The 57,671-nt window shown below is 49.2% G+C and carries 47 protein-coding genes and 9 tRNA genes (1 of these 56 running past the window's edge); 17 read left to right on the top strand and 39 right to left on the bottom strand.

All coding sequences use genetic code 11. The features are described 5' to 3' along the window. From AC6R0S_RS17245 to AC6R0S_RS17205, 9 genes are all read right to left on the bottom strand, one after another. Positions 1 to 228, bottom strand: the 5' portion of a protein-coding gene (locus tag AC6R0S_RS17245; RefSeq protein WP_500638434.1) for a hypothetical protein. 186 nt of this gene lie to the left of the window's left edge; only the first 228 of its 414 coding nucleotides appear in the window; it begins with the start codon at positions 226 to 228; its stop codon lies beyond the left edge, outside the window. Then, positions 225 to 1,387 (bottom strand): IS3 family transposase gene (locus tag AC6R0S_RS17240; protein ID WP_500638074.1). Its coding sequence is split into 2 segments (ribosomal slippage): positions 225 to 1,132 and positions 1,132 to 1,387, totalling 1,164 coding nucleotides; the frame shifts between segments, so codons are not numbered across the junction. Before AC6R0S_RS17240 ends, AC6R0S_RS17245 begins: the two co-directional genes overlap by 4 nt. Before the next feature lie 578 nt (positions 1,388 to 1,965). Continuing rightward, the gene (locus AC6R0S_RS17235) at positions 1,966 to 2,397 is read right to left on the bottom strand and encodes a DUF2787 domain-containing protein (RefSeq protein WP_025629828.1); all 432 of its coding nucleotides are present in this window, start codon (positions 2,395 to 2,397) and stop codon (positions 1,966 to 1,968) included. Between the two features lie 100 nt (positions 2,398 to 2,497). Next, positions 2,498 to 2,998, bottom strand: coding sequence for a hypothetical protein (locus tag AC6R0S_RS17230; protein WP_500638433.1), 501 nt, complete (start codon positions 2,996 to 2,998; stop codon positions 2,498 to 2,500). A 44-nt stretch (positions 2,999 to 3,042) separates the two neighbouring features. Beyond that, a complete protein-coding gene (locus tag AC6R0S_RS17225; protein ID WP_500638432.1) occupies positions 3,043 to 3,426 on the bottom strand; it encodes a hypothetical protein in 384 nt (127 codons plus the stop codon). Positions 3,427 to 3,528: 102 nt separating this feature from the next. Then, the gene (locus tag AC6R0S_RS17220) at positions 3,529 to 4,767 is read right to left on the bottom strand and encodes a site-specific integrase (RefSeq protein ID WP_500638431.1); all 1,239 of its coding nucleotides are present in this window, start codon (positions 4,765 to 4,767) and stop codon (positions 3,529 to 3,531) included. A 334-nt stretch (positions 4,768 to 5,101) separates the two neighbouring features. After that, a complete protein-coding gene (locus tag AC6R0S_RS17215) occupies positions 5,102 to 5,854 on the bottom strand; it encodes a hypothetical protein (protein WP_500638430.1) in 753 nt (250 codons plus the stop codon). A gap of 56 nt (positions 5,855 to 5,910) precedes the next feature. Next, positions 5,911 to 6,048 carry a hypothetical protein gene (locus AC6R0S_RS17210; RefSeq protein ID WP_023585698.1) on the bottom strand — a complete coding sequence of 46 codons (138 nt, stop codon included), beginning with the start codon at positions 6,046 to 6,048 and terminating at the stop codon, positions 5,911 to 5,913. Positions 6,049 to 6,050: 2 nt separating this feature from the next. Beyond that, the gene (locus AC6R0S_RS17205; RefSeq protein WP_023585697.1) at positions 6,051 to 6,197 is read right to left on the bottom strand and encodes a hypothetical protein; all 147 of its coding nucleotides are present in this window, start codon (positions 6,195 to 6,197) and stop codon (positions 6,051 to 6,053) included. A gap of 655 nt (positions 6,198 to 6,852) precedes the next feature. On the opposite strand from AC6R0S_RS17205, the gene AC6R0S_RS17200 reads away from it, so the two are divergent. Then, positions 6,853 to 8,301, top strand: a complete 1,449-nt coding sequence (locus AC6R0S_RS17200) for a hypothetical protein (RefSeq protein ID WP_500638429.1) — start codon at positions 6,853 to 6,855, stop codon at positions 8,299 to 8,301. A 496-nt stretch (positions 8,302 to 8,797) separates the two neighbouring features. On the opposite strand, the gene AC6R0S_RS17195 is transcribed toward AC6R0S_RS17200, so the two are convergent. Next, a tRNA-Leu gene (locus tag AC6R0S_RS17195) sits at positions 8,798 to 8,882 on the bottom strand. 191 nt (positions 8,883 to 9,073) lie between these two features. Here AC6R0S_RS17195 and AC6R0S_RS17190 point away from each other — a divergent pair. Further along, complete coding sequence (locus AC6R0S_RS17190; protein WP_334555102.1) at positions 9,074 to 9,550, top strand: RDD family protein; 477 nt, start codon at positions 9,074 to 9,076, stop codon at positions 9,548 to 9,550. A gap of 87 nt (positions 9,551 to 9,637) precedes the next feature. On the opposite strand, the gene luxS is transcribed toward AC6R0S_RS17190, so the two are convergent. From luxS to pncC, 22 genes are all read right to left on the bottom strand, one after another. Continuing rightward, a complete protein-coding gene (gene luxS / locus AC6R0S_RS17185) occupies positions 9,638 to 10,156 on the bottom strand; it encodes an S-ribosylhomocysteine lyase (RefSeq protein ID WP_500638428.1) in 519 nt (172 codons plus the stop codon). 129 nt (positions 10,157 to 10,285) lie between these two features. Continuing rightward, the gene (gshA, locus tag AC6R0S_RS17180) at positions 10,286 to 11,863 is read right to left on the bottom strand and encodes a glutamate--cysteine ligase (RefSeq protein ID WP_500633033.1); all 1,578 of its coding nucleotides are present in this window, start codon (positions 11,861 to 11,863) and stop codon (positions 10,286 to 10,288) included. A gap of 51 nt (positions 11,864 to 11,914) precedes the next feature. Further along, positions 11,915 to 14,773 carry a M16 family metallopeptidase gene (locus AC6R0S_RS17175; protein ID WP_500638427.1) on the bottom strand — a complete coding sequence of 953 codons (2,859 nt, stop codon included), beginning with the start codon at positions 14,771 to 14,773 and terminating at the stop codon, positions 11,915 to 11,917. 8 nt (positions 14,774 to 14,781) lie between these two features. Next, entirely contained in the window at positions 14,782 to 15,243 is a 462-nt protein-coding gene (locus AC6R0S_RS17170; protein ID WP_500638426.1) for a YqaA family protein, read from the bottom strand. After that, complete coding sequence (locus AC6R0S_RS17165; protein ID WP_500633036.1) at positions 15,237 to 16,187, bottom strand: NADP-dependent oxidoreductase; 951 nt, start codon at positions 16,185 to 16,187, stop codon at positions 15,237 to 15,239. Before AC6R0S_RS17165 ends, AC6R0S_RS17170 begins: the two co-directional genes overlap by 7 nt. A 117-nt stretch (positions 16,188 to 16,304) precedes the next feature. Then, a complete protein-coding gene (locus tag AC6R0S_RS17160) occupies positions 16,305 to 17,435 on the bottom strand; it encodes a sodium ion-translocating decarboxylase subunit beta (RefSeq protein ID WP_500631231.1) in 1,131 nt (376 codons plus the stop codon). Positions 17,436 to 17,444: 9 nt separating this feature from the next. Continuing rightward, the gene (gene oadA / locus AC6R0S_RS17155; RefSeq protein ID WP_500633037.1) at positions 17,445 to 19,220 is read right to left on the bottom strand and encodes a sodium-extruding oxaloacetate decarboxylase subunit alpha; all 1,776 of its coding nucleotides are present in this window, start codon (positions 19,218 to 19,220) and stop codon (positions 17,445 to 17,447) included. Between the two features lie 31 nt (positions 19,221 to 19,251). Beyond that, a complete protein-coding gene (locus tag AC6R0S_RS17150) occupies positions 19,252 to 19,509 on the bottom strand; it encodes an oxaloacetate decarboxylase subunit gamma (protein WP_334555094.1) in 258 nt (85 codons plus the stop codon). Between the two features lie 452 nt (positions 19,510 to 19,961). Then, positions 19,962 to 20,038: transfer RNA gene (locus tag AC6R0S_RS17145), tRNA-Arg, on the bottom strand. 71 nt (positions 20,039 to 20,109) lie between these two features. Continuing rightward, positions 20,110 to 20,186, bottom strand: a tRNA-Arg gene (locus tag AC6R0S_RS17140). Between the two features lie 51 nt (positions 20,187 to 20,237). Continuing rightward, a tRNA-Arg gene (locus AC6R0S_RS17135) sits at positions 20,238 to 20,314 on the bottom strand. Between the two features lie 70 nt (positions 20,315 to 20,384). Next, positions 20,385 to 20,461, bottom strand: a tRNA-Arg gene (locus AC6R0S_RS17130). 50 nt (positions 20,462 to 20,511) lie between these two features. Beyond that, positions 20,512 to 20,588: transfer RNA gene (locus tag AC6R0S_RS17125), tRNA-Arg, on the bottom strand. An 84-nt stretch (positions 20,589 to 20,672) separates the two neighbouring features. Next, positions 20,673 to 20,765: transfer RNA gene (locus AC6R0S_RS17120), tRNA-Ser, on the bottom strand. A gap of 24 nt (positions 20,766 to 20,789) precedes the next feature. Beyond that, positions 20,790 to 20,866: transfer RNA gene (locus AC6R0S_RS17115), tRNA-Arg, on the bottom strand. A gap of 65 nt (positions 20,867 to 20,931) precedes the next feature. After that, positions 20,932 to 21,024: transfer RNA gene (locus AC6R0S_RS17110), tRNA-Ser, on the bottom strand. 181 nt (positions 21,025 to 21,205) lie between these two features. Then, the gene (gene csrA / locus AC6R0S_RS17105; RefSeq protein ID WP_009847619.1) at positions 21,206 to 21,403 is read right to left on the bottom strand and encodes a carbon storage regulator CsrA; all 198 of its coding nucleotides are present in this window, start codon (positions 21,401 to 21,403) and stop codon (positions 21,206 to 21,208) included. 92 nt (positions 21,404 to 21,495) lie between these two features. Further along, entirely contained in the window at positions 21,496 to 22,683 is a 1,188-nt protein-coding gene (locus AC6R0S_RS17100; RefSeq protein WP_334555093.1) for an aspartate kinase, read from the bottom strand. 193 nt (positions 22,684 to 22,876) lie between these two features. After that, positions 22,877 to 25,459 carry an alanine--tRNA ligase gene (gene alaS / locus AC6R0S_RS17095; RefSeq protein WP_500638425.1) on the bottom strand — a complete coding sequence of 861 codons (2,583 nt, stop codon included), beginning with the start codon at positions 25,457 to 25,459 and terminating at the stop codon, positions 22,877 to 22,879. A gap of 133 nt (positions 25,460 to 25,592) precedes the next feature. After that, a complete protein-coding gene (gene recX / locus AC6R0S_RS17090; RefSeq protein WP_500633969.1) occupies positions 25,593 to 26,057 on the bottom strand; it encodes a recombination regulator RecX in 465 nt (154 codons plus the stop codon). A 170-nt stretch (positions 26,058 to 26,227) separates the two neighbouring features. Further along, the gene (gene recA, locus AC6R0S_RS17085) at positions 26,228 to 27,274 is read right to left on the bottom strand and encodes a recombinase RecA (protein WP_500638424.1); all 1,047 of its coding nucleotides are present in this window, start codon (positions 27,272 to 27,274) and stop codon (positions 26,228 to 26,230) included. Between the two features lie 180 nt (positions 27,275 to 27,454). After that, positions 27,455 to 27,955 carry a nicotinamide-nucleotide amidase gene (gene pncC, locus AC6R0S_RS17080; RefSeq protein WP_500638423.1) on the bottom strand — a complete coding sequence of 167 codons (501 nt, stop codon included), beginning with the start codon at positions 27,953 to 27,955 and terminating at the stop codon, positions 27,455 to 27,457. Positions 27,956 to 28,027: 72 nt separating this feature from the next. Here pncC and mutS point away from each other — a divergent pair, with 72 nt between their 5' ends. After that, positions 28,028 to 30,592 carry a DNA mismatch repair protein MutS gene (mutS, locus tag AC6R0S_RS17075; protein WP_500638422.1) on the top strand — a complete coding sequence of 855 codons (2,565 nt, stop codon included), beginning with the start codon at positions 28,028 to 28,030 and terminating at the stop codon, positions 30,590 to 30,592. Between the two features lie 94 nt (positions 30,593 to 30,686). Here the strand turns inward: mutS and lptG are convergent, their stop codons facing one another. Further along, positions 30,687 to 31,757, bottom strand: a complete 1,071-nt coding sequence (lptG, locus tag AC6R0S_RS17070) for an LPS export ABC transporter permease LptG (RefSeq protein WP_334555074.1) — start codon at positions 31,755 to 31,757, stop codon at positions 30,687 to 30,689. Between the two features lie 3 nt (positions 31,758 to 31,760). Next, entirely contained in the window at positions 31,761 to 32,867 is a 1,107-nt protein-coding gene (gene lptF / locus AC6R0S_RS17065; RefSeq protein WP_500638421.1) for an LPS export ABC transporter permease LptF, read from the bottom strand. A 191-nt stretch (positions 32,868 to 33,058) separates the two neighbouring features. On the opposite strand from lptF, the gene pepA reads away from it, so the two are divergent. From pepA to AC6R0S_RS17045, 4 genes are all read left to right on the top strand, one after another. Next, positions 33,059 to 34,567, top strand: coding sequence for a leucyl aminopeptidase (pepA, locus tag AC6R0S_RS17060; RefSeq protein ID WP_334555072.1), 1,509 nt, complete (start codon positions 33,059 to 33,061; stop codon positions 34,565 to 34,567). Between the two features lie 61 nt (positions 34,568 to 34,628). Beyond that, complete coding sequence (locus AC6R0S_RS17055; protein WP_500631223.1) at positions 34,629 to 35,078, top strand: DNA polymerase III subunit chi; 450 nt, start codon at positions 34,629 to 34,631, stop codon at positions 35,076 to 35,078. Between the two features lie 171 nt (positions 35,079 to 35,249). Beyond that, the gene (locus AC6R0S_RS17050) at positions 35,250 to 38,123 is read left to right on the top strand and encodes a valine--tRNA ligase (RefSeq protein WP_500638420.1); all 2,874 of its coding nucleotides are present in this window, start codon (positions 35,250 to 35,252) and stop codon (positions 38,121 to 38,123) included. 163 nt (positions 38,124 to 38,286) lie between these two features. Continuing rightward, positions 38,287 to 39,000 (top strand): substrate-binding periplasmic protein, encoded by a 714-nt coding sequence (locus AC6R0S_RS17045; protein ID WP_500638441.1) that lies wholly within the window; start codon positions 38,287 to 38,289, stop codon positions 38,998 to 39,000. Between the two features lies 1 nt (position 39,001). Here the strand turns inward: AC6R0S_RS17045 and AC6R0S_RS17040 are convergent, their stop codons facing one another. Both AC6R0S_RS17040 and AC6R0S_RS17035 read right to left on the bottom strand, forming a co-directional pair. After that, the gene (locus AC6R0S_RS17040; protein ID WP_500638419.1) at positions 39,002 to 39,961 is read right to left on the bottom strand and encodes a D-2-hydroxyacid dehydrogenase; all 960 of its coding nucleotides are present in this window, start codon (positions 39,959 to 39,961) and stop codon (positions 39,002 to 39,004) included. Between the two features lie 35 nt (positions 39,962 to 39,996). Beyond that, positions 39,997 to 40,734, bottom strand: coding sequence for an RluA family pseudouridine synthase (locus tag AC6R0S_RS17035; RefSeq protein ID WP_500633962.1), 738 nt, complete (start codon positions 40,732 to 40,734; stop codon positions 39,997 to 39,999). 216 nt (positions 40,735 to 40,950) lie between these two features. On the opposite strand from AC6R0S_RS17035, the gene AC6R0S_RS17030 reads away from it, so the two are divergent. Beyond that, on the top strand, positions 40,951 to 42,222 hold the full coding sequence (locus tag AC6R0S_RS17030) for an NRAMP family divalent metal transporter (protein WP_500638418.1): 1,272 nt from the start codon (positions 40,951 to 40,953) through the stop codon (positions 42,220 to 42,222). An 87-nt stretch (positions 42,223 to 42,309) separates the two neighbouring features. On the opposite strand, the gene rapA is transcribed toward AC6R0S_RS17030, so the two are convergent. Then, entirely contained in the window at positions 42,310 to 45,219 is a 2,910-nt protein-coding gene (gene rapA, locus AC6R0S_RS17025) for an RNA polymerase-associated protein RapA (RefSeq protein ID WP_500631219.1), read from the bottom strand. 663 nt (positions 45,220 to 45,882) lie between these two features. On the opposite strand from rapA, the gene AC6R0S_RS17020 reads away from it, so the two are divergent. The 5 genes from AC6R0S_RS17020 (at position 45,883) to AC6R0S_RS17000 (ending at position 50,721) form a co-directional block, all read left to right on the top strand. After that, on the top strand, positions 45,883 to 47,259 hold the full coding sequence (locus tag AC6R0S_RS17020; protein WP_500627080.1) for a PhoH family protein: 1,377 nt from the start codon (positions 45,883 to 45,885) through the stop codon (positions 47,257 to 47,259). Positions 47,260 to 47,424: 165 nt separating this feature from the next. Then, positions 47,425 to 48,429 (top strand): ornithine carbamoyltransferase, encoded by a 1,005-nt coding sequence (locus AC6R0S_RS17015; RefSeq protein WP_500631218.1) that lies wholly within the window; start codon positions 47,425 to 47,427, stop codon positions 48,427 to 48,429. Between the two features lie 289 nt (positions 48,430 to 48,718). Continuing rightward, positions 48,719 to 49,648 carry an aspartate carbamoyltransferase gene (gene pyrB, locus AC6R0S_RS17010; RefSeq protein WP_487901764.1) on the top strand — a complete coding sequence of 310 codons (930 nt, stop codon included), beginning with the start codon at positions 48,719 to 48,721 and terminating at the stop codon, positions 49,646 to 49,648. A gap of 18 nt (positions 49,649 to 49,666) precedes the next feature. Then, positions 49,667 to 50,128: an aspartate carbamoyltransferase regulatory subunit gene (gene pyrI / locus AC6R0S_RS17005; protein ID WP_500633958.1), complete on the top strand. Its 462-nt coding sequence runs from the start codon at positions 49,667 to 49,669 to the stop codon at positions 50,126 to 50,128. A gap of 203 nt (positions 50,129 to 50,331) precedes the next feature. Then, complete coding sequence (locus AC6R0S_RS17000; RefSeq protein ID WP_500627084.1) at positions 50,332 to 50,721, top strand: RidA family protein; 390 nt, start codon at positions 50,332 to 50,334, stop codon at positions 50,719 to 50,721. 171 nt (positions 50,722 to 50,892) lie between these two features. Here the strand turns inward: AC6R0S_RS17000 and AC6R0S_RS16995 are convergent, their stop codons facing one another. Then, the gene (locus AC6R0S_RS16995; protein ID WP_487901766.1) at positions 50,893 to 51,069 is read right to left on the bottom strand and encodes a hypothetical protein; all 177 of its coding nucleotides are present in this window, start codon (positions 51,067 to 51,069) and stop codon (positions 50,893 to 50,895) included. A gap of 116 nt (positions 51,070 to 51,185) precedes the next feature. Further along, a complete protein-coding gene (gene mdh, locus AC6R0S_RS16990; protein ID WP_334555058.1) occupies positions 51,186 to 52,118 on the bottom strand; it encodes a malate dehydrogenase in 933 nt (310 codons plus the stop codon). Positions 52,119 to 52,449: 331 nt separating this feature from the next. Between mdh and argR the strand changes: the two genes are divergently transcribed. From argR to AC6R0S_RS16970, 4 genes are all read left to right on the top strand, one after another. Beyond that, complete coding sequence (argR, locus tag AC6R0S_RS16985) at positions 52,450 to 52,920, top strand: transcriptional regulator ArgR (RefSeq protein ID WP_334555057.1); 471 nt, start codon at positions 52,450 to 52,452, stop codon at positions 52,918 to 52,920. A 335-nt stretch (positions 52,921 to 53,255) separates the two neighbouring features. Further along, positions 53,256 to 54,224 carry a TAXI family TRAP transporter solute-binding subunit gene (locus AC6R0S_RS16980; protein ID WP_334555056.1) on the top strand — a complete coding sequence of 323 codons (969 nt, stop codon included), beginning with the start codon at positions 53,256 to 53,258 and terminating at the stop codon, positions 54,222 to 54,224. A 335-nt stretch (positions 54,225 to 54,559) separates the two neighbouring features. Next, on the top strand, positions 54,560 to 57,139 hold the full coding sequence (locus AC6R0S_RS16975; protein ID WP_500631216.1) for a TRAP transporter permease: 2,580 nt from the start codon (positions 54,560 to 54,562) through the stop codon (positions 57,137 to 57,139). A 74-nt stretch (positions 57,140 to 57,213) separates the two neighbouring features. After that, entirely contained in the window at positions 57,214 to 57,651 is a 438-nt protein-coding gene (locus tag AC6R0S_RS16970; protein ID WP_334555054.1) for a universal stress protein, read from the top strand. Positions 57,652 to 57,671 lie beyond the last annotated feature (20 nt).

The raw sequence follows: 57,671 nt of genomic DNA, 5'->3' as shown, positions 1-57,671 counted from the left end.
ACCGCCGACCGTATCCGCATGGATCCAGCCACCGCTTTCTAGCATGAAACATTTGTTTTTCTCAGGCTTCATCTTCTTCGATACCTGTTTAAACAATGCATCAGCCTCTTCACCAGTTTCAGCAACGATTAGATTGCCTCTTGCACCCAGAATAAGCAGTAGGTCTTCAGACGGAAGAACAGTTTTACCACCAAACACATTTGCTACACCAGAGTTTGTAGTGGTCAACTAAATCCGGACACTTTGTTAGGCCGATTCTCGGCTTTAGCGGGCGGCAGCCCATCATTGTGCTGGTGCGGGCGCTGCCAGTTGTAGTAATCCATCAAAAACAGACCCACGTCTCGCCTCGCTTCACAAGCTGTCATGTAGCCTGTTGATGGGCTCCATTCTGTCTTTAAGCTACGGAACAAGCGCTCCATTGGCGCATTATCCCAACAGTTGCCACGGCGACTCATGCTCTGTGTTATCTGATAACGCCATAGCCGTTGTCTGAACTTCCGGCTCGCATATTGGCTGCCTTGGTCTGAGTGAAACATGACTCCACGAGGGCATCCTCGTTGCTGGTAAGCCATATCTAGGGCTTTCACAACCAAGTCTGCATCAGGCTTTTCTGACATCGCCCAACCTATGACTCGCCGGGTATGAAGGTCGATAACAGCAGCCAAGTAGTGCCAACGACTGCCAGCCCAGATATATGTGATATCCCCGCACCAGACTTTATTAGGTTTGACAACGTCGAACTCCCTTTCTAGTCGATTCGGGATATCCGGTCGTTCCATCTGCGCTGATTTATAAGAATGAGAGCCAGGTTGCTTAGACAACAACCCTGCCTCTTTCATCAGGCTACGCACTTTGAAACGACCAACCTGATATCCCAGCTCCTGCATCATTGACTTTAGCGAACGACTCCCTGCAGAACCACGACTCGCCTTGAATAGGCGACGAAGCTCACTTCGGAGTTTTAGTCGCTCAGGATCGACACTACGTTTTCGGGCCTTGTACTCATAGAAACAGGACGTGGAAATACCAAAAGCGGAGCAGACCAGTTCAGTGGACTCTTGCTCTCTTAACTGGTCTATCAGTGCGTACGTTCGAACTCGTCCGCCATCAAGAGAGCTGTTGCCTTTTTTAGAATCGCTTTTTCTCGTTCTAGCCGGTTGATGCGGGCCTCAAGCTCTTGAATCTTCTGCTGCTCAGGCGTCAAAGCCTTGCTGCTGGGAGTTTTACCATCACGCTCGGCCTGAAGTTGACTGACCCAGCGGCGGAGTACTGTCTCCCCAACATCCAAAGATCGACTGGCTTCAGCAACCGAATAGCCTTGATCCAGCACTAGGCACGCGGCCTCTAATTTAAACTCAGCAGTAAATGAGCGACGCTTTCTAGTCATTAAACACCTCTTGTTACGGTGGCAAGTTTACCACCTAAAGTGATGTCCGGGATCATTAGACCACTACAAGCACGACCTAAGAACATCAAACTAGGTTATCCCAAATGGCAACGTTGAAAATGACCAAGTTTTCACACCGACCTGTAAACATAAGATTAAGGTGCGCTCTTGGCGCTGTAATTAGAACAGATGACTATGGAAAATCTCATGGAAATTCGTTCTCAATACCCCTATCCGTTACGCGCCATAGCTAAACCTAAACATCAGCTCCCATTGCTTCGACATAGCAATGGGAGCTTTTAATAACAAAACACCAGTGTAAACCAAGCAAACTCGTTAAAATTAAGACTCCTTTCCTTGGTGTTTCCACCGTTCATTGCAATCCAGCAACTTCATCCCCTCTGAATCCCGAAGGTAACGGATTGGGTAAACGTTGCTAAAACTTGCCCCAATGAAAAAGGCTTCCCATCACGCCATGATTAACATGGAGCAATGGGAAGCCTTAGTTTCACTAGGAAGTGAGTCGACTATTTTATGGTACATACATGGTGCTTTCTACTTGGTTTGTTACCGATGGACTAATCCACCGTAACTTTTATCTCATCGAACACGCCCATTTCGACGTAGCTGAGAAAGTTGGATTCCCACATCGAGTAGAACTCCATTACCTCACTACTTGTTATCGGCAGCTCCGGAACATAGGAAAAACTGGCTGTTCCAGATGAGAAGTTAAAATCCACTTCTTTAACCAGTTCAGGATAAGGACCACCGCAATACGCAAAGTCGGTGATGTAATCAAAAATCCACTGGTCGTAGAGACGTACAAGCCTGATTTCAACTGGGTGCCAACCACCGTTTTCCGAACTGTAGGATGAATCTCGGAAGTTGATCACCACCGATTGGATCATGGGTGTCCATTTGCCTGATTCGCTGATCACTCGGTTTAAAGCATCTTGAAGATCGACACTGACAGGCAGCAGCAATCGCTCAACGTCAAAAGTTAAGTTCATAATAAAATCTCGTTTAGTTTGTTAGGGGTGCACTCTTGTTAAGTGCTCGATATGAAAGCCAGTGTTGGCTTAGTGGGTAAGGATTGATGTGGTTTTTGGGTTATTCAGCTTTGGCTTCAGAGTTCACTAGAGATAGGATTTCGTCTCGAATCGTTACGTAGCCTGCCGCTAGAACGTGGAGGAAGACTGATTTCTCCGACTGGATGATAAGACCAAGCCCCCTGCAACAAGCAGCCATAAAACCCGCGTTGTTCGCTGACTGTCCAGAAAACACACACTTCATCACAGAGCTCTTGAACGGCTTGTCACCCTGCACATCCAGAACAGCGGTGATATCTTTAAGCGGGATCCATTCCTTGCTGTGTAGACCACCACCCTGATTTCCAGACATACGAATATAGAGCTCGTTTTCTTCATCATGAATGGCGATTTCATAGAACACATGGTTCTCTGTTTTCGGACTTAACTTTTTCGCTTTGCCCTCGCGCACGATATGAGTGAAATGGTCTACTGGCAGTTCTTCCAAGACTGTTACTTGTTCATTGCCCTCTACGATTTCAGGTTGAACCGTTTCTTGTTGTTGGTTTGATTTACGTGCCATAGGACACCTCCTTTAAGATGGAATTGTTCAGGTTTAATTTGGTTTTAAGATTCAGCTTGGTCAGCTAACTTGACGACAGGGAACGTTGGACTGTTCAATGGAGCGCAGCAGTACACACCTGAGCCCTCCATGGTCACTATGGCGACCGCTAATAGCCAAGGACAGTCAGGAGAGTTAAGAATTAGCACCCACTCGCTAAAGTTACTAAGAAATCTTAGAAAATGCTGGTCTTCCTCAGATTCTTCACTCAAGGTTTCGTCGGTATCGGACTCCTCAATCAAGTACAAGGTCGTACCGACTTCATCCCAAAACGTTTTCGTATTTTCTTCATCACCGAATGGCTCTATCAGGTGCTCTAGCAGTTTTGCTTTCACACCATCCGGCATTGGCAGTGATTGAATGTCTTCAAACTTGTTTACTGTTTTCATTTCTAATCTCCGTTTAATAATGAAAAAGCCCCTGTTTAGCTCATCGCTAAACAGGGGCTTTTCTAATGTCATTTCTAAATTAACTGGTTAAACCTAACTTCTTCATTCCCAACGTATCTCTGGCTTCGCAGTCACCATATCCGACAAACGAGAGCCAATCTCTCTCCGACGCCCTACAGTCAATTTTGAGTAGCGTCTTGTTGATGACAGGTCAGCGTGATTCAACTGCTTGGCTATGTCGTGTAACGAGACTCCTTGGCTAGCTAACAAACTCCCAACTGTATGACGAGCTGAATGCAGGGTTAGATTCGCTTTATCTCCGGGTATGTCGGGCAATCCCATCTTGGCTTTGATAGCCTTGAAGGCATGTCTAGGTTGCCCTACTGGTTTACCCTTTTTGCGTCCGGGAAAGAGATACGGATTATTTGCCACATGAGGCACCGAACTCAAAATTTCAAGCATGTAATCACTTAGGAATAAAACGTGACTACTACCGTTTTTCGTATGGGGGATAGTGAGTGTTTTATCCTCCCAATTCACATCGGATTTCAAGCGCAAACGCAGTTCCTTATCCCTCGCGCCAGTCAAAAACAGCAAGGCTAGGTACGCGCCAATACTTTTGTCTTCATGGTTCAGTGCGTGACCTATAAACTCCTTTAGCTGTGATTCGGACAAGTACCCAGTTCGCACGTTATCTTCTTTCAACAAGCTCACCTTGTCAGCAATGAGCGGCGCGTCCATCAACTTGTATGCCTGACGATTGATCGTTTTGAGCAAGGCTAGAACACGGTTTATCGAAGCAGGAGCATATGGTTTACCCTTAATCGTAACGGCGTTTTGCATCTCCATTTGGACTTTGATGATATCTGCGGCGGTTAGGTCATGAATTGATATGTGATGTATCGACTTTGCCAAACGAAACCGAGCAACATCATCCTTCCAACTACGCTTCTGTTTAGCGAGAGGCAAATAGACTTCATCAAAGAACCGTTCTAGAGTCATCGTCTTCTCGGTAGTCTGATTGTCACGCTCAAGCTTTGGATCAATACCTTCAAGGATCTTCTGGCGATATTCCTTAGCAATCTTTCTCAAGGTTACAAGATCTGTCTCAGGGTGACGGCCAAGACCAATCGCAGATTTTTTACCCGGGACCTGAGGACTAATATACCTCAGTAAGAAGCGTTTCCCGCCAGATTTACCCACCAAGCAACGCACGCCAGTAGGTAAACCACTGTCTTTCATAGCGGATAAATTGACTTCGTAATCGGTGGATTTTGCGGTTCTAGGGTTGGGTTTAAGGTTGTTGAGGAAAGTGGTGGTGAGTCGTTGTGATTTGCTCATTCAAACCTCCATTAAATAGATATTCATTTCATTTAATGTATGCTTGAACCGTTTTTTGTTACGGATAAAATAAAAGCCGAACGATACAACATGAAGCTATATGGTTCGGCTTTACCCACCCCTATCCCTAAGAAACCTTGAACCGTTTCAGCTACTTGCCTCGGCGTTTTCACCTAGTCAGTGACAGATTACAAGGTTATCCGAATACCTATACACGACCTCAACTTTAAAGTTAAGGTGGTGCTCATTAAGAAAGGTATTTGTTGTTGAACTGGTATCCAGCTCTGTTTTGAGGATTGAGCCCCTCATAGGCTATTGGGTTTTCGGTTTAATCTTAAAACGGTAGTAACTCGCTCTGCAAGCCAAGTTTCATTAACTTTTGATAAAAAGAAAATCTCATCGGTGAAATATGCTTGTGATTAAAAAAATGGGAAGGCGTATCTTGATCTAAACGACCACTGTTCCTCGCCCAGTCAACGATGTTAGATTGAACCAAAAGATGACCTAACAATACTTCAAACTCTTGAATTAACTCATCGGTATTGTTGCAGTCTATAACTTCCCAAAGATACCAGTTTGACTCTTCATTATCTGAGGATACCAGCCCCTTTGAATTGGTTTCTATTATTGGTGAATATCCATTTTGGACTTTTCTCCACTGAACTAAACCAGCGCGGTACTGAACCACAAGTTTATAAAAGCTATTACTTTCAAGTACCACAACTCTCAAGATATTGATGCCCTTTTTATACTCATAAGACGGCTCTAATCGGACATGGTGTTTGAATATGATATCTCCGGTTAGCTTTATAAATTTAGTTGATAAGTCATCTCCATCAGGTGCGTGTCTATAGAACAAATGCTCCATTTTCTGCTTAAGTAGGTGACCATAATTGTTTATGAAATAGCGCATTTGTCGCTCAGTAGCTAAAGCATGACCATTTAGCCATCGAGATGCCAAAGAACTAGAAGATCCACTCAAACCGGCCTTCTTCTCAATCTCTTTATTCGTGTAATCACCTTCTTGCTTAGCAATTTTCAACAACTGCCTTGTATATTTGTATTTTTTACCGTCACTTTTTGTCATGCTAACCAACTTTTATTTAATAGAAAGCCGATGGCATTAAACCATCGGCTTTAGACTTAGTCATCCCCTAAGTAGTCATCATTATTTGGATTGTGAGCATCCGCCCAGTCATCCATATCAGAATCATTATTAGGGTTATTAATATCAGACCACAGGTCTAGCTCGTCTTGTGACATATCTGAAGGATCCATCATAATTATTTCTTTCCTTGATAACGTGAGTTGTTTGGGTTTAGTTGATTTGCTCGATTATCTTGAGCCTTTTGGTACGTGGTGTTATGTCCAGATGTACCTTTGTTGCTGTTAGCTTGATTTGCTTTATGGTTGTTCTGTTTGTTGCTCATCGTTCTATCTCCTTTGTTGAATGAACGATGACATTGTATGAGAGGTGGTTTAGTAGCGACGATGATGGGACGGTGATTGTTCAGTGATTCTTAGTGATATTCAGTGATTTTGGACGAATGAGTGGAAAATGTCATAGCTTAAAAGGGAAACTTCCACTGTATTACCTACAGATTTCGCCACCAGAGCCACTAACATAGTATTAATAATAACCAGTACAACAGCAGCCTACGGCAAGCTGTTGTACTGGTTATTATATATTTAATATCAATACCCTATCGAAAACCTAGCTCTCAGTTCATTTCGCAACATTCGCACAATCACCAAATCACAGACACCTGAAGCGAAGCGAGTCCCTATCTCTCGCATAGAAACTCAACCGCAAGCATATAGTTCAGAGCACACCGAGAGCCGAGACACTAATCCCGTACAATTACCACCAGAAGGTACTCTAGTCGTCACCGAACGAGCTTAGAGCAGCGATATTCACACACTAATGGTTAGTAGTAACAGTGCGGAATCCTATCGATTAAAGCCATTTGGCAATGCTGAGTAGTCAAATTAAAAGCGATTACTCAACAAAGATCACAGAATGAAATAAGCCTCATATATTACCCTTCGCCATTGGCTATCTAAATCATTGAAATAAAAATCAAAATGAAAAATATAAATAAAATCCTTCTTGTAACATCGGTTTCTATTGGTCTCGCAGCTTGCGGCGGTGGTGGAGGTTCTTCGAGTGGTTCATCACCTAGCTCAAAAACCCTAAAAGGTACAGCTATCGACGGGTACTTAACTGGTGCAACAGTATTTTTAGACGTCAACTATAATGGCAAATTAAACGCTGGTGAGCCTAGCGTCGTTACGGGTGAAGATGGTTCATGGGAACTACTGACAACAGGATCTTATGCAGAATGCTCTGAATACGTACCGTTAGTTGTCGATGTTCCTGTAGGCGCTATCGACTCTGACTACGGTGAAGTCACAGAAGCTTACCAAATGACTTACCCACCAGCATTTGCGATAGCATCCGATCAGGAAATCAAGAACACTACTCCTCTAACTACTGTTGTTTGGGGGACTATTCAGAAAGAGCTGCATGCTGATGGTGAAAAACTGACATGTGACAATGTAAAAGCAAGTTTTGATACGCGTGAACGCATCAAAGACCGTTTAGAAGAACAGGAGTTCCGTGTTGCACAACGCTATAACGTAACCGTTGATGAGCTTTATGGTGACTATATCAAAACAGGTGATACCAACCTTCACGCTAAAGCTGCTGCACTAGTCCCATCCATGAAAGCCTCATACGCAGATACCGTGGCTATTGAAGCTAATAACCCTAATGCCGTTGCTGCATGGGTGGAGTACTTTAAGAGTGACTGGGATGAACGAACTCATTTCGCTGATGGGTGGTACAAACAAACATATCTAAATTTAGGTGAGGCTGAAGGCTGGTCAACTACAACTGAAGCCGTGACTGACAATCTAAATACAGTATTAAAGACTGTTGAATACAATTCAGGCTATCGTATTAATTTGGACGATATCACCTACGAATGGACCATCTCGTTTAATGACAATCTAAATGCAAATGACTGCTCTGCGATGGAGTGGATTGAGCAAACAACTGATACCGCATACGGTGTCCTGAATGTGTTTAGCTCAACCGCAAAAGAAGCAAATAACTGTATAAACGAAGACTGGTCAACGCTTAAAGATACTGTAAAACAACAATTAACCACACGTGTGCAAACCCCGAATAGTAACGCAGGTTCACAGCACTTCTTTGCCAGCACGACGGAAACGGGCCTTGGTCACCTTGTCATGGTTGACCCAGCGACTATAGATGCAAGCGAGTTCGATGCCGTCAACTTCATTAGTACTGACTTTAATGACACTAATGACTACGGTGCTTACCTTTGGGGGCGTATTCTTGCGGAATACGAACCAACATCAGAATTATCACAACGCACAACCTCTCACAACAATGCAGGTCATTGGTCTCGTACTCTCATATACACAAACGGTACTTACGCTGAACAGTGCTCTTATGACAACGGAGCAACTTGGGTAGCTAAGACAGGGGATAATTGCGAGCAGTAAGCCTTAATCATATATGGGGGCGGTTACCCTGCCCCCATTTATTCTTATCATTACTACCTGTGCGTGAATATCTTATGTCAATATCCCCAACGCGCTTCCAACACACACAGCAAAACCACCTATCTCAAGCCGACTTTTCGACTATCCATCAAAACGATCAGTTGTTCCATAAAGGCAAAGCCAAACCGCATAGCACCGTAAAGTCACCATGGTCGTACCATGGTTCTTCAAGCTCAGAGCCCTTGCTAATACTGGCTTGCGAGTTTACAGAAGTTTGCGTTTGTTGGATTTGCTAGGATTCCCTTGCGCACAGAATCGTCATGCGATGAACCATATATGGACCATGGGAGAAATTTTAAGGCGGATAAAGAGAGCCTATTGGAGCGAAAAAAGAGATGACAACAGAAAAGGAGTTTTGAGGTAAGCACCTGAAAAGTAGAACATTTTCAAACACCTAAAACGACGAAAGGCCGCTATAAAAGCGACCTTTCTAATATGGTACCGGTGGGCGGACTTGAACCGCCACGCCCGAAGGCAACGGATTTTGAATCCGTCGTGTATACCAATTTCACCACACCGGCATCTTGGGGATGACTCCCTGTTGATGTCTGGCATTATACGTAAGCTTTGCCATCGCGCAAGTGCAAAAAGCTGATTTGCTTATTGTTTGCTGATAAATTCGCCACAAAGTCGTAAGCTGTGCGCAAGCTCTCTTTTCATCACCAGTTTGACACTATATTCTGGCGCCAGTTTTTTAAGGGTAAGTCGTTTTATGTCTAGCAATAGCACCTTGCCACCAGCGGGACTTTTTCGCCGCTTAGGGGCACTTTTTTATGATGGATTGATCATCATTGCCATCGAAATGATGGCGGCCGGTATCGTTATCGCCATTTTACATGCGCTAATGGCGCTCGGCGTATTTCATGTTGGCCAATACCAAGACGTCAGTGATTTCCTTACGCAGCATCCGGTATGGAGCCCTCTCTACACCTTCTATCTCGCGGCGGTGTGGGTCTACTTCTTTGTCTACTTTTGGACAAAAGCGGGCCAAACATTGGGCATGCGTGCCTGGAAACTGCAACTGCAAAATGAGCAAGGTGGTCGAATCACGGTGACGCAAGCGCTGATTCGCATTGGCACATCCGGTTTCGGCCTGGCCAATCTTAGTGTGCCTATCGATCCCAAAAAGCGTGGCTTTCACGATATATGGGCTAAAACGCGCGTCGTGGTATTGCCCAAAGCGCAATAACAATCTGATAGGTAATAAAAAAGGAAAGCGATGTGCTTTCCTTTTTTGGTTTCTGTCCCAGCCTAAATCAGCTGGTCTATTCGGTGCTTAGTCAACACTGAGCTCTTTCAGCATCGAATCTGGTAGCGCCAACTCATTGTTCTTATTGACCGAAATGCCCGCGTCAATAATCGCTGTTGCAATCGCTTTGGCTTCATCCAGTGAATGCATCGCTGCCGTACCGCATTGGTATTCGTTGAGCTCTGGAATCTTGTTCTGGCTTTCCACTTTCAGCACATCTTGCATTGCCGCGAGCCATGCGTCAGCAACTTGAGACTCGGTCGGTGTGCCAATTAGGCTCATGTAGAAGCCTGTACGACAACCCATCGGTGAAATATCGATGATTTCCACGCTCTCACCGTTAAGGTGGTTACGCATGAAACCAGCGTATAGATGCTCAAGGGTGTGGATGCCTTTTTCTGACAAGATGTCTTTGTTTGGGGCGGTAAAACGCAAATCAAACACTGTGATAGTATCCCCTTTCGGCGTGGTCATCGTTTTTGCCACGCGAACGGCTGGGGCATTCATACGAGTGTGATCTACGGTAAAGCTATCTAGTAACGGCATGGTCCGTCTCCATTGGTTCCAAGCTCTTGGGAGCTGTTCTATTCTTTTTTTCGCCCGGCGATAACAGCTAGGCAGATAGTCAAAGCCTAGCAAATCGACGATGAATGAGCGAGCCTATTGTGGCACGGATTACGCCTGCTGCGGCGTTTTTAAGTACGCGAAGTAGTCTTCTAAAAACGCATCAAATGACAGGCTGTCTTTCGCTTCAATGTCAGCTTGTGCCTCCACTGAGCGCGCGACTTCTTGTTCCATCAGAGACTCACTGTAGGTACGGTATTGATGAGCTTGATGGCGCGCTTTGTACTGACGACCAAACTCTCGGCCCACACTCCCTAAACCGCCTAGGCGTTTGGTGTCTGCCAGTAGTTGCCCTGAAATGGTCAGCTCTGGGTTATCAATCCACTCAAGCAGTGTCTTCGCCACATCTTGGTACGCCTGACCACCGGCTGCCTCATCCATGACTTTGGCGATCGCCGTCAATTCAGAAAATACACGCTTAGCCCAGGTTTGCAACGTTAAGACTTCACCTTTGCAGCCAATCTGCAACTCAAGACCCGGCTTGCGACCTTCGACAATCACTTTGTTCCAGTTCTCTCGCCAGCACGCTTGCTCACAAAAATCCATCGGCTCAGAGTCACTTAATGCAGCCCATGCTAAGAAGAGGTCGAGGAAGCGAACCTGATCTTCGGTAATACCCACCGAACTGTATGGGTTCACGTCCAGTGAGCGCACCTCAATGTACTCAACTCCGCCTCGGCGCAACGCTTCAGACGGTTTCTCACCGCTTTTGGTCACTCGTTTCGGACGGATAGGCGCATAAAGCTCATTTTCAATCTGTAAAACGTTGCTATTGAGTTGACGGTACTCACCATCCACTTTCACGCCTATCTTGGCAAACTTGTCTGAAGGCGTGCGAATCGCTTCATTAAGCCCTGCTAAATACTCATCAATGCTATTGAATCCGATCTTGAGGACGCTTTGCGCGCTATTGGTGTAACCCAAATCACTCAAGCGCAGTGAGGTAGCGTTCGGCAGATAGAGGGTTTCACCAATGTTTTCAAACGGCAGTTTTGTCTCTCGGCCACGAATAAACGAAGAGCAGAGCGCCGGTGAAGCGCCAAAGAAATAAGGAATCAGCCACCCAAAGCGGTAGTAATTGCGAATTAAGCCGAAGTACGCCTCAGATTTGCTCTCTTGACGCGCATTCTCATCTTGCTCTCCATAGAGGGCATCCCAGAAACTGTCTGGGAAAGAGAAGTTAAAATGCACACCAGAGATAATTTGCATCAAACTGCCGTAGCGACGCTTCAACCCTTGGCGATACAGCGTTTTCATCTTGCCCGAGTTCGAGTCGCCATATTGAGCAAGGTTGATCAACTCTTCATGCTCTACGTAGCAAGGCATCGACAGTGGCCACAGTTTCTCTTCCCCCAGTTTGGTTTGGGTGAAATGGTGGATGTCTTCAAGCTGCGCCATCAACTGATCGATGTCGTGCGACACCGGAGTGATGAACTCGAGCAGCGATTCAGAGAAATCCGTCGTGATCCATTGGTTGGTCAACGCCGATCCTAACCCTTGAGGGTGCGGAGTGGTCGCCAAACGCCCGTCTTGATAGCGCAAAGTCTCTCGCTCGACGCCACGGCTAAAGTGTTGGAATACTTCTGGGTTACGAGCGACTCGCTCTAATCGCGCAGCAAAATCTGTCAAAATGAAGTTCACTTATGTTTAATCGTTTCTACGTTCTCAGTTATGTGTACTCTAACGGATGATTTCAAGCTCTTCTATCGGAATCTGTAAACTTTCTAGCTGGGGTTTTAACGATTTCGCATCGCCCACCACGATGATTTGATACTGGCTGGGATCAAACCACTTCGCCGCGAGTGCGTTTAACGTCTCCTTGCTGACCGTTGCCACAATCTGATTTCGTTGCTGTAAATAGTCTTCATCCAATCCGAACGCCAATATACTGCCTAGCAGTTGCGCTTTTTGCGCCGGAGTTTCGTAGTTGAGTGCATCTTGTTGACCGACGGCAAGACGCAAAAATTTCATCTCCTCATCGCTCATTCCCTGCAGGGCAAACTGTTCAAGCTCGTTACTCATCTCCACCAGTGCAGGCTGTGTGGCATCTGCTCTAACTTGAGCGGAAAAGACCAAGGCCCCCACTTCGCGGTTGGAGGCCAAATAGCCACTGGCACCATAGGTATAGCCTTTGTCTTCCCTTAGGTTTTGATTCAGACGGCTATTGAAATTGCCAGCCAAGTTAAAGTTGGCCAGTTGCGTAAGATAAACCTCTCCGGTTGCGTCAAATGGTAAGCCTTGTCGCACCATACGAATAATCGCTTGTGGCGCTCCCGGCTTATCCACTAGGTAGAGCTTTTGCTGGGCAAGGGGCTCAACCGACTGAGGTCGTAGCAATGGCGCCGCCTCGCCTTGCCACTCTTTCAAAAACGCGAGCTGTTTGACGATCTGCCTGCGGATGATGTCCCCCACAACCACTACTTGTGCACCTTGCGGCGTGTAGTGCTGCTGATAAAACGCCTTCACATCGTCTAGGCTAATCGCCTCGACCGAGGCTTGGGTGCCGTCGCTCGAACGTTCATAGACACTACCAGAAAACAGAACTTGTCGCGTGGCTTGTGACGCCAGCCAAGTCGGTTTCTGATGTTGATACACCAGCCCTTCTAATGTCTGCTTTTTAATCCGCTCGAAGTCGTCAGCATCAAAAGCGGGCTTGAACAGCACTTCTTCGACAATCGCTAACGTTGGCGTGAGGTTTTTCTCCAAGGTGGAGATCGACAGCGAGGTGGTGTAATTGCCCGCTCTCACCGAAAGCGTACTGCCCAACGCATCCAGTTTGGCTTGCAGCTCTTCCACACTCGACTCAGTGGTGCCCTCTTCGAGTAACGACGCCGTTAAGTTAGCCAGCCCCTCTTTACCTTGCGGGACATAACGCTCCCCAGCCGGGAAACTTATCTCCAGCTGAACCGTCGGCGTTTCTGAGCTCACGGTACCAATCAGCTCAGCGCCATTATCAAAATAGACGCGGTACAGCTCAGGCATCGTTGCTTCGACACCCTTGGCGACCTCTGGCATCACCGAGCGGTCAAAATCATCCTCTGCACGTCGATACGCCAGCTGGCTCTCATCCACTTTTTGGTATTCCGGCAACTGGCGTTTAGGGGTGACAAACGTCGCCGGCGCGGCTGCAAGCTCCGCTTTCCCACGCGGAATTACACTTAATGTCACTTTGTGTTGGTCTTTGATAAAACGCTGATACGCAGCTTGCACGGACTCTGGCGTCACGTTACGGATCTGCTCTAGCTGAGTCTGCATTCTATCTGGTTGACCAAAGAAGGTTTGATTGGATGCCAACTGCGAGACTTTACCGCGCACACTTTGCAAGGCAAAGACGGCGTCAGCTTCCGCCATACCGGTAATCTGGTCAAGGCGCGCTTGAGTGGCCCCTGTTTGCTCGAACTCCTCAAGGGTGTCCATCAGCGCTTGGTAGAGCGGCGTCAACTGCCCTTTGTCACCGGATGGTCCCATGGCATAAACGTAGAAGCTACAGGCAAGTTCAGCGCAATCTTGGAAGGCGCCCGCATCCACAGCCATCTCTGTTTTGACCAAGTTTTGATAGAGCAAGCTATTGGCGCCACTGCCCAAAATATTCGCCAATGCATTAAGCGAGGCCTGATTTTGCTCGCCGTTGTAAGTGGTTGGCCATCCCACCAACACCATAGGTTGAGAAATGCGATCCTCTAGCGTGACATAGCGATCTTCATTGAGCTGAGCCGGCTGTTTCGGCGCTTTCTCTACCTCTGGTCCTGCCGGAATTGAAGCAAAATACTGGTGAACCCATTCAAGCGTTTGATCCACGTCGATATCGCCACCGATCGTCAGCACAGCATTATTCGGTCCATACCAGCGTAAAAAGAAAGCTTTAAGATCGTTGACATCCACACGGTCTAAATCCTCGACATAACCGATCGTTTGCCACGAATAGGGATGGCCTTCTGGGTACATGGCTTCCGCCATCTTTTCCCACATCAAGCCATACGGGCGATTATCGAAATTCTGCGCTCGCTCGTTTTTCACCGTATCACGTTGGACTTCAAACTTACGTTGTGAGACCGCATCAAGCAAAAATCCCATACGATCGGACTCAAGCCACAACATTTTTTCTAGCTGATTTGAAGGGACAGTTTCAAAGTAGTTGGTTCGGTCACGGTTGGTCGTACCGTTTAACGTACCGCCCGCTTCAGTGATAATTTTAAAGTGTTGCTGATCGCCAACATGTTCGCTGCCTTGGAACATCATGTGTTCAAAAAAGTGGGCAAAGCCGGATTTACCGACTTCTTCCCGCGCAGAGCCTACATGGTAAGTGACGTCCACATGGACAAGAGGATCTGAATCATCCGGAGAGAGGATGACCGTCAACCCGTTGTCGAGGCGATATTTGGCATAAGGGATCATCGCAACGCCAGGCTGAGGCTTTACCTCTTCGATCAGAGAAACGCCCGGAGGGAGAGAAGAAAACAGCGATACTGAAGGAATCGTGCTGCTCGCGCAGCCATACAAAGCAAGGAGAGAAAGGGCACCAAGCCAGAGTTTTCTCATGACATCTCCTAGAAAAGTCCAAAATAAAGCGCAGCTAACGCGCTGTAACGTAATGCCTTACCCAGCAAAATAAGCCAGCAACATGGCCAAAACCGCATTCTCAACCATCCAGCGGCTAAACAGAGAGGATCGCCAATAATCGGCAGCCAACTGAGCAGCAATGACCAATAGCCGTACTTTTGCAGCCAAGCTACGGCTTTATGACCGTGTTTTTCATCTTGAGTTCGATTTGGTAACCAGAGCCCGAGCCAATAATTGGTGAGCCCGCCCAAGGTGTTACCTAGGCTGGCAACGACGATCACCATCATAGTGGAGAATTGATTGAGACTGAGGGTGGCAACGAGCCCCGTCTCGGAGCCACCCGGCAGCAAAGTCGCACTGAGAAACCCTGTGATGAAGAGTACCCACAGAGCCGAATCAGAAAACCACAATGCGACCGACTGAAATGCGTGATTAAACGCGTCTAACATTGCATATCAAGCAAGACTTTCCCGCGCGTTCTGCCCGTCTCGATTTGTCGATGTGCATCAGCGACATTATCCATTGGGTAGACGTGCTGGATTTCCGTTTTAAGTAAGCCAACGCTGACCATATAGACGAGGGCATCTAACTGTTCAGGATTTGGGTCGACCAGCATCCCGGTCGCCTCAAAACCCAGCATCTTGGCTTTTTCGCAAATCATCTCAGCACTGATGGTCGGGACCGTCACGACGGTCGCGCCATCTTTTAGGCATTTTAGCGCATCTAATGCGGCGTCACCGCCCACTAGGTCAATCAAGACATCTACGTCTTCAACGCGCTCAGAGACCGGGGCAAACTGATAGTTGACCGCATGTGCGCCCAATGTCGCCAGGTAATCCAAATTGGCTTCCGAACAGGTGGTAAACACTTCCGCTTTCGCCGCGAGCGCCACTTGGACAGCGATGTGCCCCACCCCGCCAGCCCCCGCAAGAATAAGCACGCGTTGCCCTTCTTTGACGCCGGCTTTATCCAGCGCCTGAACAGCGGTTTGCCCAGCCAAAGGCAGAGCGGCAGCCGCCTCCAACGTGATGGCATCAGGCACTAAGGTCAGTAGCGTCTCTGGTACGGCGACATACTGGCTGTAGCCTCCACCTTGCAAAGGAAAGCCAATAAATCCCGCCACTTTATCGCCAACAGCAAAACGCTGCGCGTCATCGCCCGCTGCTACTATCTCTCCCGCGATATCGTAGCCGGGCACCCAAGGGAGGTTGTCTTTGTTTTGCGCGGCAGCCCAACCGAGCCCTGCACGGGTTTTTACGTCGATAGGGTTAACCCCAGCGAATGCCACTTTAACCAACACTTCGCCGGCTTGAGGATGAGGCACCGCTGAAGATTGAATCGCTAAGACATCCGGTTCGCCAAATTTCGTGATTACGATTTGTTTGTTTTCCATGTGTACTTTCCCTATCGATAAAAAAAGGGATGCGAAAGCATCCCTTTGAATATATACCAATTCTTAGTGAGAAGTTAACCGAACTGTCGCAATTTCGCCTTGCGTCACTCGCTCGACCTACTGAACCAGTGCCAGCAATATACCGGCGGCCACGGCCGAACCGAGCACTCCGGCCACGTTCGGGCCCATCGCATGCATCAGCAAGAAGTTTTGTGGGTTTGCTTGCAAGCCGACTTTATTCACCACGCGCGCAGCCATAGGTACCGCCGATACACCAGCAGCACCAATCAATGGGTTGATGTCCTCTTTTGACAGCTTATTGAGTAGCTTCGCCATCAAGACACCGCCTGCGGTACCGATACTGAAGGCAACCGCACCCAGCGCTAAGATCCCCAGTGTTTCGATGTTAAGAAACTCTTGTGCTTGAAGCTTGGAGCCGACACCCAGCCCAAGGAAAATGGTCACTATATTGATCAATTCATTTTGCGCCGTTTTCGATAAACGCTCCACCACACCAGCTTCACGCATCAAGTTACCTAGACAGAACATACCCACCAACGGCGTCGCCGCTGGCAGAAAGAGGATCGTCATCAACAAGACCGCCAATGGGAACAGGATCTTCTCTGCTTTACCCACATGACGCAGTTGCGCCATTTGGATCTTGCGCTCCTCAGGCGTAGTCAGCGCTTTCATAATCGGTGGCTGAATGATCGGCACTAACGCCATGTAGCTGTAGGCTGCCACGGCAATCGCGCCGAGCAGATCGGGCGACAATTTGCTGGCAAGGAAAATCGCCGTTGGGCCATCTGCACCACCAATAATGGCGATCGAGGCCGCATCAGGCATACTAAATTCCATACCCGGCACATAGTTAAGCAAGATCGCACCAAACAAGGTGGCGAAGATACCAAACTGCGCCGCAGCACCTAGCCACAAGGTTTTAGGGTTCGCGATCAAAGCACCGAAGTCCGTCATCGCGCCCACACCCATAAAGATCAACAGCGGGAAAATACCCGATTCGATCCCCACGTAGTAGACGTAATAGAGCAAACCGCCCTCTTCGGTAAAACCCGCATTCGGAATATTCGCTAAGATCGCACCAAAGCCGATCGGCAGCAGCAGCAATGGCTCAAAACCTTTGCGGATAGCCAAAAACAGCAGCACACAGCCGACCAAGATCATGCAAATCTGGCCAAATTCGAAGTGAGCGATCCCTGTCTCTGACCACAGAGTCATTAAACCTTCCATGTTACTCCCTTACGCCAAGCTTAATAACGGGGCGCCTACCGTCACGGCATCACCTTCTTTGACATGCAGATCTTGGACGATGCCAGCACGCGCCGCGCGGACTTCAGTTTCCATCTTCATGGCTTCTAAGATGAGTAGGACATCACCTTCTGCCACTTCAGCGCCGCTTTGTACATTTACTTTGAAAATGTTACCCGCCAGTGGTGCGGGTACTGTTTCGGCATTGCTTTCTGCCGCAGGTGCAGGAGCCGACGACACCGATTTCGCTGGTGTGACGGAGCTGAGCTGACCTTGAGGGCCCACCTCAACATCGTACACTTGGCCATCGACCTTAACGCTGTAGGTTTCAATTCCGCCTTGTGCGGCAACGCTAGGGGCTGCAACGACAGGCTCTTCTTTACCCGGCGCAGGCTCAAACGCATCTGGATTAAGACGGTTTTTAAGGAACTTCAGCCCCACTTGTGGGAAGAGTGCGTACGTCAACACGTCATCAACGGTGTCTTGCGCCAACGCGATACCTTCCGCCTTCGCTTTTGTCAGCAGATCGTCAGTGAGGGTGTCCATCTCATCAACCAAAAGATCCGCAGGGCGGCAAGTGATCGCTTCCGCGCCATCCAGCACTTTCGCTTGAAGTTCTGCATTAAGCTCTGCGGGCGCTGCGCCATACTCGCCTTTGAGTATGCCTGCGGTTTCTTTGGTAATGCTCTTGTAACGCTCGCCAGTAAGCACGTTGATCACCGCTTGGGTACCAACGATCTGTGAGGTTGGGGTGACGAGAGGAATGTAGCCAAGATCTTGACGAACACGTGGGATCTCTTCCAGCACTTCATCAAGACGATCCGCGGCGCCCTGCTCTTTAAGCTGGCTCTCCATGTTGGTCAACATGCCGCCAGGTACTTGAGCAATCAAGATACGAGAATCGACGCCTTTCAACTGACCTTCAAATTTCGCGTACTTCTTACGAACCTCGCGGAAATACGCCGCAATAGGTTCAAGCTGATCCAACTTGAGGTTTGTGTCGCGCTCTGTCCCTTCTAGCATTGCCACCACAGTTTCTGTTGGCGTATGGCCATAGGTACAGCTCATCGAGGAGATCGCCGTATCGAGAATATCCACGCCCGCCTCTACCGCTTTCACTGCCGTGGCCGTAGATAGGCCAGTCGTCGCGTGACAATGGAGAGCCAATGGAATGTCCGTTGAGGCTTTAATACGCGTGATCAGCTCTTCGGCTTCGTAAGGCTTAAGCAAGCCAGACATATCTTTAATACAGAGAGAATGACAGCCCAAGTCTTCTAAGCGCTTGGCCAGATCCACCCAAGTATCGGCGTTGTGCACAGGACTGGTGGTGTAAGAGAGCGTACCTTGAGCGTGCGCACCCACATCGACGGTCGCTTTGACCGCTTTCTCGAAGTTTCTCACATCGTTCATGGCGTCGAAAATACGGAACACATCCATACCATTGGCATGGGCACGCTCGACGAATTTCTCCACCACATCATCCGCGTAGTGGCGATAGCCCAATAAATTTTGTCCACGCAGTAACATCTGCATCGGCGTGTTTGGCATCGCTTGTTTCAATGCGCGAAGACGCTCCCAAGGATCCTCTCCTAAGAAACGGATACAGGCATCAAAGGTGGCACCGCCCCATGTTTCTAAAGACCAATATCCGACTTTATCGAGCTCAGCTGCGATAGGTAACATATCTTCAAGGCGCATACGGGTCGCAAACAGCGATTGATGGGCGTCACGAAGTACCACGTCGGTTAACGCTAGTGGTTTAGACATGCTCATTAACTCCTTTTAATCCAGTCCAATACTAATTTGCCGTCTTGGTGCGATATTGATGCACCGCAGCGGAGATCGCCGCTACAACAGTCGGGCTCACCGTAGAAGAGCTGGGTTGAACTTTATTATTTTTAAGTGGGGTGGCGATCGGCTCTGGCACCTCTTCGGGGACCAGTTTCGACATCAGCCGAACGAGATAGACAAGAATAGTGAGGAACAGAAACACAACCGTCATCCCTGTTAACATCAGGGCGGCCGCGTCTACTAGCAGGCTTCCAACATTTTCCATTTTTGCATCCTTTCTTTGTCATCCTGACAAGGAGATAGGCCTCAATGTGGACGTCATTATCCTAAGGGTCGAATAAAAAGTCCTGATGGCCTAATAAAACCAGCGCAAAGCTGGCCCATCATTGTTCAGGATAAACCGTTTAATCCCGACAAGAGGTTTAGGATTATCTCGATTGGCTAAACTTTGTCAATTTTGATTCCTGCACTCTTGAGGATAATGCACATTTCTAAGGACGAACACGTCTTACAAATCACATAAATCTGCAATTTCACCGTATCCGAGCACAAATAACTGCTGATTTTATGACGTTATTGCAAATTTGGAGCAATTACTGGGATAGACTTAATGTTTCACGAAAAACTTCATAAAAAACATCAAGTTGTAAATGGAAGGTTGGAATAATATTACGAAGATGTTAAAAAACCCCGCTATCGCTAGCGGGGCTTATAATATGGCGCGCTCGGAAGGATTCGAACCTTCGACCGCCTGGTTCGTAGCCAGGTACTCTATCCAGCTGAGCTACGAGCGCGCAATCTTCTCATTACGAAAAATTTGTGACTATTGGGACACCAATAGTGGTCGGGCTATTGCCCTAAAGAGTGGCGCGTCCTGGAGGATTCGAACCTCCGACCGCCTGGTTCGTAGCCAGGTACTCTATCCAGCTGAGCTAAGGACGCGTCGGTTTCACTGACTTTGGCCTATTCGCCATCATCAATCAAACGTTATAGTGGCGCGCTCGGAAGGATTCGAACCTTCGACCGCCTGGTTCGTAGCCAGGTACTCTATCCAGCTGAGCTACGAGCGCGCAATCTTCTCATTACGAGAAATTTGTGACTATTGGGACACCAATAGTGGTCGGGCTATGCCCTAAAGAGTGGCGCGTCCTGGAGGATTCGAACCTCCGACCGCCTGGTTCGTAGCCAGGTACTCTATCCAGCTGAGCTAAGGACGCGTCGGTTTTACTGATTTTGGTCTATTGCCATCATCAATCAAACGTAATAGTGGCGCGCTCGGAAGGATTCGAACCTTCGACCGCCTGGTTCGTAGCCAGGTACTCTATCCAGCTGAGCTACGAGCGCGCAATATTCTCATTACGAGAAGGTTGTGAAGTATATCACACAAATTTTCGTCTAAAACAAAAAAATTGACCATAGGCCAATTAATGGCGGTGAGGGAGGGATTCGAACCCTCGATACGGCTACAAACCGTATACTCCCTTAGCAGGGGAGCGCCTTCAGCCTCTCGGCCACCTCACCGTTTTATTCCCTGGTAAGGAAATATGGCGCGCTCGGAAGGATTCGAACCTTCGACCGCCTGGTTCGTAGCCAGGTACTCTATCCAGCTGAGCTACGAGCGCGCAATGTTTTCCGCTGTTCTTCCAAAGAACGCTTTAAACGAATGCTCTAACGAGCAGTGCAAGAATGGCGGTGAGGGAGGGATTCGAACCCTCGATACGGCTACAAACCGTATACTCCCTTAGCAGGGGAGCGCCTTCAGCCTCTCGGCCACCTCACCGTCTTGCGGAGGCACATATTACGATTTACCAAAAATATGTCAAACACTTTCTTGGCAAAAACGTCATTTTATACTTCAACCGTTGGGTATTTAATCAAAGCGATGTTAATTCGCTCTTTTCATTCACTTTGTCACAATTGGCGATACAAAAAAGGCTGACAATCGTCAGCCTTTTCACAGGTTAGTAGTTACCTGGTGCAACGTTACCGTTGCCTTTTTCCGCTTGAATTCGCATGTAGATTTCTTCGCGGTGAACGGATACTTCTTTCGGAGCATTGACGCCGATACGTACCTGGTTACCTTTTACACCCAGTACGGTTACTGTTACTTCGTCACCGATCATTAGAGTTTCGCCCACTCGGCGAGTTAAAATTAGCATTCTGTGCTCCTTGAGTAATCTCTGATTTATCTTGCTACTGGGTTATTATCCAACAAAAGGGTTATTTACGTAAACTCTATTGTTGTGACTAATCAACCCCAAAAGGCATGTTTTTCTAAGCAGTCGATCGCCTTTGCAGAAGTGATGTAATGCTCATGCAGTACATTAGCCGCTTTATCAACAGACTCAGGTTCCACCACCAAAGTCAACGATTGCGGGTTAATCGATACATGAATCACGTCAATGGCAACTTCTGACAATAACGCACACGACTGTTCTACCAATCCTTCGACATGCAAACCTACTGCGGTGAGTAAGCTAACAGACCCACTATTGCGGATTTTGTCTTTGAAAACCAGTTCCAGTTTAGAGTATGCGTCCTCTTTTAACACCACGTCGACCCATTCTGCATGCTCGATCACATTCCAGAGATGAATACCTAACATTAAACACTGTTTCTTCAGGCTCTCAAGTGACTCTTTTTCAATGCTGATCAGACGCATATCTCGCTGCAGCGCAATACCACAAACCGCATCTTGGCACTCTTCCCCTTTGACTAAGCTGCCAGGGTTAGTATCAAAGGTCGACAACACGCGCAGAGGTACATTGTGTTGCCATGCGTACTGTACAGAGGGCAAGTGCAATACCTTCGCCCCTTTACGTGCCATCTCTTCCATGGATGGGAAGTCGATCACTTCTAGCTTTTTCGCGTTGGCCACAACACGAGGGTCACAGGTATATATGCCATCCACATCGGTAAAGATTTGGCACTCATCGGCTTGCAAAGCGCCCGCTAGAGTCACTGCGCTGGTGTCCGAACCGCCGCGTCCCAGTGTGGTGATGTCCCCTTTTTCATTGATCCCCTGAAAACCAGCCACGACCACAATATGGTCTTCCGCCAGCAGTTCATCGATAAGTTGGGTATCAATCTGTTTAATCGTCGCATCATTGTGGACATTATCCGTCACAATGCCTGCTTGTGCTCCGGTAAGTGAACGGGCCGGATAGCCAAGTTTATTGAGCGTCATCGCCAATAAAGCCATCGATACTTGTTCACCAGCAGAGAGCAAAACATCAAGTTCTCTCGCCGTCGGTACGCTGTCTACCTGCTTCGCCAAATCCATCAATCGATTGGTTTCACCAGACATCGCAGACACCACGACAACCACTTGATTACCATCATTTTTCGCATTAATGATGTGTTTGGCTACCGTATGAATTCTCTCAATAGAACCCACTGAGGTTCCGCCAAACTTTTGCACGATAAGGGGCTTTTTCACCAGTCTTCACCTTCCCAAGACTATGTCTCATTAGGACTGCATTCAATGCGTTGAATATTGTTTGCAGTAGTTAAAACAAAAACCAAGCGGCTTATAGGCTTGATTCATCAGGCCCAATTAAACCACTTGGCTTACAAAAATAAATTACGCCCAATCAAACTAATGATTGAGCGTGATAATTACTCTCGCGATTTTAGAGGCGCTCTTTCAGCCACCCTTGAACGGATTCAAGCGCTTTCGGTAGTGCCGACACATCCGTACCACCAGCTTGAGCCATATCAGGGCGACCACCGCCTTTACCACCGACTTGTTGCGCGACCATGTTGACCAACTCACCCGCTTTTACTTTGCCGATGAGATCTTTGGTCACGCCTGCGATAAGGCCGACTTTGTCATCGTTGATGTTCGCCAGCATGATGATGCCGCTGCCCATCTGATTTTTGACATCGTCTACCATAACGCGAAGATTTTTGTTGTCCGCACCTTCTAGTGCTGCAATCAGGACTTTAGTACCGGCAATATCCTGTACTTTACCCATGATGTTGGCACTCTCTGCTGCAGCCATCTTATCTTTGAGCTTCTGGATCTCTTTTTCCAAAGATTTGGCTTTTTGCGCAGATTCCGCCAGCTTCTCTTCGTACTTCGCCGCTTGAGCTTCAATCGCATCTAACGCTGCTTCACCTGTTACCGCTTCAATACGACGGATACCCGCTGCAATACCACCTTCTGACGTGATCTTAAATAGACCAATATCACCCGTATTAGCCGCGTGGATACCACCACACAATTCGGTCGAAAAGTCACCCATCGATAGTACACGCACTTCATCATCGTATTTTTCGCCGAACAGAGCCATTGCCCCTTTCTTCTTCGCCGACTCGATGTCCATAATGTTAGTTTCAATCGTATGGTTGCGACGAACCTGAGCATTAACTAAGCGCTCCACCTCTTTCAGTTCAGCCGCGGTTACCGCTTCTAAGTGAGAGAAGTCAAAACGAAGGTTCTCAGGTTTAACCAGTGAACCTTTTTGCGTGACGTGCTCACCAAGGACTTGGCGCAGCGCTGCGTGAAGTAAGTGCGTGGCTGAGTGGTTGAGAGAGATAGCCGCACGACGCTCAGCGTCAACCAGCGCTTCAACTTGTTCGCCTTTTGCCAGTACACCTTCAGCCAAAACGCCGTGGTGCGCAATCGCATTACCCAACTTCTGAGTATCTTCGACTTTGAATAGGCCTGATTCTGTTTTCAGAACACCCGCATCGCCACATTGACCACCAGATTCTGCATAGAAAGGCGTTTCACCCAGGATGATGATCGCTTTGTCACCTGCCGATAGAGATTCTGCCACTTCACCTTCAACGAAGATTTCAGCCACATGACTCTTACCTTGAGTGCCGGTGTAACCGCAAAATTCGGTTTCCGCTTCCGTTTTAATGGTTGCGTTGTAATCCGTATCGAATTGGCCGGCTTCACGTGCACGCTGACGCTGCTCTTCCATCGCTTTTTCGAAACCCGCTTCGTCGATGGTGAAATCACGCTCACGAGCCACGTCGTTAGTTAAGTCAGCCGGGAAGCCGTATGTGTCATAAAGCTTAAATACGGTCTCGCCATCAAGCTCTTTACCTTCAAGTGCATCCAGCGCTTCATTGAGGATAACCATGCCACGCTCGAGTGTACGGCCAAAGTTTTCTTCCTCAATGCGAAGTACTTTCTCAACAACCGCTTGTTGCTTCTTAAGTTCGTCAGCGGCGCTGCCCATCACTTCAGCCAAAACACCGACAAGCTTGTAGAAGAAGACGCCTTTGGCACCTAGTTTATTACCGTGACGCACAGCACGACGAATAATACGACGCAAAACGTAACCACGGCCTTCGTTTGAAGGCATCACGCTATCTGCGATTAGGAATGAACAAGAGCGAATGTGGTCAGCAATCACGCGTAGCGATTGGTTTGAAAGGTCTTCGCAACCGACCACTTCTGCCGCCGCTTTGATGAGCTTTTGAAATACATCGATTTCGTAGTTTGAATGAACGCCCTGCATGATGGCAGAAATACGCTCAATACCCATGCCCGTATCAACAGCTGGCTTAGGTAGTGGCTCCATCGTACCGTCAGCATGACGGTTGAACTGCATGAATACGTTGTTCCAGATCTCGATGAAACGGTCGCCATCTTCTTCAGGCGTACCCGGACGGCCACCCCAAATGTGCTCACCGTGATCGTAGAAGATTTCTGTACAAGGGCCGCATGGACCCGTATCACCCATGGTCCAGAAGTTGTCTGACTCGTATTGCTTACCGCCCTCTTTGTCACCAATGCGTACGATACGATCGGCGGGAACACCTACTTTTTTGTTCCAGATTTCAAATGCTTCGTCATCGGTCTCGTAGACAGTGACTAACAGACGATCTTTTGGCAATTGCAATGTTTCGGTCAGAAACTCCCAAGCGAACGCAATGGCATCTTCTTTGAAGTAATCACCAAAACTGAAGTTACCGAGCATTTCGAAGAATGTGTGGTGACGAGCCGTGAAGCCGACGTTCTCTAGGTCATTGTGTTTACCACCCGCACGTACACAACGCTGAGCCGTAGTTGCTCGCGTGTAGGCACGTTTTTCTGCGCCCAAGAAGCAATCTTTGAATTGGTTCATGCCTGCGTTAGTAAATAGCAGGGTTGGGTCGTTATGCGGTACTAACGATGAACTTTCTACGATTTGGTGTCCTTTGCTTTCAAAGAACTTGAGGAACGCGTTACGAACCTCATCAGTGCTCATGTACATGCAGCTCTTCCTGAAAATAGTCGAGTTAGAATTTTGCCGTATTGTAGATCATGCAGTCAGCTACGACTAGTTTTCTTGAAAAAATGCCGCCGTTGACGCTAATTCACGCTTAGATTGATGAAAGCGTGTTGAATTAAGAGTCACAATGGTCGTTTAAGGCGTAACTGATTTGTTCAAAGCTGTATCCACGATACTGTAGGAAACGCACTTGTTTAGCGTACGCTTTTTGATCTTGTGCTTTGATGCCTTTGAATTTTTTCTCTGCCGCAAGCTTGGCAAGCTCAAACCAGTCTTGAGGTTCTTCCTCAAGGGCTTGATTGACTGTCGACTCAGCCACTCTTTTTTGTTGCAGCTCTTGGCGAATTCGACGCTCACCATGGCCTTTGTAAACCTGTTGGCGAACCTGGCTCTTGGCATAACGCAGGTCATCGAGATAGCGGTGCTCTAGGCAAAAATTCACCGCCTCTTGAATGTCGGCGTCCTCATAGCCTTTGAGGCTTAACTTCTGTTGCAGCTCATACACGCCGTGATCTCGGCGGCTAAGCAATTGCATCGCAGCTTCTTTACTGGACAGTGTCGGAGGTTGACGTTGATACATAATCGCACAGTGATCCATGACAAGTGAAAGGATGATTCAGTGACCCTCGAATTCAGTAACTCTCGAGAAGGTACCGCCTACTTTTCATATCGAGAATGTAGCGAACATTGAGAGTACAAGAAACGACAAAGCCCCGCATAAGCAGGGCTTTGATGAATGACGCTAAAAGCTTATAGCTCTTCTTGCTCTGGCGCTTGGCCAAATTCTGGCTCTTCAGCTGGGATTTCAGCCGGAGAAAGCAGAAGGTCACGCAGCTTATTATCCAGTGTTTTCGCCGCTTCAGGATTCTCACGCAGGAACTTACACGCGTTCGCTTTACCCTGACCGATCTTGTCACCGTTGTAGCTGTACCATGCACCGGCTTTTTCTACCATCTTGTGTTTCACGCCAAGGTCAATAAGCTCGCCTTCACGGTTGAAACCTTGACCGTACATAATTTGCGTTTCAGCTTGCTTAAACGGCGCAGCAATCTTGTTCTTAACCACTTTGATGCGCGTCTCGTTACCGACCACTTCATCGCCTTCTTTGATAGAACCCGTACGACGGATATCAAGACGGACAGAAGCGTAGAATTTTAGTGCGTTACCACCCGTGGTGGTTTCAGGGTTACCAAACATCACACCGATCTTCATACGAATTTGGTTGATGAAGATACACATACAGTTAGATTGCTTAAGGTTACCCGTCAACTTACGCATTGCTTGTGAAAGCATACGCGCTTGAAGACCCATGTGGCTGTCGCCCATTTCGCCTTCGATTTCAGCCTTTGGTGTCAAGGCAGCAACGGAGTCAATAACCATCACGTCAATCGCACCAGAACGTGCGAGCGCGTCACAAATTTCAAGCGCTTGCTCGCCTGTGTCTGGCTGAGACACTAATAACGCATCGATATCCACACCCAGTTTTTTCGCGTAGACAGGGTCAAGCGCGTGCTCAGCATCGATAAAGGCACACGTTTTACCTTCACGTTGCGCAGCGGCAATCAGTTCAAGCGTTAAGGTTGTTTTACCTGATGATTCAGGGCCATAAATCTCAACAATACGACCCATTGGTAGGCCACCGGCACCCAGTGCAATATCAAGAGAAAGAGAACCAGTAGAAATCGTTTCCACATCCATTGCGCGGTTGTCACCAAGGCGCATGATTGAACCTTTGCCGAATTGCTTTTCAATCTGGCCTAGCGCAGCGGCGAGCGCTTTCTGTTTGTTATCGTCCATTACTTTCTCCAAAACTTTCACCTGAAATCAGGTAAAAATGAATACTTTCTTCAAATCGGGGGTGGCCCGAACACTCTATAAACGCCATTATACTGTTGATTCATACAGTGTCTATAGCTGATCAACGTTTTTTTGAAATTCAATCGTATGCTACTGATAAATAATAATTAACTGTTTTAGCTACGACGTTTTCACTCTCTGTTGCAACTCTTTATACAGCACTTCTAAAGCGGTTTCGACCGCAGCGGAGCGAACTGCGTCACGGTTCCCATTAAAATGACGCGTCTCGATTTTTTGCCATGAGTGACGGTCACACCAAGCAAAACAGACCGTGCCTACCGGCTTCTCTTGCGTTCCGCCTCCAGGACCCGCGATGCCGCTAATCGCTATCGCGATGTCGGCCCGTGAATGAGCCAATGCTCCCTGCGCCATTTCGCGCACAGTCGGTTCGCTCACCGCGCCATATTGATCCAAAGTATCGGCACTCACGCCCAGCATCTCCATTTTCGCTTCGTTGCTGTAGGTGACAAACGCTCGATCAAACCACGCTGAGCTGCCAGCGATGTCTGTGATCGCTGTCGCGACACCGCCACCGGTACAGGACTCTGCGGTCGTCAGCACCAAGCCATGTTGAGCCAAGGCTTCCCCAACTTGGTGAGATAAATTTTGTTTGCTTTGCATCCTTTGCACCTTTTACCCATTTGGTGATTCACGTATCCTAAGCCGCAATAACCACAAACGAAAGATGTAACCGTGAAAGCAGAACAAAAACATACCCCAATGATGCAGCAGTATCTCAAGTTAAAGGCAGAGAACCCTGACATTCTGCTGTTTTACCGCATGGGGGATTTTTATGAACTGTTTTACGATGACGCAAAACGCGCCTCGCAATTGTTAGACATTTCCCTCACTAAGCGTGGCGCTTCTGCCGGTGAACCCATCCCGATGGCGGGCGTGCCTTTCCACGCAGTCGAAGGCTATCTCGCCAAGTTGGTTCAACTCGGTGAATCCGTCGCAATTTGTGAGCAGATCGGCGATCCAGCCACCAGCAAAGGCCCTGTGGAGCGTAAGGTAGTGCGCATCGTGACACCCGGCACAGTGACCGATGAAGCCCTACTCTCTGAACGGATCGATAACTTGATTGCCGCGATCTATCATCACGACGGTCGATTCGGCTACGCGACGCTCGATGTGACTTCCGGTCGCTTTCAGTTGATGGAGCCGCAAAGCGAGGAAGCGATGGCGGCAGAACTACAACGCACTTCGCCAAGAGAGCTTTTGTTCCCTGAAGATTTTGATCCCGTGCATCTGATGTCTTCGCGCAGTGGTAATCGCCGCCGACCAATCTGGGAATTCGAACTCGATACGGCCAAGCAGCAGCTGAATCAACAATTTGGCACGCGAGATTTGGTCGGCTTTGGCGTTGAACATGCCAAACTGGGGCTCTGTGCCGCTGGCTGTTTGATCCAGTACGTCAAAGATACGCAACGCACCGCCCTGCCTCATATTCGCTCGTTGACGTTTGATCGCCAAGATCATTCGGTGATCTTAGACGCGGCGACAAGACGCAATTTGGAAATCACACAAAACCTCGCAGGCGGCACCGACAACACGTTGGCTTCCGTACTCGATCACACCGCAACGCCAATGGGCAGTCGAATGCTCAAACGTTGGTTGCACCAACCGATGCGCGATATCGACACGCTCAATCAGCGTCTCGACGCCATCACAGAACTTAAGCAGAACACGCTCTTTGCTGAGTTAGCGCCCGTACTCAAACAAGTGGGCGACATTGAACGCATTCTTGCACGTTTAGCGCTACGCAGTGCTCGACCTCGCGATATGGCAAGACTGCGCTTTGCCATGCAACAGTTGCCAGAGCTCGCTGATGTGATGAAAAGCGCTGAACACCCGTACCTTAAAAAGCTCGCCCAGTATGCCGCGCCGATGAATGAGGTCTGCGAGCTGCTTGAGCGCGCCGTTAAAGAGAATCCACCCGTCGTCATTCGTGACGGAGGGGTGATTGCACAAGGCTACGACGCAGAGCTCGATGAATGGCGTAAATTGGCCGATGGCGCCACCGAATACCTGGACCAACTTGAGCAAGAAGAGCGCGAACGTCACGGCATTGATACATTGAAAGTCGGCTACAACAATGTGCACGGCTTCTTTATTCAGGTCAGCCGTGGCCAAAGCCACCTTGTGCCGCCTCATTATGTTCGCCGCCAAACGTTAAAAAATGCCGAGCGCTATATCATTCCTGAGCTAAAAGAGCATGAAGACAAGGTCTTAAACTCCAAGTCAAAAGCACTGGCGCTCGAAAAGCAGTTATGGGAAGGCCTGTTTGATCTGCTGCTGCCTCACTTAGAGCAGATGCAAAATCTGGCCTCAGCATTGTCGCAAATCGATGTGTTGCAAAACCTAGCAGAGCGCGCCGATAGCCTCGACTACTGCCGCCCGATACTCAATGGTGAGATTGGTGTTCATATCCAAGGCGGTCGCCATCCAGTGGTGGAGCAGGTAATGGATGAGCCGTTTATTGCCAACCCCACAGAACTGACGCCACAACGTAAGATGTTGATCATTACCGGGCCTAACATGGGCGGTAAATCGACCTACATGCGCCAGACCGCCCTTATTGCTTTGATGGCGCATATCGGCTCCTATGTGCCCGCTGAATCGGCAACCATAGGCTCGATTGATCGTATATTTACCCGTATTGGCGCCTCCGACGATCTGGCCTCTGGGCGCTCAACCTTTATGGTCGAAATGACGGAAACCGCCAACATCTTGCACAACGCCACGGAGCGCAGCTTAGTGTTAATGGATGAAATTGGCCGTGGCACCAGTACCTACGATGGCTTGTCGCTTGCTTGGGCAAGCGCTGAATGGCTTGCCAAAGAGCTTGGGGCGATGACTCTGTTCGCCACCCACTATTTTGAATTAACAGAGCTGCCCAACCAGATCGCAACCTTAGCCAACGTCCACCTTGATGCGGTGGAGCACGGCGATAGCATTGCCTTTATGCACGCGGTGCAAGAAGGGGCGGCAAGTAAATCTTACGGTCTCGCCGTTGCCGGGTTAGCTGGCGTACCAAAAAGTGTCATCAAACAAGCACGAGCTAAATTGCAGCAGTTGGAATCAATCTCGTTAACCGATGCGCCAGCACCTGCGCGGGCTGGCGTTGATGTGGCTAACCAGCTCAGCTTGATCCCAGAGCCAAGTGAAGTGGAACAGATGCTGGCCAATATTGACCCTGATGATTTAACGCCTCGACAAGCATTAGAAGCGCTGTACCGTTTAAAGAAACACCTCTAAAGCTCAGTACACTATCAAGCCTACAGACAACAAGGCCTCCCGAACTTGGGAGGCCTTGTTGTTAACATGCTAGTGAAAGATCACGCCCCGTGGGCTACAACTTGCGGCGTAACAGCAACAGCGCAATGGTCAAGAACACCACGCTCGGCATCACCGCACCAAAAACAGGCGGAATGCTGTACACCAAGCTGAGCGGGCCAAAGAATTCACTCGAGATATAAAAGGTGAAGCCGGCCACCACACCCGATAAAATGCGCGCGCCCATGGTGACACTGCGCAGCGGACCAAAGATAAACGACAGCGCCATCAACATCATCACGGCAATGGAGAAAGGCTGCGTGACTTTACGCCACAGCGCCAATTCATAGCGTGAAGAGTCCTGCTCTGAGGCTTTTAAGTAGGTCACGTAATCGTACAAGCCACCCAGTGACAACTCTTCAGGTTTCACCGTTACCACGGCGAGCTTGTCGGGGGCGAGCGACGTCGTCCAACGATATTCGGGCAGCGCCGTTTTATTGATCTCGACATCGTCCATCATTTCCGTCACTTGGACCTCTTTCATGAGCCAAGTGTTGTCGGACAGGTAATCCACTTTGTTGGCGTACACGACGGTTTGCAGCTTTTTATCGCTGTCAAATCGCCACATGTTCATGCCATAAATCGTGTCGTCTTCGACTTTACCCATAAAAATAAAATCGTTGGCATCACGCGCCCAAACGCCGGTACGCACAGACATAATCGCGCCGCCAGAGGTGGCAAACGCTCGTAAGTCACGTGCCATTTTTTGCGCTTGCGGCGCACCCCATTGTCCGAGCAACGTCACCAGCACCATTAACGGCACTGCGGTTTTGAGTACCGACAAACCGATATCTAACTTCGAATAACCCGACGCCTGCATCACCACAAGCTCGGAGCTTGAAGCCAACATACCAAGCCCTATCAAAGCGCCAAGCAATGCCGCCATTGGGAAAAACATCTCGACGTCACGCGGAATACTGAGGACGACAAAAAACAGCGCTTGCAACAAGTCATAGGTGCCACTGCCGACCTTACGCAACTGCTCGACATATTTGATAATGGCCGACAAGCCAACAAACGTAGCCAACACCAGAGACGTCGTGGCAATAATGGTTCTACCTATGTAGAGATCAAGAATCTTAAACACGACTTACGCTGCCTTCTTTTTTCTTTGTCTGAGTCTATCTTTAAAGCGACGAACCGCAATACTGTCCATCGAGTTGATACCCACTGCGGTGAGCAACAACGCCGCGTTAATTGGCCACATGCCGATCATCGTAGGAAACGAGCCATCTTCAAGAGCCGACTTCGTCGCACTGATGGCTAAGAAGTAGGCCAAGTAAATCAATATCGCCGGCCCCATTTTCGCGAAGCGCCCTTGACGAGGGTTAACCGCCGATAACGGCACCACCAGCATGGTAAGCAAAGGGATGCAGACCACTAACGAGAGGCGCCATTGTAACTCCGCTTGTGCGCGTCGGTCAGGGTTGGACAACAGCTCCATCGTCGGAATTGCTTCCCAGTCACGCCCTTTCGCTTTCACATCGCGCTGCCCAATCAGTCCCTCGTACTGATCAAACTCAGTGATCATATAATCCACACGCGTTGGCACCCCTTCATAGCGTGTACCGTCATACATGCGAATAACCTGACGCCCGTCGCTCAGCTCTTTCACTTCACCAGATTGAGAGAAAGAGACGCTCGGTAAAATGGAGTCTCTCGGGCGCATTTGTGCGACAAAAACGTGTTTGAGTTTTTTACCGTCTATATCATCAATAAACACAACAGATGATCCATCCGGCGTACCTTGGAAGTGGCCTTTTTTGAGGAGGTCAACGCTATTTTCCGCTTCGACTTCTTCTTGCAATTGAATCAGCTTTTCTTGGCTGTAAGGCGCAAAAACAAACGCGTTGGCGGCGGCAATTAACCCGGTGATCACCGCCAAGTACAAAGCGGCGCGAATGAGGAATTTGTTGCCAATCCCCGTCGCATTCATCACGGTAATTTCACTTTCTGCGTAGAGACGACCAAAGGTGAGGAGAATGCCTAAGAATAGACTGAGCGGCAGCATCAAAAGCCCCATTGACGGCATGCTTAAGCCGACATAGTGCATGACCAAACTTGCGGGGATATCACCATCGGATGCATCGGCGAGCACTTTGATCAGTTTTTGGCTGAGAAACACCAAAAACAGGATAAAAAATATCGCTAATTGGCTCTTGAGTGTCTCGCGGATCAAATATCTAACAATAATCACGCTGAAATTACCTATACAAAACTTGTTTTTTTAATTGAATCACTATAATTTCCCGATGAACCTTTTGTTTTTAAATTTTTTGGCTAATTGTTAACGCGCTTATTTAAAGATAGTTCCGGTGTAGGAATCAACAAGTAAGACGCCATTATCTAACATTTAGTTCGATTTGTCTTCAGGATGTAGGAGTACGCATGGAGTTCAGTGTAAAGAGTGGCAGCCCAGAGAAACAACGTAGCGCATGTATCGTTGTCGGGGTGTTTGAGCCACGTCGCCTTTCTCCAGTTGCTGAGCAGCTAGATAAAATCAGCGATGGCTATATCAGTTCACTACTTCGCCGTGGTGATCTAGAAGGAAAACCTGGGCAGATGCTACTTCTGCATCAAGTACCTGGTGTGTTGTCTGAGCGTGTTCTGCTTGTCGGTTGCGGCAAAGAGCGCGAGTTGGGTGAACGTCAGTACAAAGAGATTATCCAGAAAACCATCAACACCTTGAACGAAACGGGCTCTATGGAAGCGGTGTGCTTCTTGACTGAGCTGCATGTGAAAGGTCGTGATACCTACTGGAAAGTGCGCCAAGCGGTCGAAGCGACCAAAGATGGCCTCTACACCTTTGATCAGTTTAAGAGCGTCAAGCCTGAAACCCGTCGCCCACTGCGCAAGTTGGTGTTCAACGTACCGACGCGTCGTGAGTTGAACTTGGGTGAAAAAGCGATCGCGCATGGCTTGGCCATCTCGTCGGGCGTCAAAGCGTGTAAAGACCTTGGCAACATGCCACCCAACATTGCGAACCCAGCTTATCTCGCCTCTCAAGCGCGCCGCTTAGCGGACGACTACGAGACGATTACGACGAAAGTGATCGGCGAAGAAGAGATGGAAAAACTGGGGATGAACTCTTACCTAGCGGTAGGCCGCGGTTCGAAAAACGAATCGATGATGTCAATCATGGAGTACAAGGGTAACCCAGACGCACAAGCCAAGCCTATCGTATTAGTCGGCAAAGGTCTGACGTTCGATTCGGGCGGTATTTCACTCAAGCCTGGCGAAGGCATGGATGAGATGAAATACGACATGTGTGGCGCTGCCTCCGTGTTTGGCACCATGAAAGCGCTCGCGAAACTGAACCTGCCTATCAACGTGATTGGTGTGCTGGCCGGCTGTGAAAACATGCCAGGCAGCAACGCTTACCGTCCGGGTGATATCCTAACCACAATGTCAGGTCAAACGGTCGAAGTATTGAATACCGATGCCGAAGGCCGCTTGGTTCTGTGTGATGCACTGACCTACGTTGAGCGCTTTGAACCAGAATGTGTCGTGGATGTCGCTACCCTCACTGGTGCGTGTGTGATTGCACTGGGTCACCACATCAGTGGCGTGATCTCAAACCACAACCCGTTGTCTCACGAGCTTATTAACGCTTCTGAGCAAGCGAGCGATCGTGCATGGCGCTTACCGATGGCCGATGAGTACCATGAACAGCTGAAAAGCCCATTCGCCGATATGGCGAACATTGGTGGTCGTCCTGGTGGCACCATTACTGCCGGCTGTTTCTTGTCGAAATTTGCTAAGAAGTACAACTGGGCTCACATCGATATCGCGGGCACTGCTTGGAAATCTGGCGCAGCGAAAGGCTCAACAGGCCGACCAGTCTCTATGCTTGTCCAGTTCCTGCTCAATCGCAGCGGTCAAGATACTGAGGAGTAATCCTCAACCACATCGAAGGGCCGCAAGGCCCTTTTTTGTATATAAGGCATCAGCAAATATCATGGCTAACGCGACCTTTTATCTGATTCAATCGGATTCTCCCCAAGCCACCCCTGAAGGGTTGGATGCGTATGCGGTCTTTTTGGCGCAGCACTTTGCCAAACAAGGGGCAAAAGTGTACGTCAACTGCCAGCACAAAGCCCACGCGGAGGCCCTTGCAGAGCGGTTTTGGCAAGTGGAACCTGAGCAGTACATCGGCCACAACTTGGTAGGAGAAGGCCCCAAGTATGGCACACAGATTGAGATAGGCCATCAGCAGGTTCGCCCTTCTTGGCATCGCCAGTTGGTGATAAATTTGGCTGAAAATGAGACAACCTTTGCGCATCCGTTTACAGAGGTGGTAGACTTCGTCCCTTGCGACGAAAAAGCCAAGCAGCAAGCGCGAGAACGGTATAAAATTTACCGTCAATCGGGCTTTCAAATGCAAACGATCGCACTCGAACACCACTGACCGTCAATCCTTATAGTTAAGCTCTCTTTTCAGAGAGTTCACTTATAAAGATTGACCTAGATTTACCATTAACCAGAATCAAACCTCCAAGGGGTAGAACGTAGGCTGGCCCTAATCATTAGGTGAATGCACGCCGCCTAAGTTCCATCATCACGAGGCAAAATGAGCGCTATGGAAAAGACATACAACCCAACTTCAATTGAACAAGCTCTATACCAGGCTTGGGAAGAAAAAGGCTACTTTAAGCCGCACGGCGACACGACGAAAGAATCATACAGCATCATGATCCCGCCACCGAACGTCACCGGTAGCCTTCACATGGGCCACGCATTCCAAGACACCATCATGGATACCTTGATCCGTGCCGAACGTATGAAGGGCAAGAACACCCTTTGGCAAGTCGGTACTGACCACGCAGGTATCGCCACACAGATGGTGGTTGAGCGTAAGATCGCGGCAGAAGAAGGCAAAACCAAGCACGATTACGGCCGTGATGCGTTCATCGACAAAATCTGGGAATGGAAAGGCGAATCAGGTGGCACCATCACTAAACAGCTGCGTCGCCTAGGTGCTTCTGTCGACTGGGACCGTGAACGTTTCACTATGGATGACGGCCTATCAAACGCCGTTCAAGAAGTGTTCGTGCGCCTCTACGAAGATGACCTCATCTACCGTGGTAAGCGTCTGGTTAACTGGGATCCTAAACTGCATACCGCAATTTCTGATCTTGAAGTTGAAAACAAAGATAAAAAAGGCCACATGTGGCACTTCCGCTACCCACTAGCGGATGGGGTGAAAACGGCAGACGGCAAAGACTACATCGTTGTCGCTACCACTCGTCCAGAGACGATACTGGGTGATACGGGCGTTGCGGTGAACCCAGAAGATCCTCGCTACAAAGACTTGATCGGTAAAGAGATCCTTCTTCCTATCGTTGACCGCCGCATCCCTATCGTCGGTGATGAGCACGCGGACATGGAGAAAGGCACAGGCTGTGTGAAAATCACCCCTGCGCACGACTTCAACGACTACGAAGTGGGTAAGCGCCACCAGCTACCGATGATCAACATCCTCACCTTTGATGCCAACATCCGTGACGCAGCCGAAGTGTTTAACACGAATGGCGAAGCGAGCGATGCATACTCAACAGAGATCCCGGCTAAATACCAAGGGTTGGAGCGTTTTGCCGCGCGTAAAGCCATCGTAGCGGAATTTGAAGAGATTGGCCTGCTAGACGAAATCAAAGACCACGACCTCACCGTGCCATACGGCGACCGTGGCGGCGTGGTCATCGAACCGATGCTGACCGACCAATGGTATGTGCGTACTGCTCCTCTTGCAGAAACCGCAACTAAAGCAGTGGAAGACGGCGAAATCCAATTCGTACCTAAGCAATACGAAAACATGTACTTCTCTTGGATGCGTGACATTCAAGACTGGTGTATCTCTCGTCAGCTTTGGTGGGGTCACCGTATCCCTGCATGGTACGACAACGACGGCAATGTCTACGTTGGTCGCACTGAAGACGAAGTGCGTGAGAAGAACGGCCTAGCACCAGTTGTGGTACTGCGCCAAGATGACGACGTACTGGATACCTGGTTCTCTTCTGCATTGTGGACGTTTGGCACACAAGGCTGGCCTGAAAACACAGATGATCTAAAAACATTCCACCCTTCAGATGTGCTGGTCACCGGTTTCGACATCATCTTCTTCTGGGTTGCTCGCATGATCATGATGACTATGCACTTCTGTAAAGATGAAAACGGCAAGCCACAAGTGCCATTTAAAACGGTTTACGTAACGGGTCTCATCCGTGATGAAAACGGCGACAAGATGTCGAAGTCTAAGGGTAACGTGCTTGACCCAATCGACATGATTGACGGCATCGACCTTGAGTCTCTAGTTGAGAAGCGCACCGGTAACATGATGCAGCCTCAACTTGCCGCGAAGATCGAGAAGAACACGCGCAAGACGTTTGAAAACGGTATCGAACCCTACGGTACGGATGCACTGCGCTTCACGCTTGCTGCTATGGCTTCAACGGGTCGTGACATCAACTGGGATATGAAGCGTCTGGAAGGTTACCGTAACTTCTGTAACAAGCTATGGAACGCGAGCCGTTACGTGCTGATGAATACAGAAGATCAGGATTGTGGCTTCCATTCATCTAACGAACAGGCAGGTGAGATCGAGTACTCACTCGCAGACAAATGGATCGAGTCTCAGTTTGAGCTAGCAGCGAAAGAGTTCAATAGCCACATTGATAACTTCCGTCTGGATATGGCAGCAAACACGATTTACGAATTCATCTGGAACCAATTCTGTGACTGGTATCTAGAGCTCACTAAGCCAGTGCTTTGGAAAGGTAACGAAGCTCAGCAACGTGGTACTCGCCGCACGCTGATCACCGTTCTAGAGAAAACACTTCGTCTAGCACACCCAGTGATCCCATACATCACAGAAACTATCTGGCAGAGCGTTAAACCACTGGTTGATGGTGTTGAAGGTGAGACGATCATGCTTCAAACGTTGCCTCAGTTCGACCAAGCGAATTTCAACCAAGCAGCACTGGATGACATCGAGTGGGTGAAGTCATTCATCACTAGCATCCGTAACCTACGTGCGGAGTACGACATCAACCCAGGTAAGCCGCTTGAAGTGATGCTAAAAGCCGCAAACGCGGAAGACGCAGCTCGTCTAGAAGCGAACAAGCAAGTTCTTGTTTCTCTGGCGAAGCTTGAGTCTGTACGTGTACTGGAAGCGGGTGAAGAAACGCCAGCATGCGCAACGGCACTTGTCGCTAAGTCGGAGCTAATGATCCCAATGGCGGGTCTCATCGACAAAGACGCCGAGCTTGCTCGCCTCGATGGTGAAATCAAAAAGACACAAGGCGAAATCAAACGCATTGAAGGCAAGCTAGGTAACGAAGGCTTCGTGGCTAAAGCACCAGAAGCGGTGGTGGCCAAAGAGCGCGAGAAGCTAGAAGGCTACAAAGAAACGCTCGTGAAGCTTGAAGAGCAAAAAACGACGATTGCCGCACTGTAAGTGCATAAATCAAGTCTGGGAGGCTGGTCATGATGACCAGCCTTTTTTATGTCTTGCTCTTTATCGACTGAGAACTAAAGTTAAAGTAAAAGCGACAAAGGAGTGACTTGTGCGCGCGCTCGCAGTATCCCTTTCTAGTGCCTTGTTCGCATTGTGGTTCGCCGTGAGTGTTTACGCCACGGTTGAAACCAATAATGACGAAGTGAATAATGATGAAGACAATAAGATTGTCAAAATTGCCGCAGGTGAGTGGCCACCTTTTATTGGCCAAGAGTTAGAAGAATTCGGTTTTGTCGGAAAGACCATTGAGCAGGCGTTTGCGACACAAGGCTATCAAGTCGAATTCCACTTCTTTCCTTGGAAACGGGCCTACAAAGAAGCGAGTGAAGGCGAATTTGTCGCCACCGCGATCTGGATGTTTGCCCAAGAGAGAACCGAACATTTTTATTTCAGCGAACCAGTGGCACAGGAGGAATTTGTTTTCTTTCATCGCAAAAGTGATGACTTTTCTTGGCAGCGTTTAGAAGATTTAGAGGGTAAACACCTTGGCGGTGGGCTGGGCTACAGCTATGGTGAAGAACTGGATGCACTGATCGAGGATGGGCATGTCACCATACATCGGGTCGCCGACCCTACCAAAGCGTTTCAATTTCTCAAATATCGCCGGGTTGAGCTCGTGCCAGAAGAGAAACACATCGGTCTATCTACGCTCAACAAACTCCCCTATGAAACCCAGGCTCTGATCAGTTTTCACCCTAAGCCATTTTTGACTAATAGTAATTATTTGATGTTCTCCAAAGCGCACCCCGATGGAGAAAAGCTGCTGCGTGTATTCAATCAAGGCTTGAGTCAATTAAAGGCCAGCAGCAGCGAGTAAATCACACCACGCGATTTTGCTCTCGACCGTCAAGAAATGCGTCGATGTTATCAATAAGAATGTCGGCGAGTTTCTGAATCGCGGAGTCGCTACCCCAAGCAACGTGTGGTGTAAGCAGCAAGTTTGGGAGCGAAATATTCGCCAACAAAGGGTTACTCTCATCGGCTGGCTCACTCGTGAACACATCGACCCCCGCCGCCCCTATCTGACCAGACGTCAACGCCGACACCAATGCCTGTTCATCAACCAATCCCCCTCGCCCAGTATTGATCAATATCGCGCTCGATTTCATCATGCCCAGCTCTGGCTCACCGATGAGGTGAAAGGTCTCATCACTCAGTGGACAGTGCAAACTCACCACATCCGCTTGAGAAAGCGCCGCCTCAAACGGGACATAGCCCTCACGGCACTGATGTTCACCCTTACGCTCAGCAAAGATCACGTGCATACCGACCGCACTGGCCAGTTGCGCGGTAGCGCGTCCTAATGCCCCGCCGCCCACAATCGCAAGGGTTGCCCCTGCTACATCCCTTATCGGGTGGGTAAAAAAGCAGAACTGCTTGTTGCGCTGCCACTCCCCTTGGGCAATGTCGTGATGGTAGGCACTGAGGTGACGACTCAAGCTAAAGATCATACCCAGCACGTGCTCAGGTACCGATTGGGTGGCGTAACCTTGAACGTTGGTCACAGCAATGCCCAAGCGGCGACACGCTTCAATATCAAGGTTATTGTATCCTGTCGCCGAGACGGCGATGAGTTTGAGTGAAGGAAGCTGCGCAAGCACCGCTTCATCGAGTACCACCTTATTGGTGATCGCGACAGTGGCGCCTTGCAGGCGCTCAACTACTTGTTCTGGTGCGGTGAAGTCGTAAGCTTGCCAAACGTGCGGATGGCGAGGGGTTGGCAAGGTGATTTGACTTGGAATGGTGGCTTGGTCAAGAAAAACAAGGTTGGGCAGCATAAGGTCTCCTTCAACTGCCCACTCTGTGTCACCGATTATGGTTTGGGCAGTGTTTTATAATCGGGTAATTTTCGCACAGGATCGAAATAATCAAACAGCATCTCTTGCGCCTCGGGATAGAAGTCACAAGGAACAAAAATACTTTTCAGACAATGACTGCGTGGATGATAAAAGCTCAACTCCGCCGCGTGAAGGGCTAAGCGCTCCGAACAGAGCAGCGCCTCACCGCTGGAGTAGAACTCATCACCGACAATCGGGTGGCCGAGCGCTTGCATATGAACGCGCAGTTGATGAGACCGCCCCGTCACCGGCAACAAGCGCACGATGGTGGTTTTTTCTTCTCGTTTCTCCACTTGGTATAAGGTTTTTGACGGTTTACCTGTCTCTAAACACACTTTCTGCCGCGGGCGATTTGGCCAGTCACAAATCAGCGGCAGATCAATGACGCCCTCTTGCTCACTCACCTCTCCCCATACTCGTGCATAGTACACTTTGTGTGTGAGACGAAACTGAAACTGCTTCTTTAACGCACTTTCTGCGCGTTTGTTTTTTGCTAATACCATTAAGCCGGAAGTGGACATATCTAAGCGATGCACCACTTGAATATCCGGGTGCGTCTCTTGCAGTCGTGACCACATGCTGTCGCGATGAGCAGGATCGCGCCCAGGCACAGACAGCAGTCCTGACGGTTTATTGACCGCAAGGATATGTTCATCTTCAAAAACAACCTCCACCCAGGGTTCCCTTGGTGGGGTGTACTCCAGCATGGCCATAAACACTCTCAACTACAATGAATTCCGGCGAAGTATACCCGAAGCCACTCGCAAGGGCACCAGTCTGGCATTTTTTGTCGATTATTAACGCTTGAAAAGAAAGTCTCACTCAAAGTGTAAAAAATCTATGACAGACAAAACAAATGTGTTATTCCTTAACAACCTTGACAGGTAATAAATACAATAAAACACAACATTTCACCCATAGGCAGTAGTATGGAAAGTATCACTTCAGCGCCCCCGAAGGCGCGTTTCTCGTTAGCCCACCTTATTCGCTCGTTAGGCCCAGGCATTATGATGGCCGCCGCTGCAGTCGGAGGCTCTCACTTGGTCGCCTCCACCAAAGCGGGCGCCATTTATGGCTGGCAGTTGGCGGCGCTCATTTTGCTCGTCAACGTATTCAAATACCCGTTTTTTCGCGCCGGTGTGCAATACACTATGGGCACCGGCACCAGTTTAGTCGAAGGCTACTCAAAACTTGGCAAACCATACTTGTGGCTGTTTGTCGGCTTAAGTGCGGTCTCCGCTGTGGTCAACACCGCTGCACTGCTGATGTTTAGCGCTAGCTTGCTCGCCTATTTCGTACCCTTTGATCTCTCGATGTCCGTGCTCAGTATCCTTGTGCTGACCACCTGTTTAGCGATTTTATTTGCCGGCCACTACAAGGCGTTGGATGCGTTATCGAAAACCATCATGGCGGTTCTAACCATTGCCACACTGCTTGCGGTGTGCATCGCATTGGGTAAACCTGCCGAGCCCGTCGTGGGCTTTGAATCCCCATCGCCTTGGACATTAGCCGCAATCGGATTTCTCGTTGTGACCATGGGTTGGATGCCAGCACCGATTGAAATTTCCAGTATCACCTCAATGTGGCTAAAAAGTCAGTGCAAGCAGCAAACGGTGACGCCGCGCTCTGCGCTGTTTGATTTCAACGTGGGCTACATAGGGACTGCGCTGCTGGCGATTGTCTTTCTTTCCTTAGGCGCTTTGGTGCTGCATGGGACAGGCGTTGAGCTTTCAAGCTCTGGCGTCGGCTTCTCGCATCAACTGGTAGGGCTCTATGCATCGACCATTGGTGAGTGGTCTCGCTACTTGATTGCTGTGATTGCGTTCTTCTGTATTTTTGGTAGTACGATCACCGTGATTGACGGTTATGCGCGTGTGTTGTCTGAATCTCAACGTTTAGTGCAAAAGCAACCAGAAATGAAAAACGGCGTGACGCTGACTTGGATGGTGATCATCTCTGCAGCAGCCCTTGCCATCATCTTGTTTTGGGCCAAAGCGCTACTGCCAATGCTCAATTTTGCGATGATCCTTGCCTTTGTTACGACTCCATTTTTCGGTTTACTCAACTACATTTTGGTGACCAAAACCGATCTGCCTAAGCCGCTCGCAATGACATCCTCGCTAAAGTGGCTCTCCATCGCCGGTCTGATTTATCTGTTCGGCTTTTTGGCGGTCTTTATTTGGTGGAAATGGCTTCTTTAGTCATCGGTTTCGTCATCTTTATTAACGATCAAAAAGGCCCTCAACGTTGAGGGCCTTGTACTAATACGTTACTCGCGTTGCGATCACTTAGTTGTGCGCGACGACAATCATACGCAGTGAGTCGAGTTGGTATTGCGCTTGGCGGATATAACCGGTCAGCGCGGTAATCTGCTCATCAATCGCTTCAATCTCTTCATCACGAATGTTCGGGTTCACCGCTTTCAGGGCCTGCAAACGCTCAAGCTCGCCATTTAGACTCGATTGCATCTCTTTTTGCGCTTGCTCGCGTACGGCTTCCACTTTTTCGACCACCAGCTTGTCACCTGCGGCAATCAGCTGATGCACCTGCGCCTGTACCGAAGAGACCAGTTTAGCCGCAATATGGCGGCCGACCGGGCTGAGCTGACGGTTGAAACTGTCAAACTCCACTTGCGCCGATAAATCATTGCCTTTGCCATCAAGCATGATGCGAATCGGCGTGGTCGGTAAGAAACGGCTGATGCCAGTACGTTTGGGCGCTTGCGCATCCACTTTGTAGATCAGTTCAAGCAGCAGCGTCCCTACGGGCAGAGCCTTGTTTTTCAGCAGTGACACCGCACTGGTCCCCACGCCCTCACTCATCAGCAGATCAATACCGCCTTGAATCATCGGGTGTTCCCAGCTGATAAAGTGCATGTCCTCACGAGACAGCGCCGTATCACGGTCAAAGGTGATAGTTGCGCCTTCGTATGGCAGTCCTGGGTAACTGGGCACCATCATGTGCTCAGAAGGGGTGACCACGAGCGCATTTTCGCCTTTGTCGTCTTGGTTAAGACCAATGGTATCAAACAGGCTCAAGGCGAACGTGACAAGATTCGTATCGCCATCGGTCGCGGCAATCGTATCGACAATCGCTTGCGCTTTCTCACCGCCGTGCGAGTGCATTTCAAGCAGACGGTCACGCCCTTGCTCCAGCTCCGCTTTGAGCGCTTTGTTCATTGCCGCAGATTGAGCAATCACATCATCCAACTCACTGGTATCTCCACTGGCCAGCATAGTAATCAGCGCATCCGACACCTTGTCGTACACCATGCGACCGGTTGGGCAGGTTTGGGCAAAAGCATTCAAACCTTCATTAAACCAACGCGCCAAAATCGCTTGCGAGGTGCCTTCAAGGTAGGGGACATGAATATCGATATCGCGCTGCTGACCAATTCGGTCTAAGCGACCGATGCGTTGCTCAAGTAAGTCTGGGTTGAACGGCAGATCAAACATCACCAGTTGGTTCGCAAACTGGAAGTTGCGCCCTTCAGAGCCAATTTCGCTACAGATGAGAACCTGTGCGCCTCCCTCTTCTTGGGCAAAGTACGCCGCCGCTTTGTCGCGTTCTAAAATCGACATACCTTCATGGAATACCGTGGCACGGATGCCTTCACGCTCGCGCAGCGCTTGTTCCAATTGCAACGCCGTACTGGCGCGAGAGGCGATCACCAACACCTTTTCACTGCGTTTTTGCGTGATCTTCTCAAGTAACCAATCAACGCGACTATCAAACTGCCACCAGCTCGATTCGTCACCTTCAAACTCTTGGAACAGCTCTTCAGGGTAGAGATTTTTCAGCGCACGCGCTTCTGGGCTCATCTTGCCGCCAATCATGCCAGAGACACGCATCGCCGTGGTGTATTGGCTCGGAATCGGCATCGGCACCAAATGCACATTACGCACTGGGAAGCCTTTGATCGCTGCACGCGTGTTACGAAACAGCACGCGCCCCGTACCATGACGATCCATCAAATTATCAATCAACTCTTGACGTGCAGCGGCAATCGCCTGGTCGTCACTGTTGCTCTCGATAATACGAAACAGTGGCTCAACATCTTGTTCAGATAAGAGCTCGGTGATCTGGTTTTTCGCCTCATCCGCCAAGGATTCGCCAGAGAACAGAGCGCTGACCGAATCGGCCACCGGGGCGTATTGCTGCTCTTCTTTGACAAACTCTTCATAGTCAAAGAAGCGATCCGAGTCGAGCAATCTCAAGCGTGCAAAATGGCTTTCACGACCTAGCTGTTCAGGTGTCGCGGTGAGCAGGAGTACACCAGGTGTACGCGCAGCCAAGCCTTCAATCACCTGATATTCACGGCTCGGCTGCTCTGGGCTCCACTCTAAATGGTGCGCTTCATCGACCACTAAGAGATCCCAATCGGCGTCAAGCGCTTGCTCGAAGCGCTTGCGGCTCTTGCGTAGAAAATCGAGTGAGCACAGCACATATTGCTGGGTATCGAATGGATTATCGGCTTCCGCGAACGCTTCAATGCAACGCTCTTCATCAAAGATAGAGAAATGCAGATTGAATCGACGCATCATCTCCACCAACCATTGATGCTGAAGCGTTTCTGGCACCACGATCAAAATGCGTTCCGCTCGACCCGCCAGCACTTGCTGGTGGATGATCATGCCCGCTTCAATGGTTTTACCTAGGCCCACTTCATCGGCCAACAACACGCGCGGCGCGTGACGACGCCCCACTTCATGGGCGATGTAAAGCTGATGAGGGATCAAGCCTGCACGCATACCACATAAGCCGCGCATTGGGCTCTTGTGCTGCTCATATTGGTTCATCAGTGCACGATAACGGAGCACAAAGTTGTCCATACGATCGATTTGACCGGCAAACAGCTTATCTTGAGGTTTATTAAAACGAATCTGGTTGCTGAGCATGATTTCACGCAGCTCGACGTCTTTATCGCCGTTGTCTTCACGCGTACCGATGTAGGTCAGCAGCGACTGCTCCTCAACCACTTGCTCAATGCGCAATGACCACCCTTGTTGGCTATCCACAACATCCCCTGGGTTAAACGTCACACGAGTCACCGGCGCATCATTGCGCGCGTACACGCGATTCTCTTCGGATGCGGCAAACATCAATGTGACCGTTCTAGCATCCAGTGCGACTACAGTACCTAAACCTAAATCGCTCTCTGTATCGCTGATCCAACGCTGGCCCAAAGCAAATGTCATCTATCGACTACCTCTTTCAATCGGTCTGTTGTGAGTCGGGGTACGGCTTATTGATGATAGTGTAGACAATGATTCTCATCATCCCAACCAACAATCAAGATCTGCCCCCAATGCGCCGCTAGAACAGGACTCAAGCCTTTTCCAGCCACACATAAAAAAGGTCGCTAATGGTACTCGAAGCTGTGATATTGGTCACGCACAAACACCTCAATTCTCAACAAATTTTTTGCCACTCTCTGGCTGACATCAAAGTGTAAAAAAGAAGTGGCATTTCTAAAGTGGAAGAGATGGAAACTGACTTATACTTTAAGGGCAGGCGCATCTCTGACAATGGGTTAGTACCTTGGCAATTTCTTGGCTTTACCCCTAACACGGCACAAGAAATGCAATCCATCGAGAGAGCGGTACAGTGAACCAAACGGTCAGCACGAAAAACGCTGACTCACTACGTTGATGATCCACTCGGGTTTGTAGCGACGCCTTGTTAGGCGGCATGTTGAATGGACAGGGCAACGCCTAAGCCATGTCAGCTTCCTGCTCACTGAAGGTGTCACTGCAAAATGACTGCAAGTTACCTCACACAATGAGGATACACCTGACATGGCGCACACGCCGTGCTGCGTATGACAGGTAAGCAAGCCGCGCTGCGGCAAGGAGACGCTTATGGGTGATACGGAACGGAAACTCTTCGTTTTAGACACCAACATCCTTCTTCATGAACCTCACGCAATCTACTCATTCCAAGAGCACGATGTCGTCATACCGATGACGGTCCTCGAGGAGCTCGATAAAATCAAAGACAGCAAACGCGATGTGGCTCGCGACGCCCGTGTCGCCATTCGCGCGCTCGAAGCACTGTTTAAAGACGCCACGCCCGATGAAATATCAGAAGGGATCCCCATCAACCGCGATAAAGAAAGCACAGGTCACATCGCCATTTTGGCGGATTTCGAACTGCAAGAAACCGTCAAAGCCTTCGCAGACAAAGCCGGTGATAACCGCATTCTCAACGCCGTACTCTACTTACAAAACAAGCGTGCGCCGCGAGAAGTGATCCTCATTACCAAAGACATCAACATGCGTTTACGCGCCAAAGGGGCGGGAGTACGTTTTGTTGAGGACTATCGCACCGACCAACTGATCGATGATGTCCAATACCTCACCAAAGGTTACCAACAGATCGAAGGGGAGTTTTGGAGCAAGGTCGATGAAGTCGACAGCCAAACCATTCACGGCCGCACTTACCACACATTGCCGCGCGAGCCGTTTGAACCCACTTACATTAATCAATATGTCTTGGACGATTCGAGCGACTTTGCCGGTCGAGTCGAGGACATCACCAGCGACAAGATCACCATTAAAGATCTCAGCCGGGAGCGATTAATGCACCGTAAAGCGTGGGACATCACTCCAAAAAACATTTACCAAGGCATGGCCCTTGATGCGCTACTCGATCCCAATATCGATTTGGTCATACTGACGGGTTCTGCGGGCAGCGGGAAAACCTTGTTGGCGCTGGCCTGTGCGCTTGAGCAGACGATCGAAAAAGGCATGTTTGATAAAATCATCGTCACCCGAAACACGCCCGATATTGGCGAGTCAATCGGCTTCTTGCCCGGCAGCGAAGAAGAGAAGATGATGCCTTGGCTCGCGGCGGTCACCGATACCTTGGAAGCGCTGCACAAACATGATCACTGTACGGAGGGATCGCTCAAGTACATTTGCGACAAAGCCAACATCCAGTTCAAGTCGATCAACTTCATGCGCGGGCGCTCCATTCAGAATGCGTTCGTGCTGCTGGATGAGTGCCAAAACCTCACGGCGTCTCAAATCAAAACCATCATCACCCGTTGTGGCGAAGGGACGAAAATTGTCTGCTCCGGTAACTTAGCGCAGATTGACTCCCACTACCTCACGCCGGTGACCTCGGGGCTTACCTACATGGTCGAGCGATTTAAAAACTTTGAAGGCAGCGCCAATATTCACCTCAACGGAGTGGTGCGCAGTCGCTTGGCAGAATTTGCAGAAGAGAACTTATAACCTCACTAAGCAGTCCTGTCACTCACAACCACATTAAGCATTAATAGTCACAAAAAGCGGGATATTATCTATATTCCGCTTTATTTTTAAAATAATTATTCACAAACAACCATCAGGTATGTTTAACTATTGGCAAATAATGAATACCGATTCAAGGACTGGTGTATGGCTTTTAATCTTCGTAATCGTAACTTTCTCAAGCTGCTTGATTTTACCCCCAAAGAGATCCAATTTTTGCTCGACCTTTCTGCGGATTTAAAGAAAGCGAAATATGCCGGGACGGAGCAAAAGAAGCTCGTGGGTAAAAACATTGCCCTTATCTTTGAAAAGTCATCGACACGAACTCGCTGCGCGTTTGAAGTCGCCGCGTTTGATCAAGGCGCGCAAGTCTCTTACATCGGCCCATCGGGTTCACAGATTGGCCATAAAGAGTCAATGAAAGACACCGCGCGCGTACTGGGTCGCATGTACGATGGCATTGAATATCGCGGTTTTGGTCAAGCGATCGTCGAAGAGCTGGGCCAATACGCAGGCGTACCGGTTTGGAATGGTTTGACCGATGAGTTTCACCCGACGCAAATTTTGGCCGACTTCCTTACCATGCTCGAACATGGACGAGGAAAACAGTTACACCAAATGCGCTTTGCTTACCTCGGTGATGCACGCAACAACATGGGCAACTCTTTGATGGTTGGCGCTGCCAAAATGGGCATGGACATTCGCCTAGTCGCACCGAAAGATTTTTGGCCCGAGGCTGAGTTGGTGGACACTTGTCAAACCATCGCTGCGCAAACAGGGGCAAGCATCACATTGACCGAAGATGTGGCGCAAGGCGTGGAAGGTTGTGATTTCCTTTACACCGACGTTTGGGTGTCGATGGGTGAAGCGCCTGAAGCGTGGGATGAACGCGTGGCCAAAATGACCCCGTATCAAGTCAATGCGGCAACGCTTGAAAAGACCGGCAACCCGCATGTCAAATTCATGCACTGCCTGCCCGCTTTTCACAACGATGAGACCACCATTGGCAAACAAGTGGCCGAGAAATATGGCATGAACGGCCTCGAAGTGACCGAGGAAGTGTTTGAATCTGAGCACTCGATCGTCTTCGATGAGGCAGAAAACCGAATGCACACCATTAAGGCTGTGATGGTCGCCACATTGGGCAGCTAGGATCGAACACAGATCGACACAAAAAACCGCGATGCAATCGCTTGCTCTGCGCAAAGTTCGGCGTATAATGCTCGGCAATTTGTCTGGAGATAGTGAAATATGTCACGTCGTTGGTGTGTTACAAAGCGTGTTACTGCACATAAGCAAACTGGCTTATTGATGCGACGTTTCTCTATCTTCATTGATTTGTAAAGCCTCCCGTTATGGGGGGCTTTTTTATGCCTAACACTTATTCTTTATACCTAACGCATATTATTCATGCCTAACGCATATAACTGGGAAGATGATTATGACAAACTCGCTTTACAACAAGCACATTATCTCCATTCCTGAGCTTTCACGTGAAGAGCTGGAATTGATTGTCAAAACCGCAGGTCAACTCAAAGCTGAGCCAAACCCAGATTTAATCAAAAATAAAGTGGTCGCGAGCTGCTTCTTTGAACCCTCGACACGTACTCGACTCTCATTTGAGACTGCGATTCAACGTATTGGTGGCGACGTGATTGGCTTTGACAATGGCGGCAACACCTCTCTGGCGAAAAAAGGCGAAACCCTAGCTGACTCCGTGCAGGTCATCTCCTCTTATGTGGATGCGTTTGTGATGCGCCACCCTCAAGAGGGCGCGGCGCGTCTAGCGTCAGAGTTTTCTAAAGGTGTACCTGTGATCAATGCAGGCGATGGTGCCAACCAGCACCCGACGCAAACCTTGCTCGATCTCTTCTCGATTGCCGAAACCCAAGGCCGTTTAGACAACCTCAACGTTGCCTTCGTCGGTGATCTTAAATATGGCCGCACGGTACACTCGCTGACTCAAGCGCTGGCGAAATTTGATAACGTTCGCTTCTTCTTTATCGCACCTGAAGCGTTAGCGATGCCTGATTACATCTGCGAAGAGCTCGAAGAAGCCGGTATTCGATTTAGCCTTCATACCGATATGGAAAGTGTCATCCCTGAGCTGGATGTGCTGTACATGACACGCGTGCAAAAAGAGCGCTTTGATGAGTCTGAATACGCCCACATCAAATCGGCCTACATCTTAACGGCAGCCATGCTTGAAGGCGCACGTGACAACTTGAAAGTGCTTCACCCGCTGCCACGCGTCGACGAGATCACCGTGGATGTCGATAAAACACCCCACGCGTACTACTTCGAGCAAGCTGAAAACGGCGTCTATGCTCGTGAAGCGCTACTCGCCCTTGTCCTTAATCCAGACCTTTAATCGCAGGAGACTCCCATCATGGCAAAAGAAAAACAGTTGCAAGTTGAAGCCATCAAAAACGGCACCGTGATTGACCACATTCCCGCGAAAATGGGCATCAAGGTTCTGAAGCTATTTTCAATGGATAAGTCAAACCAACGCGTGACCGTTGGGTTGAACCTCCCTTCCTCCGCACTGGGCCATAAAGATCTGCTCAAGATTGAAAACGTCTTTATCAGTGAAGAGCAAGCCAACAAACTGGCGCTGTACGCCCCTCATGCAACCGTCAATCAGATTGAAGATTACCGCGTAGTGAAAAAGCTCGCTCTTGAGCTTCCACGTCAAGTCAACAATGTGTTTGCCTGCCCGAACAGCAACTGCATTACCCACAATGAACCGGTAGAAAGCAGTTTCGCGGTAATTGAGAAAAAAGACGAGTTTCGCCTTAAGTGTAAGTACTGTGAGAAAGTGTTCTCACGCGAAGTGGTCACTGAGCGCTAAGCTCACTCAAAGCTTAGTCATTTCATCCCCGCCGCTGCGGGGATGTTTCTTTACCCTTCATTTTTTCTTTACTCTTCATTTTTCTTTACCCATCAAGGGATTCACGGCACACTGCTCTATTAAGCGAACGCCTCACTCGTCGAGCACTCGGCCCTGTAAGCGTTACTATCTCATCAGCTAAACACTCATTCAGGAAGAGAGACATGACCAAAGTACTTCATACAGAATCAGCACCAGCAGCGATTGGCCCATACGTACAAGGCGTTGACCTTGGCAACATGGTTCTGACCTCGGGCCAAATACCAGTCAATCCTGCAACCGGTGAGGTCGCAGAAGATATTGCCGCTCAAGCACGCCAATCACTAGAAAACGTCAAAGCCGTAGTAGAAGCATCAGGCTTGACGGTATCAGACATCGTGAAGATGACGGTGTTTGTCAAAGATTTGAACGATTTTGGTACGGTGAACGAAGTGTACGGTCAGTTTTTTGATGAGCACAACGTCGCCAACTACCCTGCACGCTCTTGTGTAGAAGTGGCACGTCTACCCAAAGATGTCGGGATTGAAATCGAAGCGATTGCGGTGCGCAAATAACGGCAATGTTCAGGTTGCCTTAGGGGACTCTAACCTGGGGAACTCTAAACAAAAAGCGAGCCTAGCCCGGCTCGCTTTTTCGCTTTTATTAGCCGCAGATGTTGCTCGGCAAGAGGGTTGATTAGCAAGATTAAGTAAGGGAGAAGATGGGCCCTTCCCCAAGCGCGTCATTCATTCGCCGTACGACTCTCGCACATTGGCAAGCTCACTCACCAGCGCCGCGAACTGAAAGCCTGACTTTGGATCTTGGATTAAGGCGATGTTAGTCTGTCTGTCGACCACCAAAACTTCGCCTCGCCCCTCAGCGCATTCGACCATCATACCTTTTGTAACTTGACACACGTCCATTGGGTGACTCCTCTTTTTTGCCTGTTTACGAGAAGTGCCATCGTCAGGATCACCGTCAGACGCGACAAATAAAAACGGCCTCACAAGGAGGCCGCTCAAATCAGAGTGGTTGGTCGTTATTTCACGAACTCAACACCGGTTTGGATATCACCGTTTAGTGTCTCTAGCATGCCGTCAAGCGCGTCTTTCTCAAACGCACTGAGCGCACCGTAGCTAAGCACTTCTTCAACACCCTCTTTACCCAGTTTCACTGGTTGAGCAAAGAATGGGGCGTGCTCACCATCACCTTCAACGTACGCGTACTCGATGACTTCTTCACCTTGCAGTGCTTTCACCAACGCAAGGCCGAAACGACACGCAGCTTGGCCCATAGAGAGCGTTGCGCTACCGCCACCCGCTTTCGCTTCAACCACTTCTGTGCCTGCGTTTTGAATGCGTTTGGTGAGAGCGGCCACTTCTTCGGCGCTAAATTCCACACCTTCTACTTGAGACAGTAGCGGAAGAATCGTCACGCCAGAGTGTCCACCGATCACCGGTACACGCACTTGACCTGGATCTTTGTCTTTCAATTCAGCCACGAAGGTTTCAGAGCGAATCACGTCCAGTGTCGTTACACCAAACAGACGACGCTTGTCGTACACGCCCGCTTTTTTAAGCACTTCAGCTGCGATAGGCACTGTCGTATTCACTGGGTTAGTGATGATGCCCACTAAGGCTTTCGGACAGACCACCGCGATCTTTTCTGCCAACGACTTAACGATACCTGCATTGACGTTAAACAAATCGGCGCGATCCATACCTGGCTTACGAGCCACACCTGCAGAAATAAGAACAACATCGGCACCTTCAAGTGCAGGTGTTGGATCTTCACCGGCGTAACCTTTGATAGACACAGGCGTTGGGATGTGGCTTAGATCCGCAGCTACACCCGGCGTCACTGGCGCAATGTCATACAAAGCCAGATCGCAGCCTGCAGGAAGGCGGTTTTTCAGTAAAAGGGCTAGGGCTTGACCGATGCCACCAGCGGCACCAATAACAGCTACTTTCATTGTAGTTCTCCTTGAGATGGATCTCTTATATGTATCTTGTAGGGTATTCTGTACTCAGGTGTGTCCAAGCTAAACCAATCACATCCTGATTACAATCAATTAACGTCAGCTTTGCGACCTTGCGCAATCCACCATTAACGTGCTACAAATTTCACGCGCATTATCCCCTGTTCTACCTTGTATGACAAAGGGTTAAGCCCTCTTTTGTCCTTGGCGTTTTTCGCCAGTTTACAGTGATACGCTAGACAGAATTTCAGCTTTTCCATAGCTATAACTGCATAGCTATGCGAGAATATTCACTTCCTGTATAGACACTACTGGTGGAAGAAACATGCGCCATTCAGAAAAACAAGATAGCTTAGTGAGAGCGTTCAAAGCCCTATTGAAAGAAGAGCGATTTGGCTCGCAAGGTGACATCGTTGATGCACTGAAAAATGAAGGGTTTGACAACATCAACCAATCAAAAGTCTCACGGATGCTGACTAAGTTTGGCGCAGTGCGTACTCGCAACGCCAAAATGGAGATGGTCTACTGCTTGCCCGCCGAACTGGGTGTCCCTACCGTTTCAAGCTCACTGCGTGAGTTAGTGCTCGATATCGATCACAATGAGGCCTTAGTCGTGATTCACACAGGCCCAGGCGCGGCGCAGCTGATTGCCCGTTTATTGGACTCTTTAGGCAAAGCAGAAGGTATTTTGGGCGTTGTCGCCGGTGATGACACCATCTTTATTACCCCAACGCTGAGCATCACGACCAAGCAACTGTTCAAATCAGTGTGCGAATTGTTCGAGTACACTGGCTAACGTTTCATATTATTGACGCTTTTGATGATCGCGCTGACGCTCATTCAGCGTGATCTGTATCACATCCTGATTAAAATCCAACAACCCCGACAAAGTAACCGTAAGCAATTGATTTACTGAAAAAATAATCACAGAACAATCCCTATACATTCTCCTCACAATCAGCCCAAATCGCTACATTAGTTAACATACGTGTAATTATGTGCCAATTTTTTGGTATTATTCAGCCACTTTTTCAACATACGGATTGAAAAAGATGCCGTTTCCAGTAAGAGGAAACGCCCAAAGCAACTACACTTGCTAAGGGGCTAATAATGAATAAGGAAGGGAAATTCATGGCATTGAACAAACTTATTAAAGTCGGTGCGATTGCAGCTGCTGTAATGGGTGCTGGCGCCGTTAACGCACAAGAGTTCATCACAATTGGTACAGGTTCGGTTACGGGTGTTTACTACCCGACGGGCGGCGCTATTTGTAAACTGGTGAACAAAGGCCGTAAAGAACACAATATTCGTTGTTCTGTAGAATCAACCGGTGGTTCGATCTACAACGTGAACACCATCCGTGCTGGTGAGCTGGATTTTGGTATCGTTCAGTCTGACTGGCAATATCACGGTTACAACGGTACAAGTAAGTTTGCTGAACAAGGCCCGTACAAAGATTTACGCGCTATGTTCTCTCTACACACCGAACCATTCAACATCATCGCACGCAGCGATGCGGGCATCGACAACGTGTCTGACCTAAAAGGTAAGCGCGTCAACATCGGTAACCCGGGTTCTGGCGACCGTGCAACCATGGGTGTGGTCATGGAAGCCATGGGTTGGACCAACGACGACTTCAAATTGGCGTCTGAGCTAAAAGGCTCTGAGCGTTCTCAAGCGCTGTGTGACAACAAAATTGACGCGTTCGTTTACGTTGTGGGTCATCCAAATGGATCGATCAAAGAAGCGACCACATCATGTGATGCGAAGCTAGTGTCTGCAACGGGCGAGAAAATCGATGCCATCGTCGCAAACAACCCTTACTACGCATACAGCACAGTACCTGCCGGCATGTACCGCGGCACTGAAAACGACGTAAACAGCTTTGGTGTGGCAGCGACTATGGTGACCACAGCCAACGTGTCTGACGACGTCGCGTACAACGTAGCGAAAGCGGTATTTGAAGATTTCGATACCTTCAAGCGCCTACACCCTGCGTTTGCAAACCTGAAGAAAGAAGACATGGTGAAAGCTGGTCTTTCTATCCCTCTTCACCCAGGTGCAGAGAAATACTACAAAGAAGTTGGCCTACTGAAATAAGCCACTTTGTACAAACCCGGGACATGGCGCTCGGGTTTGTAGCGCCCGTATAAGGGCCGCTCCCAATGTCTCTTTTAGGGTTTCACATTTTTGAAACCCTTCTTCGTTTTATAGTAATAACCCAACGGTACTGAGAATGCAGACCTCGCCGCGCATGGCACGTCGACGATGCAATCAAGGTCACTCTTCCCCACACAATGCCAATACGCTGGGCGGCGCGTGGGCAGGAATAAAGCAATATGGCTTCTTTTCGCTACACTGAAAGAGGCCAATAAAGATTCTGACTGCGACTGACGTCGTGACCGAATGAATCATTTATAACAAGGATAAAGACCATGTCGAAGACAACCACTCCGTCTCCTGATGTGCAAGAAATGGTTGCCCAAGCCGATACTGGCGCGCGTGCCCCTAGTGGCATCGCCGGACGTATCTTATGGTTTGTGCCGCTTTGTTGGTCACTCTTCCAACTTTGGTATGCCTCACCTTTGCCGTTTATTTTCAATTTTGGCGTACTGAACGACACCGAAGCTCGTTCCATTCACCTCATGTTTGCGGTTTTTCTTGCCTTTACTGCCTATCCGGCCATGAAAAACTCTCCGCGCGATACCATTCCCGTGGTGGACTGGTTATTGGCGCTGGCAGGTAGCTTCTCTGCTGCCTACATCTACTTGTTCTACACCGAGCTCGCGGGTCGCTCTGGCGCTCCGACCACCTTAGATATTGTGGTTGCGGTCACTGGGATGATTTTGCTCCTTGAAGCGACACGCCGAGCACTTGGGCCACCATTGATGGCGGTAGCCGCGGTATTTTTACTCTATACCTTCGGCGGTCCTTACATGCCAGACGTTATCGCTCACAAAGGGGCGAGCCTCAATAAAGCCATGTCCCACCTTTGGCTCACCACCGAAGGCGTATTTGGTGTGGCACTGGGCGTCTCGACCTCGTTTGTTTTCCTTTTCGTCCTCTTTGGGGCCATGCTTGAGCGCGCTGGGGCAGGCGCTTACTTTATTAAAGTGGCCTTCTCGCTACTTGGTCACATGCGTGGTGGCCCAGCAAAAGCCGCCGTTGTCGCTTCTGGCCTATCAGGCTTAGTATCGGGCTCTTCGATTGCCAACGTAGTGACCACAGGAACCTTTACCATCCCACTGATGAAACGTGTTGGCTTCCCTGGCACCAAAGCGGGGGCCGTGGAAGTGGCTGCCTCGACCAATGGTCAGTTGACGCCACCAATTATGGGTGCGGCGGCATTCTTGATGGTGGAGTACGTCGGGATCTCTTATGTCGAAGTGATCAAAGCAGCGCTGCTACCGGCGCTGATCTCCTACATTGCGCTGATTTACATCGTTCACTTAGAAGCGTGTAAAGCGGGCATGACAGGCCTACCTCGTCGTCACAATCCGACCTTAGTTCAAAGCCTGCTGTCGTTTACCGGTACCATTTTGGGTCTATGTATCATTAGTGCCTTGGTATACTACGGCGTGGGTTGGACCAAAGATGTCTTTGGTGCTGCGGCGACGCCGATTGTCACTGTCGCCCTACTGGTCGCCTACGTGGCTTTGGTTAAGATCTCCGCCAAGTACGCGCACGAAGGCGCCATCGAGATTGATGCTGAACTGACCGAAGTGCCCGATCCCGGCCCAACGGTGAAATCTGGCCTGCATTACCTGCTACCCATTGTGGTCCTAGTGTGGTGTTTGACGGTGGAGCGCTTCTCTCCAGGTCTGTCCGCGTTCTGGGCGACCGTGTTTATGATCTTTATCTTGATCACCCAACGTCCATTAATGGCGTTGATGGCGAAACAGAGCAATCTGCTTCAGCCGGCAAAAGAAGGCTTCGTCGATTTGGCTGAGAGTCTCGTCTCTGGTGCGCGCAACATGATTGGTATCGGCGTCGCCACGGCGGCAGCGGGTACGGTCGTCGGTGTGGTCACCTTAACCGGTATTGGCCTCGTCATGACAGACTTTGTCGAGTTCATCTCCGGCGGTAACATCATCTTGATGCTACTGTTTACTGCCTTGATCAGTTTGATCTTGGGCATGGGTCTTCCGACGACGGCAAACTACATTGTGGTCTCTACCCTGATGGCTCCCGTTATCGTTACCTTGGGCGCGCAGCACGGCTTGATCATCCCACTCATCGCAGTGCACTTGTTTGTGTTCTACTTCGGCATCTTAGCCGACGATACGCCACCGGTCGGTTTGGCGGCGTTCGCAGCGGCAGCCATTGCCAAATCGGATCCTATCCGTACTGGTATTCAAGGCTTTACCTACGATATTCGAACCGCGATATTGCCGTTTATGTTCATCTTCAACACGCAACTGCTGTTGATGGGGATTGATACCTGGTGGCATCTCGCCTTAACCATCATCTCCTCCATTATTGCGATGTTGATATTCTCCGCCGCGACACAAGGTTGGTGGTTCACCAAGAACAAATGGTGGGAAACGGTACTGCTACTGGTGCTGACCTTCTCCTTCTTCCGCCCTGGTTTCTGGTGGGATATGTTGTACCCAGCGAAAGTTCTTTCACCGGGTGTTGAGGTGGCTCAAATTACTGAAACACTAAAAGTGGGAGAATCGCTCGAATTACGAGTCTCAGGGGAAACCCTGGAAGGGGATATCGTTGAGAAGACGGTGCGCTTGCCTTTCGAAGATAACGCGAAATCAGCGAACGATCGCCTTGCCTCTATGGGTCTGATGTTAACCGAAGACGCGGGCAAAATGATTGTTGATATGGTCGAGTTTGGCAGCCCAGCGGAATCGGCGGGCATTGACTTCGATTGGGAGATCCAATGGGTAGTCCAGGATGCCGATCGTCCAATGAAGGAGTGGGTATTTGTCCCTGCCCTGCTCATTTTGATCGTCATGGGTCTCAACCAGAAAAAACGAGCTCGTAAGGAACAGCTTGGCGCCTAATAACACTCATACCAAGCAAAGCCGCGCTCTCTAACGAGCGCGGACTTTAGCGGGTATCAATCAGAGAACTAAACATGTACAAACAAATTCTTGTTCCCGTTGACCTCAATGACAAAGGCTTCTGTGACCGAGCCGTCGAACTGGCAGTCTGGCATGCGAAACACTCGAACGCAGAAATTCACCTGCTGAACGTGCTTCCGGGCATTCACATGTCGATGGTCGCCACTTACTTCCCCAAAGATGCGGCGAAGAAAATGAAGCAAGATGTCGAAACGCAGCTCAAGCAGTTCGCGGCACAACACATTGATGAAGACGTGGTGTACAAAGCCCATGTGGCAGAAGGTAAACCCTACAGCACCATTTTGGACTACGCTGAAAAGCTGGGGGCGGATCTCATCATCATGCCAAGCCACAAGCGTTCAAAAATTGATAAGGTGGTGCTAGGCTCTGTGGCAAGTAAAGTCGTACAGAACTCTCCGATTAACGTTATGGTCGTTAAGCCAAACGCGTAACCGGCGCGCCGCGTTGCGAA

Source organism: Vibrio sp. R15-SG3-ISO1B (assembly GCF_059833835.1).
This window is presented reverse-complemented; position numbering and strand designations above follow the sequence as displayed.

Excerpts from the sequence above, each read along its gene's own strand:
- AC6R0S_RS17235 (WP_025629828.1), bottom strand. The coding sequence starts at position 2,397 with ATGAACTTAACTTTTGACGTTGAGCGATTGCTGCTGCCTGTCAGTGTC.
- AC6R0S_RS17230 (WP_500638433.1), bottom strand. The coding sequence starts at position 2,998 with ATGGCACGTAAATCAAACCAACAACAAGAAACGGTTCAACCTGAAATC.
- AC6R0S_RS17225 (WP_500638432.1), bottom strand. The coding sequence starts at position 3,426 with ATGAAAACAGTAAACAAGTTTGAAGACATTCAATCACTGCCAATGCCG.
- AC6R0S_RS17220 (WP_500638431.1), bottom strand. The coding sequence starts at position 4,767 with ATGAGCAAATCACAACGACTCACCACCACTTTCCTCAACAACCTTAAA.
- AC6R0S_RS17215 (WP_500638430.1), bottom strand. The coding sequence starts at position 5,854 with ATGACAAAAAGTGACGGTAAAAAATACAAATATACAAGGCAGTTGTTG.
- AC6R0S_RS17210 (WP_023585698.1), bottom strand. The coding sequence starts at position 6,048 with ATGATGGATCCTTCAGATATGTCACAAGACGAGCTAGACCTGTGGTCT.
- AC6R0S_RS17205 (WP_023585697.1), bottom strand. The coding sequence starts at position 6,197 with ATGAGCAACAAACAGAACAACCATAAAGCAAATCAAGCTAACAGCAAC.
- AC6R0S_RS17200 (WP_500638429.1), top strand. The coding sequence starts at position 6,853 with ATGAAAAATATAAATAAAATCCTTCTTGTAACATCGGTTTCTATTGGT.
- AC6R0S_RS17190 (WP_334555102.1), top strand. The coding sequence starts at position 9,074 with ATGTCTAGCAATAGCACCTTGCCACCAGCGGGACTTTTTCGCCGCTTA.
- luxS (WP_500638428.1), bottom strand. The coding sequence starts at position 10,156 with ATGCCGTTACTAGATAGCTTTACCGTAGATCACACTCGTATGAATGCC.
- AC6R0S_RS17175 (WP_500638427.1), bottom strand. The coding sequence starts at position 14,773 with ATGAGAAAACTCTGGCTTGGTGCCCTTTCTCTCCTTGCTTTGTATGGC.
- AC6R0S_RS17170 (WP_500638426.1), bottom strand. The coding sequence starts at position 15,243 with ATGTTAGACGCGTTTAATCACGCATTTCAGTCGGTCGCATTGTGGTTT.
- AC6R0S_RS17165 (WP_500633036.1), bottom strand. The coding sequence starts at position 16,187 with ATGGAAAACAAACAAATCGTAATCACGAAATTTGGCGAACCGGATGTC.
- AC6R0S_RS17160 (WP_500631231.1), bottom strand. The coding sequence starts at position 17,435 with ATGGAAGGTTTAATGACTCTGTGGTCAGAGACAGGGATCGCTCACTTC.
- oadA (WP_500633037.1), bottom strand. The coding sequence starts at position 19,220 with ATGTCTAAACCACTAGCGTTAACCGACGTGGTACTTCGTGACGCCCAT.
- AC6R0S_RS17150 (WP_334555094.1), bottom strand. The coding sequence starts at position 19,509 with ATGGAAAATGTTGGAAGCCTGCTAGTAGACGCGGCCGCCCTGATGTTA.
- csrA (WP_009847619.1), bottom strand. The coding sequence starts at position 21,403 with ATGCTAATTTTAACTCGCCGAGTGGGCGAAACTCTAATGATCGGTGAC.
- alaS (WP_500638425.1), bottom strand. The coding sequence starts at position 25,459 with ATGTACATGAGCACTGATGAGGTTCGTAACGCGTTCCTCAAGTTCTTT.
- recX (WP_500633969.1), bottom strand. The coding sequence starts at position 26,057 with ATGTATCAACGTCAACCTCCGACACTGTCCAGTAAAGAAGCTGCGATG.
- recA (WP_500638424.1), bottom strand. The coding sequence starts at position 27,274 with ATGGACGATAACAAACAGAAAGCGCTCGCCGCTGCGCTAGGCCAGATT.
- pncC (WP_500638423.1), bottom strand. The coding sequence starts at position 27,955 with ATGCAAAGCAAACAAAATTTATCTCACCAAGTTGGGGAAGCCTTGGCT.
- pepA (WP_334555072.1), top strand. The coding sequence starts at position 33,059 with ATGGAGTTCAGTGTAAAGAGTGGCAGCCCAGAGAAACAACGTAGCGCA.
- AC6R0S_RS17055 (WP_500631223.1), top strand. The coding sequence starts at position 34,629 with ATGGCTAACGCGACCTTTTATCTGATTCAATCGGATTCTCCCCAAGCC.
- AC6R0S_RS17050 (WP_500638420.1), top strand. The coding sequence starts at position 35,250 with ATGGAAAAGACATACAACCCAACTTCAATTGAACAAGCTCTATACCAG.
- AC6R0S_RS17040 (WP_500638419.1), bottom strand. The coding sequence starts at position 39,961 with ATGCTGCCCAACCTTGTTTTTCTTGACCAAGCCACCATTCCAAGTCAA.
- AC6R0S_RS17035 (WP_500633962.1), bottom strand. The coding sequence starts at position 40,734 with ATGGCCATGCTGGAGTACACCCCACCAAGGGAACCCTGGGTGGAGGTT.
- AC6R0S_RS17030 (WP_500638418.1), top strand. The coding sequence starts at position 40,951 with ATGGAAAGTATCACTTCAGCGCCCCCGAAGGCGCGTTTCTCGTTAGCC.
- rapA (WP_500631219.1), bottom strand. The coding sequence starts at position 45,219 with ATGACATTTGCTTTGGGCCAGCGTTGGATCAGCGATACAGAGAGCGAT.
- AC6R0S_RS17020 (WP_500627080.1), top strand. The coding sequence starts at position 45,883 with ATGGGTGATACGGAACGGAAACTCTTCGTTTTAGACACCAACATCCTT.
- AC6R0S_RS17015 (WP_500631218.1), top strand. The coding sequence starts at position 47,425 with ATGGCTTTTAATCTTCGTAATCGTAACTTTCTCAAGCTGCTTGATTTT.
- pyrB (WP_487901764.1), top strand. The coding sequence starts at position 48,719 with ATGACAAACTCGCTTTACAACAAGCACATTATCTCCATTCCTGAGCTT.
- pyrI (WP_500633958.1), top strand. The coding sequence starts at position 49,667 with ATGGCAAAAGAAAAACAGTTGCAAGTTGAAGCCATCAAAAACGGCACC.
- AC6R0S_RS17000 (WP_500627084.1), top strand. The coding sequence starts at position 50,332 with ATGACCAAAGTACTTCATACAGAATCAGCACCAGCAGCGATTGGCCCA.
- AC6R0S_RS16995 (WP_487901766.1), bottom strand. The coding sequence starts at position 51,069 with ATGGACGTGTGTCAAGTTACAAAAGGTATGATGGTCGAATGCGCTGAG.
- mdh (WP_334555058.1), bottom strand. The coding sequence starts at position 52,118 with ATGAAAGTAGCTGTTATTGGTGCCGCTGGTGGCATCGGTCAAGCCCTA.
- argR (WP_334555057.1), top strand. The coding sequence starts at position 52,450 with ATGCGCCATTCAGAAAAACAAGATAGCTTAGTGAGAGCGTTCAAAGCC.
- AC6R0S_RS16980 (WP_334555056.1), top strand. The coding sequence starts at position 53,256 with ATGGCATTGAACAAACTTATTAAAGTCGGTGCGATTGCAGCTGCTGTA.
- AC6R0S_RS16975 (WP_500631216.1), top strand. The coding sequence starts at position 54,560 with ATGTCGAAGACAACCACTCCGTCTCCTGATGTGCAAGAAATGGTTGCC.
- AC6R0S_RS16970 (WP_334555054.1), top strand. The coding sequence starts at position 57,214 with ATGTACAAACAAATTCTTGTTCCCGTTGACCTCAATGACAAAGGCTTC.